The sequence below is a fragment of the Yoonia sp. I 8.24 genome (assembly GCF_022096995.1).
Classification (GTDB): Bacteria; Pseudomonadota; Alphaproteobacteria; order Rhodobacterales; family Rhodobacteraceae; genus Yoonia.
The window spans coordinates 167,752-211,179 of the sequence record NZ_JACXGQ010000006.1 but is presented as its reverse complement, the minus strand read 5'-3'; the positions used below and the strand labels follow the sequence as shown (position 1 = coordinate 211,179).

The window sequence follows — 43,428 nt, the reverse complement described above, 5'->3', positions numbered from 1 at the left end:
GATGATGCGGAACTACGGGATGCAATCAAGCGAGTTTCGCGGGAACGGCGGCGGTTTGGGTGCCGTCGCGTCCACGTGATGATCGCGCGGGAGAGTTTTGTGGTGAACCACAAGAAAGTCAATGGTGCTGCCGGATGCCCCGAACCAACGCTGGAGCCTGGGCTTCGTGTCAGACACGCTGACAGACGGGAGCAGGTTTCGTATCTTATGACTTCAGTCGTGAGAACGTGGTTCTGATCGCAGACAAGGTCAGTTGGTTGCCGTGCTTGCGTGGCCCAGACTATCACACGAAGTGAATAAGGGTCGATGACGACGGCCAGATAAGGTCGCCCAGCACGATCATCTCGATACGTTCACTAGGTAAAGTCATTGTAGTACTCCACATCTCGCGCCAGGCAAAAGCGAGGCACACTTTTTGATGCATGCCACCTGCATGCGAAGTTTGGTTTATGATTTGCCGCCTCCAAACATTGAGGGGCGGGCTTTTTTGTTTCCGTGGTGCCATGCTCCATCTGGAACACGCGTCTACTAACCTATCTGAGCAATGGCCCAATTGCGGAAGCTAGGATGGTCAGACTGCGCATCAATCATGGTGCAGGTGACCTTCCATGTTTGATATTGAAGCATATCGGATCATTCAGGGCAATACTATATTTTGTTTTGTTTCAATGGCATAGCGTAAATTTATACTTTCAACAGGCGGAATAGCTCCGCGATTGAGCCAACACTGACCCTCCTGTTGTCGTCACCAAATTTCCCTCTTTCGTGCCAAAACATTCCCTGTTTGCAGAATGGTTTTCCCTGTTATTCCAAGAACGGGGAAATGCCCCCTAACACACTGATATCACCTATGCTTTGGAGGTCGAAATTGGCCAAATTACCCGAAAACGGCACAAAAACCATCAATTTCCCTGATAATTCCCTGTAAATCAGGGAATTTCGGCCCAGACTGGATAGCTTAAGACTACGTGCACAGCCAGCGTCTTCCCCTAACCCAGACGTGTCTTGTTTGCTTTGGTATAGCGCCGAAGTTTCAAAGACTTGCGCGATATGCGGAACGGCGCAGACCGGTGAGCATGCCTATTGGGACGACTGCGACTACGCGGCCCAAGCGGTGCAAATGACGAGTTCCTGCTCGCCGCCACCGCCCAAAACCCCCGCAAACTAGCCAAGATCTTTCCTGCACCGCAGCAAATGCGCAATGAGGTGCCCCTAATTTCCTAGACACCTGCCTTGTTCATTTTCTGCAGTTTCATTTTCATAGTCAACCGGTGACAGCATGGCGTTGTTTGTGTGTTTTCTGTCGTTGATGTACTGCCTGAAGAACATGTGCCTTTGGCAAAAGCAGCTGAGAAAACCCGCCTTAAGTTGCTGTTAATCCTGGAGCTATTGTTCGGGGAGCATCTGAAAGACGTTTGCTGGCAAAAGGAACAACCTGGCTTCAGCGGGATAATGGTTTCAACGAGTGAGATCATGGAGTGCGTCAAAAAACCGCCAGATGATGCATCTGATGGGCTTCGATTTCGTATGGGCTGAAGCCAGATTGAACCTGACCTGGTTCAACGATCCCAATTGCCGCCCGAGGGCGGCATTTTTTTATTCTATCGATGGTCATTTGATTTGTGCAAATGGCCAAATTCACCGCCGAGCTCTGAAAAATATTCTATGAAACCAGAGTCACTTAATGTCGGAGTGGTCAAATTATGCTATGTCCACCCAACAAGCCGCGGGCTAGCGCATAGTCACTAAGCGTTTTGGCGACCTTGCGGCGCTGACATTGGCGAACGATGATTGCCTGCTATTCTGCATAACCGCCATTATAGTCTGCGCTTTTGCGGCGGATTTGGGATTGTTCAACGATCCGTTCGCGGGCGATTCCGCGGAAGTCTTCGATTGATGAAAACCCTTTATCTTGCAGATAGGCACCAAGATCATCTTTCAGCTCTTGGATGAGTTTGATGCCAACACCGCCGCTGCCTTTTTCTTCCATCGCGGCGGTGCAGATTTGCAGATTGCCTGCGCCATGCACGATAAAATTGAAGGCCTCTCGGAACCCTTTGATGCCGCCAATGCCCGAAATTTGTTTGTCGGGGAAGGCGCGCGAAAGATCAGAGACGCGTAGCAAAGCTTGGTTTAGAATGGCCAAACCGCCTTGTCCGCCCGAAGACGTAAGCCCATCAACCTCGACTTCGAATTTCATTGTATCAGGGTCCATCAATGGTAGTGATGGGAATGTGTTGCACAGTGAAATTGCCGACGCGCCCGCCGCATAGGCCGCTGCTGAGGCGCTGACGAGGGTTGACGTCGAAGGCGTCAGTTTAACCCAAATTGGCACGTCGACGACGCTTGTTACCGCTGCGAGAATTGACGTAATGATGTCTTCATCATTGGCGACGTTGGCGCCCATGTCTTTACGGTCCATGTGCGGGCATGACATGTTCAGTTCAAGCGCGTCGCAGCCAGCATCAATGCAGGCGGTTGCGAGTTTGCGCCAGTTGGCCATTTCTTCTTCATTGCCCGCCCCAGCCATAATAGAGGCGATCAGCATGCGGTCGGGATATGTTGCTTTGATTTCTTTCAGATCAGGAAGCCATAATTCAAGCGGCTGGTCCGAGATGAGTTCCCAATTCCAAGAGGAATGAGAGACAGTGTCGGGCCGCTTGTTACGCGAAACATAGGGCTTTTCTTCGCTTGTGCGCTGGTAGATCGTTTTGGGCCCGGCGACATTTTCGACCGGATGCAGGCCAATGGTTTTCGTGACCACGCCACCCCAGCCGGCCTCAAAAGCCTTAAGAATTTTGCGCTTACTTTCCGTCGGCGGCGCCGAGGCCAGAATGAATGGGTTTACAAAATCGAGACCGGTAAACTTCGTAGAAAGATCATATGTCATGGCTATCCCTGCATTGTTGGTCTCAGGAACGCAATTTTTTACCAAAGAGTCAATATTTATCCCGCCTCGTGGAGCACTCGTGTGTAAATCATCACATTTCCGGCTGCTTGGTGCCCAAAAAACGGGATATGATCAAGGACACTGAGCCATAATTATGCAACGGCTGAACGGCGTGTCTTTCCATCCTGCCGTGTATGGGCGCGATGAACGAGAATTCGGACGCTCCTCGGAAAAGGGAGGGTTGGGGCGAAATGAGGCAATATTTCTGCGCGTGCCCTTCTTCGCTTCAAAATTTTTACCCGTTTTATCAATATATTAAGGCGGTGTTACCTTGGAGAACGATCAAGAAAACAATGCACGACCGCTTTTAATAGCTATTTAGGACTGTGGTTGGCGCGCTGTCACACGCGCCTAGCCTGCATTGCGTCCCGCCGCCCGCCCAGAAAAGATGCAGCCGCCCAAAAACGTCCCCTCAAGAGAGTTGTAACCGTGATACCCGCCGCCGCCAAAACCGGCAGCTTCCCCAGCGGCGTAGAGCCCCGCAATCGGAGTATTTGTTGCATCAAGCATTTGGCTGTCGAGGTGCGTTTTTAACCCGCCCAACGTTTTGCGGGTGATGAGGTTAAGCCGTACCGCAATCAGCGGCCCATTGTTGGGATCAAGAAAACGGTGCGGCTTGGCTGTGCGGATCAGCTTGTCGCCACGATAGTGGCGGGCCGCTTGAATCGCTGTGATTTGGGGGTCCTTGCTGAACGGGTTGTCGACTTGTGCGTCGCGCGCCTCTATCTGGCGGTGCAGATGTGTCTCATCGATGAGCGCATCATCCGTAAGACCGTTCATTCCTTTGACAAGGTCAGAAAGATTATCCGCCACGACAAAATCAGCGCCATGTTCTTTGAAGGCTTCGACTGGGCCTGTTGCGGATTTCCCCGACAGGATACGTTGTTTAAAAACCTCGCCCCATTTGGCCGATGTCAGGTCTGGGTTTTGTTCAGACCCCGAAAGCGCGAATTCTTTTTTGATGACCTTTTGGGTTAGAACGAACCAACTGTAATCATAGCCAGTGTCAAGGATCGCCTTGAAGGTCCCGTTGGTGTCAAAGCCGGGCATGGCGGGCGGGGCAAACCGGTTTCCGCGTGCATCGAACCACATTGACGACGGCCCGGGCAGGATGCGGATACCGTGGGCGGGCCAGATCGGGTCCCAGTTTTTGACGCCTTCGGTGTAAAACCACAAACGATCGCGGTTAATCACATGTCCACCCGCGTCCTCGGCAATGCCGATCATACGGCCATCGACATGGGCCGGCACCCCCGACAGCATGTTTTTGGGGGCAGGGCCAAGACGCTCTGTCGGCCATACTTTGCGGATTAATTCGAAATTGCCACCGATACCGCCTGACGCGACGATCACGGCATCTGCATCGACGCGAAATTCGCCCGTGCTTGTGCGGTTGGTTTGCGCACCCTGCACCGCGTCATCCGGGGCAAGGGTTGTGCCGCTCACGCCAACCGCGGCGCCATTTTGCATTTCGAGCCGATCGACTTGATGCCGATGAAGATAGGTCAGGCGCCCTGCGGCGGCGTGTTCATTACAGCGCCGGATGAAATGGGCAAGCACGCCGGGGCCAGTCCCCCAAGTGATATGGAAGCGCGGCACAGAATTGCCGTGCCCCGTGGCGTCCGACCCGCCGCGTTCAGCCCAGCCAACCACAGGGAACCAACGCAAACCCATCTTATGTAGCCAAGGACGCATTTCGCCCGCCGCAAAGTCTAGATAAGCCGATGCCCACTGACGCGGGTAGTCGTCTTCGGGGCGATCAAACTGGGCTGATCCCATCCAGTCGTTCAGGGCCAGTTCATGGCTGTCTTTGATCCCCATGAGACGCTGTTCTGGGGTGTCGATCATGAACAAACCGCCCAATGACCAAAAGGCCTGCCCGCCCAGGTTCTGCGGGCCTTCTTGGTCGACGATCACAACCTGTTTGCAGCGATCTCCAAGCTCAGCTGCGGCGGCCAGACCCGAAAGCCCTCCACCAACGACGACAACATCTGTTTTCATGATTTACGGCTCCGAAGCCAAAGAACAAAGGGAATTGCGGTGACGTACATGACAACACTATAGAGAGCCGAGGGCAACCCAATCGTTGGAATGCCCCCCGTGGCACCAACGATAAGCGGCGCAAGCGTGATACCAAGGCTCCCGTTTTGGATGCCGACCTCAATCAAAATGGTCTTTCGTTCCGACCATGTCAGGCCAAAGCACCCGCTATCAAGAGGCCGCCCATCATCGTGCTCAGGTTAAGGGTTAACAGCGCAAGCCCAAGCAGAGCAACGTTATTCAACAGCAGTTCCCATCTCGATGCGATCGCAGCAAGAATAATGAGAACAAACAGCACGCTCGCCAAATTTAACAATTTGGACTCAACCCGGTCAGCGAATACAGGCGCGAATTGGCGCAGCGCCATGCCGCGAATGACGGGCATTACCGTAAGAATAAACATCGCTAGGGCGAGGATCGTGAGCGACAGATCAGGGGCGCTTTCGCCCATGGCCTCCTATGCGGTGGCAACCGATCCAGAAGTTCTGGCCAAGGCCGGTCCCCCGCGCAGCGGCGTTTCAATCTGACGGTTAATACCACGCGTTAGCGCTTTGGCGGCGCCATGATCTCATCTGGATAGCTCTTTCTCCAAAAAGTCCAATCTGTCTTGACCGAAGAACCAATTTTCTTTGACTACATAAGTCGGAGATCCAAAGAGGCCCAATTGGATGGCCGTTTTGGTTATTTCTTCGCTGGCCTCTTGGATCTGGGGCGTCGATGCATTGTCCAATAAAAGGCTGACATCAAACCCAATTCCCGCAAGAGCTTTGCCAAGATCACCCTCATCCGCAATATTGAGATCCTTTTCCCAAACGGCCGAGAGAACGGCCCCGGTTACCATTCCCTGATCAATCCCCAAGGAATCCGCTGCCACAATAACAGAGCAAGCAAGCCCCATCGAGACAGGCCAAAAAGCGGGAGTGGTGTTGATTGGCAATCCTTGCACCTCGGCCCAACGCGCCATAAGCCTATGCCGTTATTACCAAGATTCTGCATCACAGCTAAGGCCTGCTTAGTCGACTTAAACGGTTCTGAGAATTAGAACACCGTTTACTGCTGCGTCAAAACAAAGTCGCGAGACCTACGGCAGGCCGCGGATGACAGAAGAGCTCAGCGAGATCGGTTTGGACGAGGGGCCCGGCTGTGTTGGCAGATTGATGCGCCAGACCATTCAGGTGGCTGCTCCCGTGTTTACCCCGTCCAACCCGATCATGGGCCGTAGGCTGGTCAGAGAGCTGGCCGCCATCTATCAGCGACGAGACCAAGCCGGTCTGTCAGTCTCGTGTTGCAGCGTCCATGCCACCCAGCCCAGCACGCGCCGCCGTTCGTTGGGTTTACGGGTGCATGATGGCAGGTGATGTGCCGCCATTTTGGATGAACTGCAAAAAGAAAAAGGGGCGTCGCTAAGTGCGCCCCTTTTGATCGATTGCCCATCGGTTGAGCCATGCCAATCCGGCGAGAGATAGGCCCAAGAACAGCAATGAAAATACGCGAATTAACCCGCCAAGCCCGCTGATGTCGACCATAAATACTTTCGCAACGGCCAAGCCGATGACAGCCAAGCCTGCTTTGCGCAGCACTGCTCTTGAGCTGGCCAAGGATTGATAGAACAGTGCCGCGCCGACCACGAGCAGTGCGACCGTATAGGTATATAGTTCGGGCTGCCCCATTTCAGGCAAACTCATGCCGTTTGGCCCGCGCCAGAAGTGCCGGATCGCGAGCCCGAGCCAGAGGCTTAGCAATACGACAGCGGTTGCGATGAAACATCTCTTGAGCGCAGTAGGGATGTTGTGCAGCCACTTTGCGCCGAGGATGAGGAGCAGCGCAGGAAGTAAGTAGGCCGGGATCAATGTATTGAATATGTTTGGCCCTAAAATCGGGTCCGGGATCATGCCGAACACAGGATTTAGCGGGAGAACTATAATAATGAGCTGCAGTAGGCCTATCAGTAAGAAAAGCCCGCTTTGTATCTTGCGTAGCAGCGCCAATGCCCCGCCAATTTCAAGCCTTCTGAGTTGTGCCATGCCAAGCGCAAACCAAACTGTGGCAATGAGGCCAATGGCCCAATGACTATCGGAGGCGCCGACGCCGCCCCATTCCAAAATGGCACGGAAAAGTAGCAATGACACAAGGATGGCCGTCGCAGAAAACACAGCACTTTCGAGCAGGACTTCTGATCGTGGCCGTTTTGCAGTTTTAACAAAATACCAGGACACAGCAAAGGCTGCGACAGCCCCGCCATATGAAAGTAGCATTTCCCAGAACGGTGCATCGGTTGCCCAAAGTAGACCCGGATCAATCACGAGCCGGTACCCAATTGTCACAATCCCCGCCAGAATATAGAGCCCCATAAGCGGCAGGTTAAACTGTCGATCAAGCCAAGCGGCAGTTACGACTGTCACCGCAAGCGCCGTGGTGAGTGCGGCAGAGCTGAAAAGAATGACGATGCCGAACGCAATGCAGGCAAGCGCTGAAAGAGCCGCAAAAGACGTCCGTTGCCTGTCTTGTGGGCCGTCCACCCGGGCAAAGCGCTCTGCAATTGCGACCATCACGCCTGCAATGGCCATCGCGTGCAGCGCCCAAATGTAAGTGCCGATTACTCCAACAGGTTGCCAATAGACGTCGAGGGCGATGGCGACGATGGGTGCGAATGTTGCCGCGCCCATAGCCATGAACAGTTGTGCCTGCCCCCCACGCAGTGATCGCCAAGCCGCAAGAATTGATAAGACCAAGCTTATCGCGATCAAGATTGTTGCGCTCATCGGAAGGTCTGCTTCTGCCTCTCGCGCGAGTATTGCTTGTTCATTCCAAATACGTACCCCGCTGGCCGCAACAACAGCGAAGGCGGTCGCCGGCAACGCGGCAAGATCCGCGAGGGCAGTGGCGTCGCGCGCCCAAACCAACAAAGCCAAGACCATCCCGCTTAGCGCAACAATTCCGACCCAGAACAAATCTGTGTGTGAGGCATCAAATGTTGTCAGCGCAATTAATCCGCTTGCGGCAGCAACAGCGCCACCCGCAAGCCGTGTCGGAAACTCTGGCCAGCGGTCCTGTTCGCTATGCGCGAACATAGTTAGGCTTAACAGGGTCCCCTGATGATCGGGCACTAATTTGCGTAGAGGTATTGCGATGCCAGCAGCGGCCAAAATGGCGCAATAGATCACGAACGGGGCTTGGGCCATGAAGCCAGCGCTAAACATCAAGAAAAAGCCGGTCGCAAATCCCAGCGTTAGCGAAATGACAGACACCCATGCCCAACGGCGAAATGCATCAATGGCTAAGCCCAAGATTGTCACAATCGCAAAATACCCGAGCAACCAACTTGGGTTGTCTGATGACCCATCAATAATAAAGGGGGCGCCCATAGCCCCAATAATGCCGACCGCAGCTAATAGTGGCCCATAGAACCATCCCAGAACAAGCGCGACCGTACCCACGAATGCCATACCAACGAGCGCCAGTTCTGGCCCAATAAATCCATAAAGGAGACGCGCGGCCAGAACTGCCGCAAACAATGTGACGATACCGGCCCCGGAAAAAGTCGACGGTAAATATGCTGTGCTGCGACCTTCTTCATCGCCATATCGCCGCCGAATATATTCGCCAGCTCCGATGAGGACCGCGCCAAAGGCGAATGCGACCATGACACGTACTAAAGGAGGTAAGAGCCCCTGTTCAATACCATATAACACGAGGAATATACCTGCTAACGCAAGCGATACGGCAGAGACCGCGTAGAACCAGTTTTGCATCAGCCAACTTATCAGCGCCGCGAAATTTGTGCTGTTTACAACTACGGATTTCGGCGGTTCCTCAATTGGTGCGGCAGATTCCGCCGTAGGTTCCGCTGCTGGAATGGGGATGGGGGCTTGTTTTACAATTGCTGCTTTAGCCGCGGGTGAGGGCTTTGCAGGTAGCGCTTGTGCCTTCGGAGGAACGGCCACGGGTGCTTCTCTCGCCTGACGCAAATAGGCTTCTTCGAGCGCTGCAACACGTTCACGCAGGCTCACGTTGGATACCAAGAGATAGATAATCGTAAGCGGGATCGCGAGGGTCACAACTACTGCAAGGAGTAAAAGGGCTTCCAATGTAATATTTCCAGACTGTCTTGCGGCGTCGTTCTCCTGAAATGTCTTTTACCATTTCAGGGTCAGCGGGTGAAAAATGCCGTTCACATGAACAGGTGAACGAAACTCAATGGTATCGATAAAATTGAACGCAGTTCACATATTGCCCTCAAACTGGGTCCGCGTCAACATGATTGAGCGAAATTGTCATACGATCTGAGATTTCTGCGGTATAGGTCTTACGTACCTATTTGGTGATCTGCTGGACGACATGGGACGGCCTATTCCGATCATACCAACCGCACACATGGCACAAGCGGTGCGCGTCAAGAAGATTTGATACTATCCACCTACATAACAGGCTCATGATCACGCTTGGCGGACGGCCTTGTCCGATCCTCAATGAGATGCCCCTATATTTGTAGGCGCTTTGCTTGGTAATCTTGGACTCAAGGAGAGACAGATACGGTGAACCCGGCTGGGAGTTGATCCTACGCAAGGCACAGTGACTGGGGCAGCGGTCGGGGCGACATGTTTCCAGTTAGGAACGTTCCAAACCATCAAAGCCGCTGGTCCTTATCAAAAATCTCAACTCAACAATCAAACTGGGGCGGTTGCCCCAAAAGGAGAATGCATGCGGATGGCAGCTTTATTCAATGTTGGGTGATACGGTGTAGAGGATGAAGTTCTCATTTTCTACAATGGGAGTCAGATGCAAGCCTTCAGGTTTGGGACTGTCGCTTTCTGCAAACCAAAATAGCGCTTCGAATGTCTGTGGCCACCCATGATAGTAATCTAACGTGAATCCGCTTTCTGCGGCTTTTGTAGGCGGATTGAGGTTTGCACTTGCACTTAGTCGGTCAGACGACAATGGCCACGCTTGTGGGAGATGCAGCGGCATCGCCAAAGCGCTGACCCCTACGGGTGAGGTGTTGCTGAACAAATTGGCGACATATCCATCGGCTTCAATTATGACGAGCGCGGGTGCATGGTTCAGGCGATTGACAAGTGGTGTTACGGTTTGTGCCCCAATGAGTAGGCGGGCGCCCTGCGGCAATGACGCTACCGCCGCGCGAACGTCGTTCTGGGCGCGATCGAGCAAGCCCATCCTGTCGTAGATGTGTGATTGCTGTAGCGCGAAAAGACTTATGAAGGCGGCGGTTAAGGGAACCAGGCGGGCCCGGCCAGCGTCCGTGAGTGAACTGCCTGCGAGAAGGATCGCTATCGGAATTACTCCATAGCGGATGTGCAAATAGGCAATGCCGGAAAACACTGCCGGGACAGCGAGAACAAGGACGATACTTGCGCCAAGTACAGGCCGCAAAGCATGTGACATCGTGAGCCAACCGCGGCTGAAGGCGAGATAGAGAAGCAGACACATGCCGGTAAGCAAGATCGTAGACAGCAAATAGTTGTCAAAATTCAATGATGCCAATAGAGCGTCCAAACGGCTCGCAAAACCACCGAAGGTTCCGTTGTCCGTGTCTAGGCTTGCAAAGCGTTCTCGGAAACTCGCCGCAAACAGTGCAAGCGGAATGACCGCAATAAGACCATCGCGCAAAAATAGGCCACCAAAGAAGCCCCTCGCCAGTCCGCGTTCGCCCGCGAAAAAACGCCCAACCTCGTAGGCCAGCATCAGATAACCGAACAACAGAAAACCCAAAATATGGCTGAAGAACAAGATAGGCATGAGGGCGGCAAACAGTGCTGTGCGTGGCCACCCTGGGCGCATTTTGATCCAAAGAGCGAGCAGACACAGTGCTAAACCCATCGCGAACACGAAGTTGATGAAGCCCCACGCCAGTGGCTTGCTGTAGATTAGCAGCACAGACGCGACGACAGGCAAGCCTACGCGCCCAGTCGCAACCCAAGACAAAAGAGCAACGCCAATGGGAAGAAGCGCGGCAGCGATTACGTTAAAAACGGCTCCTGCCGTATAAGGGTCCATGATCGCCATCAGAGGGCGCATAAACATATCCATTGCTAGGTCGGGGTAGATGCCCCATTCGACCGTAAAGTGTTCTTGTAACGTGGCCGAGCTTCCAAGATTATGTTCGATATAGACGCGCGCAAGGTGGTTTGGATAGTCGCCCGCGATACCGAGCGGAAACCGTATCATCGGTGCTAGCGCTAATACCAGAACCGCCAGAAGTAGGAGATACCTTGCCTGCGGAAAAAAAGATCTCAATGGTGCGATTGTAATACCATGTGACGAAGGAATAATTTTCAACTGTCTATTCTCCGTACTGAATTGTTCAGTCGTGAATTATCAAGAAACGCCCAAGAACTGGAGTGGGCGTTTAACTCCCGGCTCTGAAAACGGCCCAGCAGAGACCGCGTGGAAGGTACGTGCTTGATGGAAATGCAGGTGGCATATATCGAATGGCTATAAGGCGCGCGAAAACTGTCATCGAAGGTGGGGATCATAAAAAATATCTTTGATAGAATGGTTTTGATCATCCGATAGGCCAAATTTCATGCCCGCCAGAAACCAGCTTAGTCTTTGCTATCAGTTGGTTCATTTCACTTGCCTTCAAGCTGTGTTTGTCGTTTGCCAGACTTAATAAACGAATTTTAGTTCGGCTATCATGTTTTATGTTTTAGATTGAGTTGTTTGAGTAGTATAGTAACTGAATAAAAATGGACTGTTGCTACCTCGCATTGAAAGACAATCGTAAGTGAATAGCGCAGGGTCGTGGGCATACAAATCAGATCGAGGTCAAAGACAAACCATGAGCGCACCGAAAAAGGCGAGCAATGCAACAAAGGTGACTGAGGAGAGAACACAGCAAATCAGCCGTGTTTCTATTGTCGTGCCATTTCTTAATGAAAAGGACTCCTTAGTTGAGCTTCATGATCGCATCCGGACAGCGATGTCGGGTGATGACCGTTCATGGGAGTTACTGTTTGTTGATGACGGGAGCAACGATGGAGGCTCTCAGGTTGCAAGCGAAATTGCACGAAGGGAACCAAACGTTGTGTTGATACGGTTCACCCGTAACTTTGGAAAGGCTGCGGCCCTTGCTGCCGGTATTTCGCGGGCGACTGGTGATGCAATTCTAACAATGGATGCCGACCTTCAAGACGACCCCGCTGAAATTCCACGGTTCCTTGAAGGTCTAGAAGCAGGTTACGATGTTGTTTCTGGCTGGAAGGCGACTCGCAACGATCCAATTGGCAAGACTTTGCCATCGCGTTTCTTCAACATGATGACCTCTCGTCTGTTTCACATTGATCTTCACGACATAAACTGCGGATTCAAAGGGTATTCTAGGCGCGCAGCCAAGCACCTGAACCTATATGGAGAGCTCCACCGTTTTACGCCTGCACTCTTGCATTCAAGCGGGTTCAGCGTCACTGAAATTCAGGTCCTCCACCATGCTCGCCAGCACGGTGAATCAAAATATGGTTTCAAGCGCATCGTGAAAGGCTTTCTTGACCTGGCGACTGTCAAACTTGTGACCCGGTACCAGTCACGACCGCTTCATTTCTTCGCGATGATCGGTCTGCCGCTCATGCTGCTCGGCGGGCTGATTATTGCATACCTTTCCGTGCTTTGGCTACTAGGGCTGGGCCCGATTGGTGATCGCCCGCTCTTGCTAATTGGCATTCTCTTTGTGGTGACCGGTACACAGGTCGTGAGCGTCGGACTCTTAGGGGAACTTTTTCAAGCGTCTAGCCTACGAGAGCTAGATAAATATGTAATTGATCGGATCGAGGGTGTCGAAGAAACACTATGATTATTATCCAACTATATGTGAAAATATTTCGAGGCCTTCGTGCGGTTTTGCGACCGCTAGGTGCTTTGAAATTGCTAGAGCGGCACAAGAGCCGACGAGCACGCTGGTTTCGTTCGCTGTTTGCAATTTATGATCTCGACGACTTAATTCACTTAGAGTTGCCGTGGTGGACCTTTGACGCGATTGAGGCCGTCGATGAAATCCTTGCTGCACGACCCGACGCACGTGTTCTTGAATGGGGAAGTGGGGCTAGCACGCTTTGGCTCGCCGCTCGGGCGAAACAAGTTACGTCAATTGAGCACGACTTGGATTGGGCACGCGAAGTCCAGTTGCGTCTCGACGCCTCGCCAAATGGGTCGAAAGTCGCATTACACCACGTCGGGTCACAAACGAAAGGGAACATTGGCTCGAATAAGCGTGGCTTTGACGGCCAATTTTTTGACGACTACGTAGCGGCGATCGGCGACGTATCCGGCGATTTTGATCTGATTGTTATTGACGGGCGTGCACGCGAAGCTTGCCTGACGGCGGCCATTTCGCGATTGGCACCAGGCGGAGTTATTCTGCTCGATGATTTCAAACGGAAGCGGTATCGCGATGCGGCGTCAGCGAGTGGTTTGTCAGTTGATGCCAAAGAAGGGCTAGCCGTCTGCCTGCCATTACCCGATTCAACGGCCCTACTTACCGTCGCCATCTGATTGGGCAACCTTCAGCGCCAAGTATAGGTTGTAGAGCATTAATAGGCCTGTAGCTGCCATAACGGCAAAAACTGAAAAAGATTCAGCGCGAATGCCTTCAACGGCAAGCAGTGCAGAAGCCGCGGCACGGATCGCAAAGAAGCGTGGTGAAACCGTTGGCCGGCCCATCTGCCGCGACTCGTAGGCCTGTAGCATCCATGACCCGAAGAAAAGCGCACCGCCTATCAGCCCTATGACTTCGTCGCCTAGATTTGCGGATAGAGTCGAGAGAATATCTTGCAAGGGACTTACTCCGCTGAGAATTGGGAATAACTATAAGCTGATCCTACGCAAAGCACCATGCGGCCTCTGGAAAAAGCCCGCAAGCAAGATGGCCAAAGGCAAATAAGAAACCCAAAAAGGCGTTCTCGCTCATCGCAAAGCCGCTCAATGTACAACCTATGTGTAGATCATGGACCCGAGTTAGAACGAAATGGGCGACCTATGGGTCACTTCACACCCACACAAACTTCGCAATTGAGCCTTAACCACATTTAGAGTGTCCGCAGGACCCACAGGTCATGCAGCCTTCGACCATACGCAAGTCATAGGCCCCGCAGGATGGACAGGATTTGCCGCGAGGGTTACCGTTGATGGCGACGACTTCGGCCTGAGGATCGCTTTTGAGCCCCATTCCCTCCCCCGCGAGGAAACCAATTGCGACCATGTGCTTTTCGATCACGCCGCCAATGGCTGCCAAGATCGATGGCACGTATTTGCCTTGCATCCATGCGCCGCCACGCGGGTCGAACACAGCCTTGAGCTCTTCAACCACAAATGACACATCGCCACCGCGCCGAAATACCGCGCTGATCATCCGAGTGAGCGCGACCGTCCACGCGAAATGCTCCATGTTCTTGGAATTGATGAATACCTCGAATGGGCGGCGATGCCCCGCGATCACCAGATCGTTAATGGTGATGTAAATCGCATGCTCGGATTCGGGCCACTTGATTTTATAGGTCGCACCTTCCAATTCATTCGGGCGATCCAGCGGTTCGGACATATAGATCACTTCGGATCCATCTTCGCTGTCGCGCATTTGATCGGGGCGTTCGGCGGGGGATATTTCTTCGGACACGGATAGAACCGACCCGGTCACATCGTTGGGCCGGTAGGTTGTGCAGCCTTTGCAGCCTTGGTCCCAAGCGGCCATATAAACCTCTTTAAACGCGTCAAAGCTGATGTCTTCGGGGCAGTTAATTGTCTTGGAGATTGAGCTGTCGATCCATTTTTGTGCGGCGGCCTGCATGCGGACGTGGTCCAGCGGGGCAAGGGTCTGCGCATTCACGAAATGATCGGGTAGCTGCGCATCGCCTTTGAGGTCGCGCCACATCTGTACGGCGTAATCCACGACCTCTTCTTCGGTACGCGACCCATCCTTTTGCAAAACTTTGCGGGTATATGCATAAGCGAACACAGGTTCGATCCCAGATGACACATTGCCCGCATAAAGGCTGATCGTACCCGTCGGCGCGATTGACGTCAAAAGTGCATTTCGTATGCCGTATTGACGGATGGCATCTTTTACATCCGCATCCATGTTCTTCATTGCGCCGCTCGCCAGATACTTATCGGCGTCAAACAATGGGAACGCACCCTTTTCCTTTGCCAAACCTACCGACGCCAGATAGGCGGCGCGCGCAATCGCTTGCATCCATTGGTCCGTCTGACGCGCCGCTTCCTCTGACCCATAGCGCAGACCAACCATCAACAAGGCATCCGCCAGCCCTGTCACCCCCAACCCAATTCGGCGCTTCGCAGCGGCCTCTTGCGCCTGGGCCTCAAGCGGAAATTTTGATGTATCAACCACGTTGTCCATCATCCGCACGGCCGTCGCGACCAGATCGGTCATCGCATCAATATCAAGCGCAGCAGCCGCACCGAATGGATCGCTCACCAATCGCGCCATATTGATCGACCCGAGCAAACAAGCCCCGTAGGGCGGCAGCGGTTGTTCGCCACATGGGTTCGTCGCCGCGATTGTTTCGCAATAGGATAGATTATTCATCTGGTTGATCCGGTCGATAAAAATCACACCGGGTTCGGCGTAATCATAGGTCGATTGCATAATCGCATCCCAGAGTTCGCGGGCCTGCACGGTCCGGTAGATCTTGCCGTCAAACACCAGATCCCAAGGTCCATCCGCCTTAACTGCCGTCATAAACGGATCAGTAATCAGCACCGACATATTGAACATACGCAAGCGGGCGGCATCTGATTTTGCGGTGATGAAATCTTCGACATCCGGGTGATCACAGCGCATCGTCGCCATCATCGCACCGCGTCGCGATCCCGCCGACATGATGGTGCGGCACATCGCATCCCAAACATCCATGAATGACAGCGGGCCCGATGCATCCGCAGCCACGCCTTGCACCGCTGCCCCTTTGGGGCGCACCGTGCTAAAGTCATACCCAATGCCCCCGCCTTGCTGCATTGTCAGCGCGGCCTCTTTGAGCATGTCAAAGATACCGCCCATATCATCTGGGATTGTGCCCATGACAAAACAGTTGAACAGGGTCACTGACCGCGCAGTGCCCGCGCCTGCTGTGATCCGTCCCGCAGGAAGGTATTTGAAATCGACCAAGGCGTCGTAGAATTTCGTCTCCCATACTGCGGGGTCTTTCTCCACCACAGCCAAAGCTTTTGCGATGCGCCGCCAGCTGTCTTCCACGGTTTGATCAATCGGAGTGCCGTCCGCCTCTTTGAACCGGTATTTCATGTCCCAAATTTGTTCAGCGATTGGTGCAGCAAAGGTGGTCATGGGATGATCCTTGGTTGATTCTGAACTGGGGGCGGGCTGGAAAAATAGCATAGGTCCAACAGTACCAAAAGCAAAGTCACAAACCTGCTTTCATCGCTGTCGCTACCGGCGTATAAAGGACAGCAACCACAACACCTAGGGGTTCGCGGTGAGTAGTTGTATAAATATAGTAAAGCTTTCGGTTGGCACCGATGATGTCGCCGGGTTGGACACATGGCAAAACACCCGCCACGCGCAAACCGCTGATGGCTATCCCCGCCATATCACCCGCATGTGGCCCAAACGCAGCGACGAAATCCTGAACGGTGGGTCTATTTATTGGGTGATCAAAGGGGTGATCCAATGCCGCCAACCCATTTTGCGCCTTGATGAGGTCATCAGTGAGGATGGCATAAGGCGCTGCGCGATTGTCAGCAAACCGGGGCTGATCCGTGTTGCGGCAACGCCACGCCGCGCGTTTCAAGGCTGGCGCTATTTGGCGGCTGAGGATGCGCCCGAAGACCTGACCGCAGAGCAGCAAGCAGAAACGGCGCTGCCGCCAGAGCTATCTAAAGCACTGGCTGACATCGGGGTGCGCTAAGCGCAACAACTCTATTCAATAACCCCAACTGTAGGAAATCCGCATTGTTCCGCGATCTTGCCATAAGATGCGGTGAACCCTGCCAATGATGCGCCATAGATGACCTCTCCACCGCGGGTAATCCACATCTGATCCGCATGCCGCATAGTCTGCAAAAGCCATAGGCTATCATCCGCATGCGCAGCGGCTTGGGCCTGCAGAATGCCGTCTTCGTCATAAAATGATTGTACAAAGCCTTCGGTCACGCCGTCCCGGTCAAATTCAAACTGCACCCGTTGCCCGTCTTGCATCATGGTCGTATAGCCACGCGGCGCGGATTCGTGCAAAATCGGGGCTGGATAGACGTAAGGCGGCAGCGCATCGCCGTTGGAGACAGCAATGCGTAGCGCTGGCAATCCATCCCCGCCTGTTGATGCGGTGCAAAATATGCGCAGGTCCTCGCCCGTATCAACGCGCTCGACCCGGACGGTCCACGCGCCGTAGTCCCAATATTGCGTATCCGCGAATGCCGACACCGGCAAGAAAACGAGCGCTGCGAAGAGACCTCTCATATTCCTAATACCATCTGCAGCGTCTTCAGCGTTTTGCGTTGCTCATCTGTCCAATCCATCCGGCGGCCACGGAACAGCGTCGCTTGCGAGGCATGAATCAGCCCATCGTCCAAAATCTTCAGCCCATTGGCGCGCAAGGTTTCCCCAGTTGAGGTAATATCTGCAATCGCTTCGGCGGTTTCATTCTTTACGGTGCCTTCGGTTGCGCCTTGGCTGTCGATCAGTTGATAATCGGCAACGCCCTGCTCGCGCAGGAATTCCCGCACGAGGCGGTGATATTTCGTCGCGATCCGCATCCGAAACCCATGCGCAGCACGAAAGGCAGCCGCCGCAGCATCAAGATCATCAAGCGTATCAACATCGACCCACGCCTGCGGCACCGCGATAATCAAATCCGCACCACCAAAGCCCATCAAGGCCAGCTCACCCACTTGGCTATCCCAATTGGCCAGCTTTTCGCGGACCAAATCAGAGCCCGTGACCCCAAGATGAATATTGCCCGCCGCCAATTCGCGTGGAATTTCACCCGCAGAGAGCAACACCAATTCGATGCCTTCAATCCCCGAGACTTCGCCCGCATATTCACGGTCCGACCCTGACTTTCGCAAGGTCACACCACGGCTGCCAAACCAGTCAAAGGTCTTTTCCATCAACCGCCCTTTTGACGGCACACCCAGCTTTAACATCATTTGAGTCCCAAAGCTAAATCAGGCCGGATCACCCCGCCCACCGCAGGCACAGCCCGCCCTTCACCCAAACGCGCGGTCAGCGCATCATAGCGCCCACCCGTTGCGACAGGTGGCAAATCAGGGCGCGCCGTTGCGTAGAAACCAAACACGAACCCATCGTAATATTCCAACGAACTGCGACCGTAGCTGCCTTCGAATTCCAAGTGATCAACATCAACACCGCGCGCATCCAATGCGCTGGCGCGCGCCTCCATCCGGGACACAGCATGCGAAATCGCGGGCATATCCACGGCGATATCGCGCAGATGGCTCAACACATTTGGGGTTGTCTCACGCAGATCCAAAATGGCGTCGATCAGCATGACCTCATCGGTTGAGATCGGCGGTTCTTGCGCATCAGCGCGTAGGGCCGCGATCCGCGCCTCGACCTCTGCGCGGCTTCGCATCCCAATAGCAGGTCCGGCGTCGGCAAATGGATCGGCCGCCGCCAACAAGGCAGTGCGCGTTGCAGGCACTTTGCCACCGGCGTAGCGTTTCAACAGCGATTTAAACCGGTGGGGCCGCCAAATATGGCGCAGCAATGCCGCCTTACGCGCGTCACTCGTCCGCAGTCCATGAACAGCCGCCGTGAGAATACCAATATCCCCCGTGGCCGCACGCACCGGCAGTCCCGCCAACGCATCCGCGATCACAGCAAAGACTTCGGCATCTGTCGCCGCAGGGTTTTTGCCGTCAAAAACCTCATAGCCCACTTGCATATATTCATTCGCACGGGTTTCGTCGTTTTCTTGCTTGCGAAACACCTTGCCCGCATAAGCATAGCGCGCAGGATCCGCATGGGTTTGCATATGCATTTGCACAACGGGCACAGTGAAATCAGGCCGCAACACCATTTCACCGCGCAGCGGATCAGAGGTCAGATAGGCACGCGCCCGAATGTCTTCGCCGTAAAGATCCAGCAAGGTTTCCGCCGATTGCAACACATCGGCTTCGATCATTTGCGCGCCTTGGGTGGCAAACAAATCACGCAGGCGATACGCCTCCGCGAGAATTTGAGGTGAATTTGGCATTAGCCCTGCCCATCCAGAATTTCGCGTAGCTTGGCAACCAGTTGATCACGCGGTACTTCGTATTGGCTGGGGCGATCTTTCCATTCTTCAAGCGTGGCGTTCTTCGCGATTTCCGCGCCCAAGATCAAATCTTTGACCTGCACCATACCCGCATCAAATTCATCACCGCCCGCGATCACCGCAGCAGGTGAATTGCGTTTGTCTGCGTATTTCAACTGGTTGCCGAAATTCTTGGGGTTACCCAGATAGACCTCTGCCCGGATACCAGCATTACGCAGCTCGGCGACCATGCCCTGATAATCCGCCATACGCGCACGATCCATCACGGTCACAACGACGGGACCATCCATCGTTTTATCAAGCCGCCCCTTGGCATGTAGCGCTGCCAACAAGCGGTCGACGCCAATGGATACACCCGTAGCGGGTACTTCTTGACCGGTGAAACGCTTCACCAGATCATCATAACGCCCACCACCTGCAACAGAGCCAAAGTTGCGCGGACGCCCCTTTTCATCGGTCACTTCGAACGTCAATTCAGCCTCAAACACAGGGCCGGTATAATAGCCAAGACCTCGCACGACAGAAGGGTCAATCTCAATCCGGTCTGCACTGTAGCCGCCCGCATCAAGCAATTCCGCCATCGTTTCCAGCTCAGCCACGCCATCAGCACCAACCTGCGACCCGGACACCAGTTCACGCAACCGCGCAACCGTTTCAGGCCCGTTGGCGCGCTTTGCATCCATAAAGCCCATGACGATCTGCGCTTGTTCATCACCAAGCCCGGCTCCTTTGGTGAAATCACCGCTGCCATCTTTGCGGCCTTCACCCAGCAACGCACGGACGCCGTCCACGCCAAGACGGTCAAGCTTATCAATCGCGCGCAGCACGATGCCGCGCTCAGCCTCTTTGTCGTCACCTAAAAGACCGGCGACATCCATCACGCCGTTCAGCACTTTGCGGTTATTGACGCGTACAACATAATCGCCGCGCGGAATGCCCACGACCTCTAGCGTATCTGACAGCATCGCGCAGATTTCGGCGTCGGCAGCCACGCTAGACGCGCCAACCGTATCCGCATCACATTGATAAAATTGACGGAACCGACCGGGGCCGGGTTTCTCATTGCGCCATACTGGACCCATCGCATAACGACGGTAAGGCGAAGGCAGATCATTGCGATATTGCGCTGCGACACGCGCCAAGGGCGCTGTCAAATCATAGCGCAACGCCAACCAATCCTTGTCCTCTTCCCAGGCGAACACGCCTTCGTTCGGTCTATCCACATCGGGTAAAAATTTACCCAAAGCCTCGACCGTTTCCACAGCCGATGTTTCCAGCGCGTCAAAACCATAGCGATGATAGACCCCGGCAATCTTGGTCAGCATCTCGGTGCGCTGCGCCACCTCTGCACCAAAATAGTCGCGAAAACCCTTTGGGGTCTGCGCCTTAGGACGGGGTTGTTTCTTGACTTTAGCCATTTCGGATTCTGCCTTCGCTGGTCATGAACGCCGTTTAACGCGCCACGGTCACAGGAGCAATGCAATCACCGAGATTCGCGCCATATCTTCTTTTTTCCACAAATACTCAAAGCGGGCCGCAGGCCCACCTATGCAGCATCGATACATTACGCTAGACGGGAATTATGACCGATATTCAGCACCTAGAAGAACAAATCGCGCATTTGACCCGCACCGTCGATGACCTGTCCGACATCGTCGCGCGGCAAGAAACGGCGCTTGCGCTTGCGACCCGGCGTCTTGCGATGTTGATGGAGCGCGAAGCATCGCGTGAATTGGACGGCGGCGGCACAGTCCCGCTCGCAGATCAACGCCCACCGCACTGGTAGGGTCAGCCGATTTTCACACCAGCACCTTAGCCTCGCTCGATTTGAGCGTCATACGCGCTGATGGGCCAAATCCGGCAGCATCGTGTTCAAGCTCTGGAAACAATGCAATTATCTCCGCGTGTTGTTCAGCCCCCATGCCATCGAGCCCAACTTGGCCGGGATGAAAGCTCTCGCAGGGGGCGCCGTTGGCGTAGACCACTTCATGTTGGTCGCATAGGATATGGTAATAAATGACCTCGCCTCCTTCGCGCCGTGTGATCGTGGTGTCATTGATCAGATGCTTCGCCGCAACAAGGACTTCGGGCTCTGCGAACTGCAATTCCGCCTGCCACCCCCGCACGAGCACGCGGTGCTGAGGCGATAAAACAAGCGGGGTTGAATTTCCCAAAACCTCCTTGGCGATATGGATCGGTGCAAATTTCCCAACCGCAGCCACACGGCGCGACCCGACCCAGCGGATAGGCTGCAACCCGTTGTCCATCGTTTGCACCAAATCCGATGGCCTCAGATCTTGAACCGGGACCTGTCCACGATCAGTTTCGATCAATGTATCATGGGCAAAGCAAACCACGTCGCCAGTGAAATCACTGATCCCAATGACAGCAGAGCTTACGCCGCTACTGTCACTACCTGAGGTGATGATTTGAATTGTCGCAACCGGAGAATCGAAGGTGACGGTCACCGAATCCGGCGCGGTCGGCCCATCAATATTTGTACTATTGTTGCCGTCAGCCTCGATCGTGGTCGCGTTAATCTGCGTGTGTACTGTTGGATCAAACGTAAACGTTGGGGTCAGAAGGTTCCCGTCAACGTCATAGGCCAAAATTTGAACCTGATCGTCCCAACCCGGCCCCTGGTCCAGATCGACAATCGCGAAGCTCAAGTTGTCGACCGCCGTCGAGAACGTCATGTTTACGCCAGACTCCTCGCCAGCGCCGACACCAACGCTAAAAATTGTGCCGCCAAAGTTCGTATAATAGCCGGGGTTGTTTGCACCTGACGAGCTAAAGCCAGTTGACGTAAACGTCGTGCTATTTGCACCATCATTGATCGTGGTCGTCCCATTCGGGCTAGAAAACGTTGTCCAATCAAATAGAAATGGCATGGGTAACCTCAAGTCGACGCAATGAATTAAGCAATATATTTACCTAACGGTTACCCACCCTATTCCCGAACCCCTAAACTTAGGTAAACTAGACAAAAGGATAGGGGCTATACGCGCCTCTGCGCTCAAACACAAAGGGCTTCATCATGGCAATTGTGACACTTCCTGCGCAAACGGCAGAACGGCTTACTGATCGTATCTCGGCGCTCGATCCAGACTTGGCGCATCGGTTGTTCGCGGCGTCAGACATTGTGATGGGCATCGCATTTACCGAACGGGACACAGCGGAATTCAAAGGCGAAACAGGTGTCGCAATGATCCTTGCTGTCAAAGATTTAGAAGGGCTGGCAAAGGCGATCCCCGAATTCGAAGATGATCGCCGCAACTACTGTATCATTCAAAACGCGCGCGCCACTGCGCGGCTTGATCCATTTTTCGAAATCTAAGCGTCCTCAACTTCGATCACGCCGTCTAGGCTGCGTAGCGCGCCCTTAATCTGCGGGTTCACTGGGAATTCATCGCCCAAGTCCAATTCGACCTCTCCGGGTAGATCCGGATGCATTAGGTTAAAATAAACAGGTCCGCGCCCAGCGCGCACCCTGTCTTTGGCCGCGTTGGCAAGGATATTCGCCACCGCATTAATTGCATCTGGCGTGTCAATAAACACGCGCAGCGCGGCCCCACCGGCATCGGCGACGACATTATCAATTGGCGCGACAGAGCGTCCCAACAATTTCAACTGGTCGCTTTCCATCGTGGCTTCGCAAGATAGAACCACCTGACTACCCGTTTCCAAATAGTCGCGCGCGGCTTCCAAAGTGTCAGAAAACAGCGTCACCTCATATTGCCCGGTTGGATCGGACAATTGCGCAAATGCAAAACGGTTGCCGCGTGCGGATTTGCGTTCTTGGCGCCCCGACACGGTGCCCGCCATTTTTACAACACAGGCCCCTCGTTCAGCCTTGGCGGTGACCTCATCAAAGGTCAGCACGCCTTTGCGCTTCAACGCGCCCATATAATCATCGAGCGGATGGCCCGACAGGTAGAACCCAATCGCCTTAAATTCTTCGGCCAGCCGTTCTGCCGGCAACCAATCGTCCCCGCCCGCAAGCCGTGGTTCAGGCAGATCGTCGCCTGCTTCGCCGAACAAGGATACTTGGTTTGATGATTTTTGATCGTGGATCGCGGCGGAATATCCTGATAGCGCATCAAGGCTCATCATCACGCGGCGGCGATTGCGATCAAGCACATCAAACGCGCCCGCCCGCGCCAGCATTTCCAACGGACGTTTACCAACCCGTTTCAAATCAACGCGGCGCGCGAAATCAAACAGGTTCACAAATTCCGCATCTGCGCGCCCATCAACGATCAGCTTCATCGCTTCGACGCCGACGTTTTTCAGCGCGCCCAGCGCGTAGACCAATTTGCCTTCATGCACATCAAAGGTCGCTTGTGATCGATTCACGCAAGGCGGGGTATACCCCAGCCCCAGACCCTTCTTAACCTCTTGGAAATAAACGCCCAATTTGTCGGTCAGATGAATATCGCAGTTCATCACGCCGGCCATAAATTCAACAGGGTGGTTCGCCTTTAGCCAAGCCGTCTGGTAGGAAACAACCGCATAGGCCGCTGCGTGCGATTTGTTGAACCCGTAGTTCGCGAATTTCTCAAGAAGGTCAAAAACCTCTGACGCCTTTTTCTTATCGACCCCGTTTTCCATCGCCCCTTTTTCGAATTTGGGGCGTTCCTTGGCCATTTCTTCGGCGATCTTTTTACCCATCGCACGGCGCAGCAAATCCGCACCGCCAAGGCTATAACCCGCCATGACCTGCGCGATTTGCATCACCTGTTCTTGGTAAACGATGATTCCTTGGGTTTCTGCCAACAGATGGTCAATTGACGGATGCACCGATGTGATTTCTTTCAGCCCATTCTTGACCTCGCAATAGGTCGGGATGTTCTCCATCGGGCCGGGGCGGTACAGCGCCACCAACGCAACAATATCTTCGATACAGGTGGGTTTCATGCGCTTAAGCGCATCCATCATGCCGCTGGATTCCACCTGAAACACGGCGACCGTTTTCGCGCTGGCATAAAGCTTATAAGAAGCCTCATCATCCAGCGGGATCGCCCCGATGTCATATTCAAACCCGGCGGGCGGCTGGTAAAGCTCTGCCCCATCGGCGGCCACATTCAACGGGCGCCCGGTCTTTTTGACCAGCTCAACCGCGTTTTGAATGACTGTCAGGGTTTTTAGACCAAGAAAGTCAAACTTCACCAACCCAGCCTGTTCCACCCATTTCATATTGAACTGGGTTGCAGGCATATCGGATCTAGGGTCTTGGTACAGTGGGACCAATTCATCTAACGGACGGTCGCCAATCACAACGCCCGCCGCGTGGGTGGAGGCATTGCGCAGCAAACCTTCGACCTGCTGGGCGTAGGTCAACAGCCGGTCCACGACTTCTTCGTTCTTGGCTTCTTCGCGCAGACGTGGTTCATCCGCGAGCGCCTTTTCGATGGACACGGGCTTTACGCCCTCGACCGGGATCATCTTCGACAGGCGGTCCACCTGCCCATACGACATTTGCAGCACCCGACCCACATCGCGCACGGCGGCCTTGGACAAAAGTGCACCAAAGGTGATGATTTGCCCGACCTTATCGCGGCCATATTTTTCTTGAACATAGCGGATCACCTCTTCGCGGCGGTCCATGCAAAAATCGATATCGAAATCGGGCATGGACACACGCTCGGGGTTCAAGAACCGTTCAAACAGCAGCGAATAGCGAAGCGGATCAAGATCGGTGATCAGCAAAGCATAAGCCACCAAAGACCCCGCACCAGACCCCCGGCCCGGCCCCACTGGAATCCCGTTATCCTTGGACCACTTGATAAAGTCCGCAACGATCAGAAAGTAGCCGGGGAACCCCATGCCCTCAATAATGCTCAGCTCAAATTCAAGCCGCTTTTCGTATTCCGCGACCTCAGCCGCATGGGGAATAATCGCAAGACGCGCCTTCAGCCCCTCTTCGGCCTGACGCCGTAATTCTGCGACCTCATCATCCGCAAATTTGGGCAAGATCGGATCGCGCTTGTAGGTTTTGAATGCACAGCGTTTCGCGATCTCAACCGTATTCTCAATCGCTTCGGGTAGGTCTGCAAACAGCGTCACCATTTCTTGCGGCGATTTGAAATAGTGCTGCGGGGTCAGGCGGCGGCGCGGCTCTTGCTGATCCACATAGGCCCCATCGGAAATACACAACAGGGCGTCATGTGCCTCAAACAAATCCGTTTTGGGGAAATACACATCGTTGGTCGCAACCAACGGCAGGTTCTTGGCATAGGCAATTTCAACATGCCCACGCTCTGACAAGCGCTCGGCCTCGGGCAATCCGCCATCAATCGGATGACGCTGGAGTTCAACATAAAGCCGGTCCGGATATGTCGCGGCCAAACGGTCCATCAAGATTTCAGCCTTGGGGCGCTGCCCTTGGCGAAGCAACCGCCCAACCGGCCCATCCGGCCCACCGGACAAGCAAATCAACCCGTCGTGATACTGCGCCAAATCCTCTAGCGTGACCTGCGGCAACTGCCCACCTGCATCCAAATATTCGCATGAATTCAGCTTCATCAGGTTCATGTACCCGGCCTCAGTCTGCGCAAGCAACACAATCGGCGCGGGGTCCTCGGGGCGTTTGCCGGGATCAGGCGTGGTATACTGTAGGTCAACCTGACAGCCGATAATCGGCTGGATGCCTGCTTTTGACGCGCCCTCAGAAAACTCCAGCGCGCAAAACATATTGTTGCGGTCCGTTACGGCAACAGCAGGCATATCCATCGCCGCAGCCATACCGGGCAGTTTTTTCACCGGAATAGCGCCCTCAAGCAGAGAATATTCCGTATGCACGCGCAGATGAATGAATCGAGGATCAGTTGTCATGCGCCCAAACTATCTGAAGGTTGGGCGGGTACAAGGTGGCATAGTCCGTCATGCGGACAAAGCTTCGGTTTCGGATAGACGTGCGATGGTCTGCTATCCCCCAAAACCGCCTCGTCAACTGTTTTATGAACTCAGCGCGGCCGCTTGAACTTCAAGCGTCTGATGAAGACGTTCTTGTTTCCCACCAATGGTGCATTGCCTCAAATGCAGACGTAAGCCTGATCGCATCGTCCGTGGCGCTGTATTCCACCCTTGGCGGCACTTCGGCATAAACCTTTCGTTGAACGAGACCGTCGCCTTCAAGAGCGCGCAGTTGTTTGGTTAGCATCGTCTGCGTTATCTCAGGGATTGCCTTTCGAAGCTCTCCGAACCGCTTTGTTCCATTAAAAATCAGGATCTGAAGGATCGACAACTTCCATTTGCCACCGATCATGGCAAACACAAGAGGTGCTGGACACAGGTCCTTCGCAGGCTCATCGTGCACATGAAACTCCAATACTCTCATTTTGATACCTTAGTATCAAGATGTTGCCTACTTTTCAAATCCGATGTTTTCCACGATTCTTATTAAGAACAGAGAAAATGGAGTGTACGATGGCTGAGTCGACAAACAACTATCAAGAGAAAATCCAAGTATCGGCATCCCAAGACGCCTGCTTCAAGGCTGTTGCGACACAGATGGAAAAATGGTGGACAGAAACTATCGAAGGCGGGTTGAAAGCCGTCGGAGACAAAGTGACCGCACGTTTCCCTCCTGATTATGGATATTGGACATTCGAAGCGTCGGTCATGAAGGGGAGCAGCCGCCTTGAGATGATTTGCGTAGATGCGCATCACAGAGTCGAAGGCCAGCCAAAGGAAATCGATCAGGAGTGGTTGGGAACAAAAATTATTTGGGAATTCGAAGTCATTGCAGGCAAGACAGAGATCACGATGACCCATGATGGATTGACGCCAACACTAAACTGTTGGGGGATTTGTCTGGACGGCTGGAACCATTTCCTCAAGACTAGTTTGAAGGCCTATCTGGATGGTGACGAACCGAGACCTCATTCCTATACATAGCCGACATTCGCTCGAGATGCAGCATCTGCAACTCTGGGCTCGTAGATGCCATTCGCTGCGTTGCGCTGCGTTGCAATGATAGCTAGCGCATCTTGTTTCAGTCTAGACTGGCACGCCAAAACCATCTGACTTTTTACAAAACCCGCCGACACGCCACCACATGCATTGACGCCCCCCGCGAAATGAAGCGGAGACGCGCATTCCTTTTACGGTTAAGCCCGCGACTGCCCGACAAAACGTTTAAGCGTTGTTTCGACATCGTTGAGGTAGCGTTTGGGCGCTTGGCCTAGGAACTTACTAAATGAGCGGGTAAAATGCGCTTGATCGGAAAATCCCGCCTCTGCGGCGATCCCGGCGAGGTCGCCACCGTTGTTCATCAACACTTGACTGAAAGCCCTGTTGATCTGGAGCGTCTTACAAAACGTCTTGGGCGATAATCCGACCAGTGTTTCGAACTGGGTACGAAACTGCCGTTCAGCCAAATCCAGATCGTCGACCAGTGCAGAAATGCGAATGTCACCGTCGGCAGCTTCCATTTGGGCGATTGCCGCGACCAGCCCGTTTGGCGTTTCCCACTTTGGTAATTCGGAAAACACATCGGCCAGCAACGCGAGGCGCGCCTTTGCGGAAATATCGCCGGCATCGCAAAGTGTCGTGAAGTGTCGTGCAAGCGCGGGGTTAAGCATTTGCGGATCGACCGCATTCTCGACCATTTTTTTTCCCGTTATGCCAAAAAGCTGAAAATGCCCAAGGGCCGTAAACTCAAGAAAAATCTGTCCAATATCGCGCTTCATTCTTGCTATGACGTCGCCCTGCTTAACCTGACCAGTAAGATGTAACGTACCGTCATTATCACTGCTAAACAGCGTCTTGCCGTTGACTTCGCCTTGCCAGATACCGCGCCACACCCAGCCAAAATAGTGATAGCCCGTTGCACGTACTGAAACCTCCATATCGACGCTCTGATTACTGTCCGCCACCAGAGCGCGACGCACATAAGGTCGAATAGATGTCGGCAATTCCATTGGGCGGTAGATGTCGGGATTTGGCGGCTTCGGCATGAAAAGTCCTTTGAAACCATTAAATTCTGGCCTGCCGAAATATTCAATACAAGTTTGGTCGTCACTTGTACGCGTTGGGTGTGGGCCGGTTGCGGGGTGTTGGCGCGTTTCCCAGTCTGTTTTCTCGTGGTCGCTAACACCCCTTCAGGATCACGGCCCCAAAATGCAAAGGAAATATATTTGCTTTACAAAACAAAGGATTAAATCAATGAAATTTACTCCACTGGTCGCGACAGCTGCTATTGTGGCTGGATGTGTTCAAACGCCGCCGTCGCCAAATTCCCCGGTCCCCGTCCCCAATCCAATTGTTCTCGCTGGCGAAGCGGAAGCGGGTGCAGAGGTTGCGAGTGAGCTTGCGAGCAAAGGTTTTGCCGTTGAAACTACGCTCAATGGCCGGAACGAGGGGATCCGCGCCTTTTGCACCAGCGAGGCGGACGCGATGGTCATCACCAATATTACGCCCGAAGAACACCAACGATGCCGTGACCTCAAAGCAGGCGCCGGATGGGGTTGGAGCGCGATGTCAGCACAAAGCGATGGCACGCTCTATATTCGTCGCAGCTTTGCGGACGCATTTTTAGCGGAAGGGTGGTAAAATGATCGCCTTAGCAAGGGACGTCTTCCAAAATCTTAGCCTGCGAAAACTGCGCTATGTATGCGGCGTAGCGGCCTCACTTGCGCTGAGCGCGTTTTCAACACCGTCGTTTGCAAACGTCGGATATTGCGGTTCGCATTCAGTAGACGACTTACTGATGTCTATCGCAGCGGCAAACGCAGTAGTTGAGCTCCGAGACGGCAAGATGATGGGGCGCGGCATCGCCGACGTGTTCGGAACAGGGACATTAGAGCGGGTTGACGACACCCTCGTGCTATATGTCGATTATGAGGGCGCGGACACCATCGGATTTACCTTGGAACGGCTCCCCCCGACAGAATACGAGTCCCCCGCCTGGACTGACTTTGGGACACGCTTAGATGATATGGGAATTGTCACCGGATGTGATGATCCCGAGGCGTTCCCACGCTATAGTGGTACGGGCTACTGGCGTAGCAGCGACGGCATTGTTGTCCCTGCCACGATAGAATTCTTCTTGTGGCTCTCACCGATTTACCCACACGAGCATCCCGCCTTCACAGGAATGGGAATTATGCGTAGTGAATGGTTGTCTGGGAAAATCTTTATGACCAACTACCTTTCGGCCTCCACTCCGACCGAATGATCAATACCCACAAAGGCTTCACCCTTATCGGATGCGCGCCTGATCCGAGCGCAATACCGGCCCAGGGTAACAGAACCCCGCCGATAACATGACCTGAGCATTGACGACCCCTGCCAGAATCGGAAATATGACGGTCCGATGACAGAGCAACTCAACTCATTCTTCGCGGCTATGTCCGATCCGACCCGTCGGGCGGTAATTGAACGGCTGGCCAATGGCCCCGCGAGTGTCAGCGAATTGCACGCCCCCCACGCCATGGCTTTGCCGACATTCATGCGCCATCTTGGCGTGCTTGAAAAAGCGGGGATCGTGCGGTCGATCAAAAAGGGGCGCGTGCGAAGTTGTCACCTCGCCTATGAACCCCTGATCGAGGCGCAGGGCTGGCTCGCATGGCAGCGCCACCTATGGGAACGTCGGCCTGAAGCCGCGCCACTTTAGCCCAGATCAGGCGACAGGATCGCTCAAAAATTGATCGTTTAGTTAAATATTTTGCAGCGCACTACATGTTTATCCTTGCCAAGACGCCATTGCATCGCTTTGATGGGCTGGGTTCCTAACGCGTCTACGCCGCATCGACGCATCGGGGTGCATTGCATATTTGGTAAGGCGGCAGGTTTACACTATGGATGTCACGTTTCTTCTGAACGGGGAAACCGTGCAGGTTGATGCGGCGCCGACGCAGACCCTGCTTGACTGGTTACGTGTGGAACGCGGGCTCAACGGTACCAAAGAAGGCTGTAACGAGGGCGACTGCGGCGCTTGTTCCGTTCTGGTGCGCGATGACAGCGGCGACAAAGCCCTGAACGCCTGCATTCTATTTATGCCACAACTGCATGGAAAATCCGTGCGTACCGTCGAAGGTATCAGCGGCCCTGACGGCCAATTACACCCGGTCCAAGATGCGATGATCAAACACCACGGATCACAATGTGGCTTTTGCACGCCGGGCTTCATCGCCTCTATGGCGGCGGGCCATGCCCAAGGCCGCACGGATCATGATGATGTGCTCGCGGGCAACCTGTGCCGATGCACCGGATACGCGCCAATTATTCGCGCGGCCAAAGCCGCCGAGGACCAGCCAGTCCCGACATGGCTGGATGATGCATTGCCGGACGTCAACCCGGCCACCTATGCCCCTCAATCCTTAAATGAACTCGCCACATGGTGCGCCGCCAACCCCGATGCGACCCTGATCGCCGGGGCGACCGACGTAGGGCTTTGGGTGACCAAACAACTGCGTGATCTGCCTGATGTGGCTTTCTTGAACCGCTGCGTGGAACTGCGGGCCGTCAACATTGACGAAGACATTCATATTGGCGCCGCCGCGACAATGACCGAGGTTCTGGCGCTCGCACGCGAGTACCACCCGCATTGGGCCGAGATGATCCGCCGCTACGGATCCGAACAGGTGCGCAATGCCGCGACAATCGGCGGCAATATCGCGAACGGGTCCCCCATCGGGGATAACCCGCCCGCGCTGATCGCGATGGGGGCGAGACTGCACCTGCGTCGCGGGGATGCGACCCGCGACATGGCCATCGAAGACTTCTTTATTGCCTATGGCAAACAAGACCGCGCTGCTGGCGAATTGGTGACAGGGGTCACCCTTCCCAAGTCCGCGCCAGACCTGCGCTGCTACAAAATTTCGAAACGCTTTGACCAGGATATCTCTGCGGTTTGCGGCTGTTTCAACATCACGGTCACCGATGGGTTGGTGACAGACGCGCGTATCGCCTTTGGTGGCATGGCAGGCACACCGCACCGCGCGTCCAATGTTGAAGCCGTGCTTATCGGGCAACCGTGGACACAGGCCACGATCGACACGGCGGCACCCGCATTTGCCACTGATTATACACCAATGTCCGATATGCGCGCCTCTGCCGCGTATCGTCTTGAGATCGCGCAAAACCTGTTGCGTCGCTATTTCGCGGACAGCAAAGGACAGGCCACCAACGTGCTGGAGGTGTCACCATGAGCGTCGCAAAACCGCTTCCACATGATGCCGCCCAGCTGCACGTGACTGGGACCGCCCGTTATATCGACGACATTCCAACGCCTGCAGGCGCGTTGCATCTGGCGTTTGGCACGTCAGAGATCGCGCGCGGCTGCTATACGATGACCCTTGATGCCGTGCGCGCAGCCCCCGGTGTTGTTGCTGTGCTGACCGCGGATGATCTGCCCTTTGCCAATGATGTTTCGCCCTCCATCCATGATGAACCGCTTTTGGCGACTGGTACGGTACATTATCTAGGGCAACCGCTGTTTTTGGTTGTTGCGGACAGCCATCTGAACGCCCGCAAAGCGGCGCGTTTGGGCAACGTTGACTACACCGAAGAAACGCCGATCCTGACAATAGAACAGGCGCTTGCCGCGAATAGTCGGTTCGAGGATGGTCCGGTTGTCTGGACCAAAGGCGATGTGGATGCGGCGATTGCGGATGCGCCCCACCAACTGCGTGGCACGCTGAATATGGGCGGGCAGGAACACTTTTACCTTGAGGGGCAAGCTGCCGTCGCGGTGCCACAAGAGGGTGGCGATATGTTGGTGCATTCATCGACCCAACACCCCACCGAAATCCAACATAAGGTTGCTGAGGCCATTGGTGTGCCGATGCATGGCGTCCGGGTCGAAGTGCGGCGCATGGGCGGCGGTTTTGGCGGCAAAGAAAGCCAAGGCAACGCGTTGGCGGTGTCCTGTGCTGTGGCGGCACGCGCGCTCGGGCGGGTTTGCAAAATGCGTTACGACCGCGACGACGATATGATGATCACCGGAAAACGGCATGATTTCCGGATCGATTATGTGGCGGGATATGATGACAATGGCAAGCTGACGGGCGTTGATTTTACGCAAATGACCCGCTGTGGCTGGGCGCTGGACCTATCGCTACCCGTTGCCGACCGCGCGATGCTGCATGCTGATAACGCCTACCACCTGCCCGCCGCGCGGATCACGTCGCACCGGCTCAAAACTAATACACAATCGGCCACCGCCTACCGTGGGTTTGGCGGACCGCAAGGTGTGTTTGGCATTGAACGGGTGATGGATCATATTGCCGATGATCTGGGGCTTGATCCGGTGGTGGTCCGACAACGCAACTATTACGCGCCCATGTGCGCAGAGGTGGATCAAGATCCACCCTACGTACAAACGACCCCTTTTCACATGCCCGTCACTGATTTCATTTTGCATGACATGACGGACCATTTGCTGGAAACCTCTGACTATGCCAATCGCCGCAGCGCAATCGCCGCGTGGAATGCCGCCAATCCGATCCTGAAAAAAGGGATCGCGATCAGCCCTGTAAAATTCGGAATCTCATTCACCCTGTCGCACCTGAACCAAGCGGGCGCGTTGGTGCACGTATATCAAGACGGCTCTGTGCATCTCAACCACGGCGGCACAGAAATGGGCCAAGGGCTGTTTCAAAAGGTGGCGCAAGTCGCCGCCAGCCGGTTCGGGATCGACGTCAGCGCCGTGAAAATCACCGCAACCGACACGGCCAAAGTACCCAATACATCCGCAACGGCGGCCTCTTCCGGGTCAGACCTAAACGGGATGGCCGTCGCCAATGCCTGCGACACGATCCGCGACCGGATCGCGGCTTGCTTGGCAGGTCTCAACGACACCACCCCGGATCAGGTGCAATTTGCAGATGGGCAAGTCACTGTCGCGGGGCAAACGTTCACCTTTGCGCAGGCCGCCGGGCTGGCCTATTTCAACCGGGTGAGCCTTTCGGCCACAGGGTTTTACAAAACACCGGGACTGAAATGGGACCGGGTCAAAGGCACGGGCAACCCGTTTTTCTATTTCGCCCAAGGTGCCGCAATCACCGAAGTCGTCATCGACACGCTGACCGGCGAAAACCGCATTCTGCGCACGGATATTTTGCATGACGCGGGTGCCTCGCTGAACCCTGCGCTTGATATTGGACAGGTCGAAGGCGGCTACGTCCAAGGCGCGGGCTGGCTGACCACCGAAGAGCTGATCTGGGATGACAAAGGCCGGCTGCGCACCCATGCGCCATCCACCTATAAAATCCCGGCCTGTTCAGACCGCCCCGATATTTTCAACGTGGCCTTGTGGGATGCACCAAACCCGGCGCAAACCATCTATCGGTCCAAAGCGGTGGGCGAGCCGCCGTTTATGCTCGGGATTTCGGCCTTCCTCGCGTTGGCAGATGCGGTCCGCGCTTGCGGACCAAACTACGGCGACCTGCAAGCCCCCGCCACCGCCGAAGAAATCTTGCGCGCCGTGGGGCGCACCCGCGCATGACCCATTGCATCACTATCACCATCACCAAGACCGCCGGGTCAACCCCGCGCGATGCAGGCACGCAAATGATGGTTTGGGAGGACCGTACCGAAGGGACAATCGGCGGCGGACGGCTTGAATTTGATGCAATCGCGCAGGCGCGCGCCATGTTGAAAAACGGTACCGCACAGCAACAACAAACGATCCCGCTAGGGCCGCGTCTTGGGCAATGTTGCGGCGGGTCCGTTTCGCTATTGTGGGAACAGGCCGATGCGATGACCGCACAGCAAACCCGGCCTTTGTGGATCTACGGCGCGGGCCACGTTGGGCGCGCAATCGTCAATGTCATGGCACCGCTTCCCGATTTCACAATCAAATGGGTGGATACCGCTGCCGACCGTTTCCCGCAGACGGAAACGACGACATTGATCGCCGCAAACCCCGCCGCTGCGGTTAAACACGCACCTGCAAATGCAGAGCATCTGATCCTGACCTATAGCCACGACATGGACCTTGCGCTGTGCCACGCGATTCTATCGCACGATTTCAACAGCGTCGGACTGATCGGGTCAGCAACAAAATGGGTGCGTTTCCAGTCCCGGCTCACGGCATTAGGGCATAGCCCTGCGCATGTCGCACGCATCGCGTGTCCAATCGGCGATCCATCACTTGGCAAACACCCCGCCGCCCTTGCGCTTGGCGTGGCAACCGCGATGATCAGCAACCAGACCCACCGGACCAAGGACCGTATCGCATGACCCAGCCCCTGCTTGCCCTGTCCGGGCTGACCAAAGCCTACCCTGGCGTCGTCGCAAATAAGGACGTATCTTTCGATATCATGCCCGGCGAAGTCCACGCGTTGTTAGGCGAAAATGGCGCGGGAAAATCCACCTTGGTCAAAACGATCTACGGGTTGGTGAAACCCGATAGCGGCACGATGATGCTGAACGGGACGCCCTTTACACCCGCCGAACCGCGTGCCGCGCGCGCATCCGGCGTCGCGATGGTGTTCCAGCATTTTTCGCTGTTTGACGCGATGAATGTCGCTGAAAATATCGCACTTGGCATGGAAAACCCGCCGCCCCAACGCGAAATCGCGGCACAGGTGCGCGCGGTCTCTGATCAATATGGGTTGCCGCTCGATCCGACGCGCATTGTGGGCGAACTATCTGCGGGTGAACGCCAGCGTGTTGAGATTATCCGCTGCCTTCTCCAAGACCCCAAACTGCTGATCATGGATGAGCCGACATCGGTGCTGACCCCGCAAGAGGTCGAAATTCTCTTCAAAACCCTGCGCAAACTCAGCGCTGAAGGCACGGCGATCCTTTATATTTCGCATAAGCTCGAGGAAATTCGCGCCCTTTGTGAAAATGCGACCGTGTTGCGCTTGGGCGAAGTCGTCGGCACCTGTGATCCGCGCGCGACCAGTGCGCGCGACATGGCCGAGCTAATGGTCGGCACCGCGCTGCATGTGCCCGAGCGCGCCGCGCGACCCGCCGGCGAGACCGTGCTTGCCCTGAATGGCCTTTCCGCCAAAGCCCCACACCAATTTGGCACCGCGCTGCGCGACATCACGATTGATGTCCAAAAAGGCGAGGTTCTGGGCATCGGCGGCGTCGCGGGCAATGGCCAAGACGAATTGGTCGCAGCCCTGTCTGGTGAGATACGCACAGCGACCGGGATGGTCCGCTTTGAGGGTGAAAGCATCAGCCATCTTGGCCCCAACCAGCGCCGCGAAATCGGCCTGTTGACGGCTCCCGAGGAACGCATGGGCCATGCCGCCGCCCCCGATATGTCACTGATCGAGAACGCCGTGCTCACCGCGACGACCCGCAAAGAGCTATCCAACAAAGGGTTCTTGAACTGGCGCAAAGCCCGCAGCTTTGCCGAGGATGTGATCACCACATTCGACGTGCGCACACCGGGTGCCAATAACGCCGCGCGGTCGCTATCCGGCGGGAACCTGCAAAAATTCGTGATTGGCCGCGAGATCATGCAAGACCCCGCTGTCTTAGTCGTGAACCAGCCGACATGGGGCGTTGATGCCTCTGCCGCCGCCGCGATCCGTCAAGCGCTGCTTGATTTGGCTGCCAAAGGCACCGCAGTGATTTGTATTTCCCAAGATTTGGACGAGCTGATGGAGATTTCAGACCGCTTTGCCGCGTTGAACGAGGGCCGCCTTTCAGACCCACGCCCAGCGCAGGGTCTGACCGTCGAAGAAATTGGCCTCATGCTTGGTGGTGCGCATGATATGGAGGTGTCCCATGTTGATGCTTGAAAAACGCCCCCAACCTTCCAAAGCATGGACATTGGCCGCGCCACTATTGGCCGTGGTCTTGACGATGATTTGCGGCGGGCTTTTGTTTGCGGCTCTGGGCAAGGCCCCGATTGAGACAATCCGCACGATTTTCTTTGACCCGCTGTTTTCTGAATTCGCATGGTTCTACCGCCCGCAACTGCTGATCAAAGGTGCGCCGCTTGCGCTCATTGCGATTGGGCTGTCGTTCGGGTTTCGCGCTGGCATCTGGAATATCGGGGCCGAGGGCCAGTATATCGTCGGTGCCATCTGCGGCGCGGCTGTCGGGCTCGCCTTCTATCCAACGGAATCGTTCCTTATCTTTCCGTTGATGGTCATTGCAGGGGTGCTGGGCGGCACGTTGTGGGCGCTGATCCCGGGGATATTGAAGGTCAAATTCGACACCAATGAAATTCTTGTATCCTTAATGCTGGTCTACGTGGCCGAACAATTGCTGGCGTCCATGGCGCTTGGCGCGTTGCGCAATCCAGACGGTATGGGTTTCCCCGGATCACGTAACCTTGCCAAATACGATAGCGCAAGCAGTTGGATTTCCGAAAATGCAGGCATGCACTGGGGTGTGGTCGCGGCGATGATCGCGGTGATCTTTGCCTATGTCACCCTTTCACGCCACCAGTTTGGGTTTAACGTGCGCCTTGCCGGGCAAAGCCCGCGTGCCGCCCGTTTCGCTGGCGTGAACCCGAAACTTCTGGTGCTGGTGTGCATGGGAATTTCAGGCGGGCTCGCCGGGGCCGCTGGGCTGTTCGAAGTCGCAGGCCCCGCAGGCCAGATCAGCATTGATTTCAACGTGGGCTACGGGTTCACCGCTATCATCGTCGCCTTCCTCGGTCGGCTCCATCCTATCGGCATTCTACTGGCTGCAGGCCTCATGGCACTTACTTACATCGGCGGCGAAATCGCGCAGTCCAACCTCGGCCTACCCGGTGCCGCGATCCAATTGATGCAAGGGATGCTGCTGTTCTTCTTGCTGATGGTGGATGTGCTTACAAATTACCGCCTGCGGTTTGGCAAAGGGGCGACAATATGATCGGGACTCAATTTACTAACCTAGTTAGCAGTGTGGTCGCCGCCATGAGCTTTTTGACTGAGCTGATGACAGGTTTCGCTTTAGCCATGATTGCACTAGTTCTATTTACTGATTTCGCATTCATCGCATGGGGATTCATTGCTGTGCAATTGCTGTGGTTACTTCTGGAATATGGGATTGGGTTGCACAGGAAATCCGCCGCTTCAGAACCTGGCGCAGTTTCGCATGATACGAATGAACTTCGTGCGAAGCGTCATGTTGGCGCTCTTGGTTTGCTAATTAGCTTTATCGTTTCTTTTGTTTTGGTCGGTCAATTGCTGGAGATTATTTAATGGACCTCTCAGCAATCAACCCCGTCCTTCTGCTCGCCTCGCTTATGGTGGCGGCGACCCCGATCATTCTGGCTGCCGTCGGCGAATTGATCGTGGAACGCGCGGGGGTTTTGAACCTTGGCGTTGAAGGCATGATGATCACCGGCGCGGTCTGCGGATTTATCGTCGCGGTGAATACCGGGTCGCCCTTGCTAGGGTTTATAGGTGCGGCAATCGGCGGCGCGATGCTGTCATTGTTATTCGGGTTCCTGACACAGTTTTTGCTGGCGAACCAAGTCGCCACCGGGCTTGCGCTGACCCTATTCGGGTTAGGCCTATCGGCGCTAATGGGGCAAAACTATATCGGGATCAAAGCACCCGAGTTCCCAGATTGGCATATTCCATTGCTCGGCGACATTCCGGTGATCGGACCAATCGTGTTTCAGCATGATCCGATGGTCTATGTCGGGCTGGCGATTGTCGTCGCCGTTTGGGCGTTCCTGAAATACAGCCGCGCGGGGCTGATCCTGCGCGCGGTCGGTGAAAACCACGAAGCCGCCCATGCGCTCGGCTATCATGTTGTACGGGTGCGGATGCTGGCGATTATGTTCGGCGGGGCCTGTGCGGGGCTTGGCGGGGCGTACCTAAGCCTCGTGCGTGTACCACAATGGACCGAAGGTATGACCGCAGGTGCGGGCTGGATCGCGCTGGCGATTGTGGTCTTTGCAAGCTGGAAGCCCATGCGGCTTTTGCTGGGCGCCTATTTATTTGGCGGCGTGACTGTTCTACAGCTAAACCTACAAGCAGCGGGAATGGCGATCCCGGTCGAATATCTTTCCATGTCGCCCTATCTGGCAACCATCGCCGTTCTGGTTATTATGCGGGCTGGACGTGCGCCAGGTTCACTGGGCCAATCTTTTCACGCCTCACGTTGAGGCACACCACCAAGGGGATATCTTATGACAATGAAAACAATATTGGCAGGGGCAACGCTTGCCGCGAGCCTTTCAACGACAGCTTTTGCTGACGACCCAACCAAGGTTGGCTTTATCTATGTTGGGCCTGTCGGCGACGGCGGCTGGACATATGAGCACAACCAAGGCCGCTTGGCTGTTGAAGAAGAATTCGGCGACGCGGTTGAAACTGTGTTCGTTGAAAGCGTTCCAGAAGGTGCAGACGCTGAACGCGTTATGCAGCAGATGGCACTTGGCGGTGCTGACCTGATCTTTACCACATCATTCGGTTACATGGACCCAACCATCAATGTCGCAGAAAAATTCCCTGACGTGATGTTTGAACACGCGACAGGCTATAAGCAAGCCGACAACGTGTCTGTCTATTCTGCACGCTTCTATGAAGGCCGCGCGGTACAGGGTCACATTGCGGGTCAAATGACCGAAAGCAACGTGATCGGCTATATCGGGTCATTCCCAATTCCCGAAGTTATCCGTGGTATCAACTCTGCCTATATCCATGCCAAGGCTGTAAACCCTGACGTCGAGTTCAAAATCGTTTGGGCCTACACATGGTTTGACCCTGCAAAAGAAGCTGAAGCCGCAAGTGTTCTGATCGAACAAGGCGCTGATGTGATCTTGCAGCACACTGATTCAACCGCACCACAAGCCGCAGCACAGGCTGCTGGCAACGTTGTGACATTTGGTCAGGCGTCCGACATGGCTGAATTCGGCCCGTTCCCACGGGTATCCTCCATCATCGATGACTGGGCACCTTATTACATCGCCCGGACCCAAGCTGTCATGGACGGCACATGGGAAAGCACAAACACTTGGGATGGTATCGGCGCTGGCATGGTTGGCATCGGTGAAATCTCTGACGCGGTGCCTGCTGACGTGAAAGCATCCGCTGAAGCGCTCCGCGATAGCCTCGCATCTGGCGAATACCATGCCTTCACAGGCCCGCTGAACAAACAAGACGGTTCTGCATGGTTGGCTGATGGTGAAACAGCTGACGACGGCACATTGGCCGGCATGAGCTTTTACGTTGAAGGTCTGACAGGCGATATCCCACAATAAGCCTTGATAAGACCGTTTTCGAAAAGGCCTCACCGAAAGGTGGGGCCTTTTTTGGTATTTACACTACCCTTGGCAGTTACGCAGATACGATTCCTCGTCTCAAAGGCATCACTTGCCATGCTCTAATTGCAGGGACTCGCCTTTTTTACCGTCATTCACGCGCCGGCCACCCCTTCCACGAACACATTGATGACATAAATTCACCCATAGCGGGTATTTCGCACTATTTCCAATAGCGTGTCAGGAAAACCACACTAAAATAGTAAATTATTACTGATGACCATCGAGCCCTATAATGCAGGGAGCAATTAACAATCTAAATCAGCACCTTAAGATAACGAGATTTAGATGGGATTACTTTTCTTTCACCGTCCCGCCTGCAGAAACGCACGACCGAAGCCTAAAACGATTACGAATCTTTTTGATTATACAGTAAAAAAACAACCAGCGATAGTACTCGGAATTAGGGCAGTCTGCTTATACAAAAGTATAGGTTGTTTTTAGTCACCATTGGGCGGAAATATGCTCATAGATTTTTACAGTTTGAACAACGAGTTATGGAGAACAATCATGGGCCTTAGCGTCTTTAAATCTTACCAAAATCTAGTTTCAGCGACGGCACTGTCGGCCGCGCTCATTACTCCCGCCGCGACAATGGCTGGCGAAGTTTCGCTAAAGTCCGCTGACGGCACGGTTAACCTTGTAGGTGAGTTCGTCTCTTTCACAGATAACAACTACGTCATCCGTACAGCACTTGGCGAACTACGTATCGCAGCATCACGCGTGAGCTGTGAGGGTGCGGACTGTCCGACCTTTGGAACCGCCGATGCGGACATCAACATCGCTGGGTCTGATACGATTGGTCTTGGTGTGATGCCGTTGCTGCTTTCTGGTTACGGTGCAAACCTGAACGCCGACGCGACACAAACTGGTACAGGTACGGACGGCCAGTTCATCACCGAATTGGTTGGTGACGAAGGTTTTGGTGATCCGTTGGGATCTTACCTTGTAACGTCCACTGGTTCTAGCGATGCGTTTAGAACGTTGCTGGACCGCTCAGCACAGGTCGGCATGGCATCCCGCCGTATCACACCTGATGAAGCACGTGCCCTGCGTGCTGATGGCGCAGGCAATATGGTCAGCATCGATAGCGAACACATCATTGCGGTCGATAGCTTGGTTGTCATCACACACCCAGACAACCCTGTGAAAACGGTCACGATGGAGCAACTCCGCGGTATTTATAGCGGCGCGATTTCGAACTGGTCGGAATTGGGTGGCGAAGACGCTGTTATCACATTGGTTGATCGCCCCGCTGATTCTGGTACCCGCGCAGTCTTTATGAACGGTGTATATGGCGATCAGGTCCCTGCGCCTTTGTCAGACACCATCGTTGTTCCTGGGAACAACGAAATGGCTGCACAAATCAACGCAGATGAAACGGCCATCGGCTTTGTGGGCTATGCGTTCCAACGTGGTGCAAGCGCGCTGACATTGGTGAACGATTGCGGGATCACAATGACACCTGACGCGTTCTCGGCGCGGACACAAGAATATGCGTTGCAACGGTTGCTATATCTCTACACACGTGACGATACCGCAGATACAGCCACAATGGATTTCATCCACTACGCTGAATCCGAAGCTGCAGACGAAGTGATCGCCAAAGCCGGGTTCATCGACCTTGGCATCGACCGTCGGGCACAAACACTTGATGGTGGCCGTGCACGTGCGCTGCTTGACCCAAGTGCCGATGCCTACGAAGGCGGCTTCATGCGCGAAATGCTGTCGCAGATGGTTGACTATGACCGCCTGTCAACAACATTCCGCTTCCGCACCGGGTCCCAAAACCTTGATGAGCGCGGCATCTTGAACCTTGAGCGTTTGACAGATTACCTGGAAACGCAGCCTGAAGGCACCAAGATCATGTTCGTTGGGTTCACAGACGATGTGGGCGCTTTCGACAGCAACCGGACTTTGTCGCAATCACGTGCGGAACAAGTACGTGCCGAATTGCAAAACATAGCGGGCGATCGCTTGGCCGGAATTGAAATGGAAACAGCGGGCTACGGTGAAATTTCACCATCAGCGTGTAACAACTCTGAAAACGAACGCCAGATCAACCGCCGCGTTGAAGTATGGATCGAAGCCGCGAACGGCTAAACCATCGGGCGGGCGCACCCCAGCGCCCGCCACCATTTCCCCTATTCTCTCTGTTAATTCCCGATTAGTGCACGCCATGCGCGCGCTGCTTTGATGCCGCATCTTTTGGATGCCTACGGCGACCGGAACGCAGATCCTCAAACACGACTGCCAGACGCAGCCTGTGGCATGCAAATCTGGCGACGCATAGGAGTTTACGATGACACCTTTTAAAACCACCAAACTGTTGGGCACAGCTTGTATTGCGCTGATGACGCTCGGTGCGACTGCCCCACAAGCGCAATCGCTTGACCCCGCCCTTTATGACGGTGGCAAGGCCCGGGTAAACCGCGCCTTTGCACTACGCGGCATGACCGAAGCCCTTGCCTCTGCGAGCTGCCGCTATGACGGCACATATGACCAAGAAACCGCGCGCGTCGATCTTCAGCACGTTCACGACTATTTTGACGCGATCTTGCATGGGTTAGAGCATGGCGACCGCGCGCTAGGGATGCCCGGCGAAGAAACCACACCACGGATTTTGCAAGCGATCGCAAAAACGCATGAACTTTGGGACCCGATGGAGGCCGCCTCGCTTCATATGCTTGAAGGGACCGCAACAGACGAAGAAGTCGCGATCATCACCGAAGGCTACCACGCGCTTTTTGAGCAAACAGACATCATGGCCGCCGACATTTCCGGCGAATACACCAACCCGCAGGAATTGCTACAAAGCGATGCAACTGTGCTGAACTTTGCGGGCCGTCAACGTATGTTGGCACACCGCATGACACGCGCGACCTGCGAACTTGCGCATGGGATCCACCTCGAAGAGGCGCGCCTTGAACTGGCAGATACAGTCGAAACGTTCGATCTGACTTTGAACGCATTGCGCGACGGGCTGCCTGCTGCGGGGATCAACCCACCGCCAAATGAAATGGTCCAAGCGGAACTGGACAAGGCCCATGCCGCTTGGCAAGAAAACCGTGTGATCTACGACGAAATCCTGGGGGAAGTACACGCGGCAACACCCGAGGACGTCATCGCCTCAAATGCACTCACGACTGAACTCGTGCTTGAGATGAACAACATCATCACGCTGTATCTGATCGCCGCACCGGGCAAAAAAGGCACCTTCCGAGTCCCGCTCGAGGCATATGTTGATGCAGAGCTGCGGACTTGGGCTGCGGACCCACGCGTGATCGACGCAGTCAAAGCACAAAACATCACCAACGCTGGCATGGCCGAAGATGCCGTGATCGCGCTTGACCAGCAGTGGCGGGCAGAAGCCTCTGGCGATGGTGGACCACTGATGACAACGGCTTTGGAAAACGATGTGTCCGCATGGCTGCGCATGCACCAAGAAGAAACCGCTGGCTTCGTGACTGAAGTGTTCATCATGGACTACCTCGGCTTGAACGTCGCACAAAGCGTGGCAACCTCTGACTTCTGGCAGGGCGATGAAGCCAAGCACCAGCAGACCTACGGCGTTGGACCAGATGCGCTGCACATCAGCGAAATCGAATTTGATGACAGCACCGGCTTCTACCAAGCCCAAGCATCACTGACCGTCGTTGACCCAGACACCGGCGAAGCCATCGGCGCAATGACATTCGGGATCAATGTCCAAAGCCTGATGTAAGCCACGAAATACCACTCACGAACGAAGGCGCGGCGCAGCAATGCCCGCGCCTTTTTTGTGCTACCAAGCCGCACCCCATTGACGGAGGCGGCCCAAGCGTAAACAACCTATGCGAATATTGCGTGAAAGGTTGCCCAGATGAAACTCTCGATCCCTGAACCCAAGATTGAACTCTACAAAGATGGTATATTTAAACCCGACACGCTAAATCGCAAACCAATGGCGACAAAGCTGTCCAACTTGGTCGAAAGCATCGACGACCCGCTGGTCATCG

General features: G+C 54.7%; 38 protein-coding genes (1 of these 38 only partly in view). 22 read left to right on the top strand and 16 right to left on the bottom strand.

Annotation, left to right across the window (positions count from 1 at the left end; translation table 11 throughout):
* Both Yoon_RS18035 and Yoon_RS13840 read left to right on the top strand, forming a co-directional pair.
* The coding region (locus Yoon_RS18035) for an IS3 family transposase (RefSeq protein WP_370642178.1) at positions 1 to 237 on the top strand (237 nt) is incomplete at its 5' end.
* Positions 238 to 1,293: 1,056 nt separating this feature from the next.
* Positions 1,294 to 1,536, top strand: a complete 243-nt coding sequence (locus tag Yoon_RS13840; protein ID WP_238112946.1) for a hypothetical protein — start codon at positions 1,294 to 1,296, stop codon at positions 1,534 to 1,536.
* Between the two features lie 262 nt (positions 1,537 to 1,798).
* Here Yoon_RS13840 and Yoon_RS13835 read toward each other — a convergent pair whose 3' ends face one another.
* The 6 genes from Yoon_RS13835 to Yoon_RS13810 all read right to left on the bottom strand — a co-directional run bounded on the left by Yoon_RS13835 (position 1,799) and on the right by Yoon_RS13810 (position 11,287).
* Complete coding sequence (locus Yoon_RS13835; RefSeq protein WP_238112944.1) at positions 1,799 to 2,890, bottom strand: tRNA-dihydrouridine synthase; 1,092 nt, start codon at positions 2,888 to 2,890, stop codon at positions 1,799 to 1,801.
* 411 nt (positions 2,891 to 3,301) lie between these two features.
* Entirely contained in the window at positions 3,302 to 4,951 is a 1,650-nt protein-coding gene (locus Yoon_RS13830; protein WP_238112942.1) for an FAD-binding dehydrogenase, read from the bottom strand.
* Positions 4,952 to 5,141: 190 nt separating this feature from the next.
* The gene (locus tag Yoon_RS13825; RefSeq protein WP_238112940.1) at positions 5,142 to 5,441 is read right to left on the bottom strand and encodes a hypothetical protein; all 300 of its coding nucleotides are present in this window, start codon (positions 5,439 to 5,441) and stop codon (positions 5,142 to 5,144) included.
* 117 nt (positions 5,442 to 5,558) lie between these two features.
* The gene (locus Yoon_RS13820; RefSeq protein WP_238112938.1) at positions 5,559 to 5,954 is read right to left on the bottom strand and encodes a DsbA family protein; all 396 of its coding nucleotides are present in this window, start codon (positions 5,952 to 5,954) and stop codon (positions 5,559 to 5,561) included.
* Positions 5,955 to 6,393: 439 nt separating this feature from the next.
* Positions 6,394 to 9,078 (bottom strand): DUF2339 domain-containing protein, encoded by a 2,685-nt coding sequence (locus Yoon_RS13815; protein WP_238112935.1) that lies wholly within the window; start codon positions 9,076 to 9,078, stop codon positions 6,394 to 6,396.
* A 628-nt stretch (positions 9,079 to 9,706) separates the two neighbouring features.
* Complete coding sequence (locus tag Yoon_RS13810; protein ID WP_238112933.1) at positions 9,707 to 11,287, bottom strand: hypothetical protein; 1,581 nt, start codon at positions 11,285 to 11,287, stop codon at positions 9,707 to 9,709.
* A 502-nt stretch (positions 11,288 to 11,789) separates the two neighbouring features.
* Between Yoon_RS13810 and Yoon_RS13805 the strand changes: the two genes are divergently transcribed.
* Both Yoon_RS13805 and Yoon_RS13800 read left to right on the top strand, forming a co-directional pair.
* Entirely contained in the window at positions 11,790 to 12,797 is a 1,008-nt protein-coding gene (locus tag Yoon_RS13805) for a glycosyltransferase family 2 protein (RefSeq protein WP_238112931.1), read from the top strand.
* 65 nt (positions 12,798 to 12,862) lie between these two features.
* Positions 12,863 to 13,495 carry a class I SAM-dependent methyltransferase gene (locus tag Yoon_RS13800; protein ID WP_238112929.1) on the top strand — a complete coding sequence of 211 codons (633 nt, stop codon included), beginning with the start codon at positions 12,863 to 12,865 and terminating at the stop codon, positions 13,493 to 13,495.
* Here Yoon_RS13800 and Yoon_RS13795 read toward each other — a convergent pair.
* Positions 13,475 to 13,777 carry a hypothetical protein gene (locus tag Yoon_RS13795; protein WP_238112928.1) on the bottom strand — a complete coding sequence of 101 codons (303 nt, stop codon included), beginning with the start codon at positions 13,775 to 13,777 and terminating at the stop codon, positions 13,475 to 13,477. The genes Yoon_RS13800 and Yoon_RS13795 overlap by 21 nt on opposite strands.
* Positions 13,778 to 14,018: 241 nt before the next feature.
* Positions 14,019 to 16,301: an adenosylcobalamin-dependent ribonucleoside-diphosphate reductase gene (locus Yoon_RS13790; RefSeq protein WP_238112927.1), complete on the bottom strand. Its 2,283-nt coding sequence runs from the start codon at positions 16,299 to 16,301 to the stop codon at positions 14,019 to 14,021.
* Positions 16,302 to 16,449: 148 nt separating this feature from the next.
* Here Yoon_RS13790 and Yoon_RS13785 point away from each other — a divergent pair, with 148 nt between their 5' ends.
* Positions 16,450 to 16,881 carry a DUF1489 domain-containing protein gene (locus Yoon_RS13785; protein WP_238112926.1) on the top strand — a complete coding sequence of 144 codons (432 nt, stop codon included), beginning with the start codon at positions 16,450 to 16,452 and terminating at the stop codon, positions 16,879 to 16,881.
* Between the two features lie 11 nt (positions 16,882 to 16,892).
* Here Yoon_RS13785 and Yoon_RS13780 read toward each other — a convergent pair whose 3' ends face one another.
* From Yoon_RS13780 to hisS, 4 genes are read right to left on the bottom strand one after another with little or no spacing between them, the layout of a single operon-like run.
* Positions 16,893 to 17,432 (bottom strand): hypothetical protein, encoded by a 540-nt coding sequence (locus tag Yoon_RS13780; RefSeq protein ID WP_238112925.1) that lies wholly within the window; start codon positions 17,430 to 17,432, stop codon positions 16,893 to 16,895.
* Entirely contained in the window at positions 17,429 to 18,121 is a 693-nt protein-coding gene (hisG, locus tag Yoon_RS13775; RefSeq protein WP_238112924.1) for an ATP phosphoribosyltransferase, read from the bottom strand. The genes Yoon_RS13780 and hisG overlap by 4 nt, the downstream gene beginning before the upstream one ends.
* Positions 18,118 to 19,191, bottom strand: coding sequence for an ATP phosphoribosyltransferase regulatory subunit (locus Yoon_RS13770; RefSeq protein WP_238112923.1), 1,074 nt, complete (start codon positions 19,189 to 19,191; stop codon positions 18,118 to 18,120). Before Yoon_RS13770 ends, hisG begins: the two co-directional genes overlap by 4 nt.
* Positions 19,191 to 20,669 (bottom strand): histidine--tRNA ligase, encoded by a 1,479-nt coding sequence (hisS, locus tag Yoon_RS13765; RefSeq protein WP_238112921.1) that lies wholly within the window; start codon positions 20,667 to 20,669, stop codon positions 19,191 to 19,193. The genes Yoon_RS13770 and hisS overlap by 1 nt, the downstream gene beginning before the upstream one ends.
* A gap of 164 nt (positions 20,670 to 20,833) precedes the next feature.
* Here hisS and Yoon_RS13760 point away from each other — a divergent pair, with 164 nt between their 5' ends.
* Positions 20,834 to 21,037, top strand: a complete 204-nt coding sequence (locus Yoon_RS13760; protein ID WP_238112919.1) for a SlyX family protein — start codon at positions 20,834 to 20,836, stop codon at positions 21,035 to 21,037.
* Positions 21,038 to 21,050: 13 nt separating this feature from the next.
* Here the strand turns inward: Yoon_RS13760 and Yoon_RS13755 are convergent, their stop codons facing one another.
* Entirely contained in the window at positions 21,051 to 22,142 is a 1,092-nt protein-coding gene (locus Yoon_RS13755; protein WP_238112917.1) for a Hint domain-containing protein, read from the bottom strand.
* Between the two features lie 146 nt (positions 22,143 to 22,288).
* Here Yoon_RS13755 and Yoon_RS13750 point away from each other — a divergent pair, with 146 nt between their 5' ends.
* A complete protein-coding gene (locus Yoon_RS13750) occupies positions 22,289 to 22,588 on the top strand; it encodes a hypothetical protein (RefSeq protein ID WP_238112915.1) in 300 nt (99 codons plus the stop codon).
* Here Yoon_RS13750 and dnaE read toward each other — a convergent pair.
* Both dnaE and Yoon_RS13740 read right to left on the bottom strand, forming a co-directional pair.
* Entirely contained in the window at positions 22,585 to 26,085 is a 3,501-nt protein-coding gene (gene dnaE, locus Yoon_RS13745; RefSeq protein WP_238112913.1) for a DNA polymerase III subunit alpha, read from the bottom strand. The two genes, Yoon_RS13750 and dnaE, sit on opposite strands and share 4 nt — an antisense overlap.
* Positions 26,086 to 26,236: 151 nt before the next feature.
* Complete coding sequence (locus Yoon_RS13740; RefSeq protein WP_304957302.1) at positions 26,237 to 26,590, bottom strand: helix-turn-helix domain-containing protein; 354 nt, start codon at positions 26,588 to 26,590, stop codon at positions 26,237 to 26,239.
* 89 nt (positions 26,591 to 26,679) lie between these two features.
* Between Yoon_RS13740 and Yoon_RS13735 the strand changes: the two genes are divergently transcribed.
* Positions 26,680 to 27,150, top strand: coding sequence for an SRPBCC domain-containing protein (locus Yoon_RS13735; protein ID WP_238112912.1), 471 nt, complete (start codon positions 26,680 to 26,682; stop codon positions 27,148 to 27,150).
* A 212-nt stretch (positions 27,151 to 27,362) separates the two neighbouring features.
* Here Yoon_RS13735 and Yoon_RS13730 read toward each other — a convergent pair whose 3' ends face one another.
* Entirely contained in the window at positions 27,363 to 28,211 is an 849-nt protein-coding gene (locus tag Yoon_RS13730; protein ID WP_238112911.1) for an AraC family transcriptional regulator, read from the bottom strand.
* Positions 28,212 to 28,419: 208 nt separating this feature from the next.
* On the opposite strand from Yoon_RS13730, the gene Yoon_RS13725 reads away from it, so the two are divergent.
* The 14 genes from Yoon_RS13725 to Yoon_RS13660 form a co-directional block, all read left to right on the top strand.
* Positions 28,420 to 28,806, top strand: coding sequence for a hypothetical protein (locus Yoon_RS13725; protein ID WP_238112910.1), 387 nt, complete (start codon positions 28,420 to 28,422; stop codon positions 28,804 to 28,806).
* A 1-nt stretch (position 28,807) separates the two neighbouring features.
* Positions 28,808 to 29,431 (top strand): hypothetical protein, encoded by a 624-nt coding sequence (locus Yoon_RS13720; RefSeq protein ID WP_238112909.1) that lies wholly within the window; start codon positions 28,808 to 28,810, stop codon positions 29,429 to 29,431.
* A 138-nt stretch (positions 29,432 to 29,569) separates the two neighbouring features.
* On the top strand, positions 29,570 to 29,869 hold the full coding sequence (locus Yoon_RS13715) for a helix-turn-helix transcriptional regulator (protein WP_238112908.1): 300 nt from the start codon (positions 29,570 to 29,572) through the stop codon (positions 29,867 to 29,869).
* A gap of 184 nt (positions 29,870 to 30,053) precedes the next feature.
* Positions 30,054 to 31,406, top strand: a complete 1,353-nt coding sequence (locus Yoon_RS13710) for a xanthine dehydrogenase small subunit (protein WP_238112907.1) — start codon at positions 30,054 to 30,056, stop codon at positions 31,404 to 31,406.
* Positions 31,403 to 33,703, top strand: a complete 2,301-nt coding sequence (gene xdhB / locus Yoon_RS13705; RefSeq protein WP_238112906.1) for a xanthine dehydrogenase molybdopterin binding subunit — start codon at positions 31,403 to 31,405, stop codon at positions 33,701 to 33,703. The genes Yoon_RS13710 and xdhB overlap by 4 nt, the downstream gene beginning before the upstream one ends.
* The gene (xdhC, locus tag Yoon_RS13700) at positions 33,700 to 34,440 is read left to right on the top strand and encodes a xanthine dehydrogenase accessory protein XdhC (RefSeq protein WP_238112905.1); all 741 of its coding nucleotides are present in this window, start codon (positions 33,700 to 33,702) and stop codon (positions 34,438 to 34,440) included. The genes xdhB and xdhC overlap by 4 nt, the downstream gene beginning before the upstream one ends.
* Positions 34,437 to 35,960: an ABC transporter ATP-binding protein gene (locus Yoon_RS13695; protein ID WP_238112903.1), complete on the top strand. Its 1,524-nt coding sequence runs from the start codon at positions 34,437 to 34,439 to the stop codon at positions 35,958 to 35,960. Before xdhC ends, Yoon_RS13695 begins: the two co-directional genes overlap by 4 nt.
* Positions 35,947 to 37,026 (top strand): ABC transporter permease, encoded by a 1,080-nt coding sequence (locus Yoon_RS13690; protein ID WP_238112902.1) that lies wholly within the window; start codon positions 35,947 to 35,949, stop codon positions 37,024 to 37,026. The genes Yoon_RS13695 and Yoon_RS13690 overlap by 14 nt, the downstream gene beginning before the upstream one ends.
* Entirely contained in the window at positions 37,023 to 37,358 is a 336-nt protein-coding gene (locus Yoon_RS13685) for a hypothetical protein (RefSeq protein WP_238112900.1), read from the top strand. The genes Yoon_RS13690 and Yoon_RS13685 overlap by 4 nt, the downstream gene beginning before the upstream one ends.
* Positions 37,358 to 38,272 carry an ABC transporter permease gene (locus tag Yoon_RS13680; protein ID WP_238112898.1) on the top strand — a complete coding sequence of 305 codons (915 nt, stop codon included), beginning with the start codon at positions 37,358 to 37,360 and terminating at the stop codon, positions 38,270 to 38,272. Before Yoon_RS13685 ends, Yoon_RS13680 begins: the two co-directional genes overlap by 1 nt.
* Positions 38,273 to 38,296: 24 nt before the next feature.
* Positions 38,297 to 39,370, top strand: coding sequence for a BMP family ABC transporter substrate-binding protein (locus Yoon_RS13675; protein WP_238112896.1), 1,074 nt, complete (start codon positions 38,297 to 38,299; stop codon positions 39,368 to 39,370).
* Between the two features lie 570 nt (positions 39,371 to 39,940).
* On the top strand, positions 39,941 to 41,533 hold the full coding sequence (locus Yoon_RS13670; protein WP_238112894.1) for a phosphate ABC transporter substrate-binding/OmpA family protein: 1,593 nt from the start codon (positions 39,941 to 39,943) through the stop codon (positions 41,531 to 41,533).
* 199 nt (positions 41,534 to 41,732) lie between these two features.
* Complete coding sequence (locus tag Yoon_RS13665; RefSeq protein WP_238112892.1) at positions 41,733 to 43,154, top strand: type IV pili methyl-accepting chemotaxis transducer N-terminal domain-containing protein; 1,422 nt, start codon at positions 41,733 to 41,735, stop codon at positions 43,152 to 43,154.
* Between the two features lie 138 nt (positions 43,155 to 43,292).
* Positions 43,293 to 43,428 carry the 5' end (the start) of a P-loop NTPase fold protein gene (locus Yoon_RS13660; RefSeq protein WP_238112890.1) on the top strand. The gene runs 1,193 nt beyond the window's last position, so 136 of the gene's 1,329 nt are visible here — the first part of the coding sequence; its start codon is at positions 43,293 to 43,295; its stop codon lies beyond the right edge, outside the window.

What these genes read in the sequence shown, in the direction of transcription:
- Yoon_RS13750 (WP_238112915.1), top strand. Translation starts at nt 22,289, where the DNA reads ATGGCAATTGTGACACTTCCTGCGCAAACGGCAGAACGGCTTACTGAT.
- Yoon_RS13685 (WP_238112900.1), top strand. Translation starts at nt 37,023, where the DNA reads ATGATCGGGACTCAATTTACTAACCTAGTTAGCAGTGTGGTCGCCGCC.
- dnaE (WP_238112913.1), bottom strand. Translation starts at nt 26,085, where the DNA reads ATGACAACTGATCCTCGATTCATTCATCTGCGCGTGCATACGGAATAT.
- Yoon_RS13715 (WP_238112908.1), top strand. Translation starts at nt 29,570, where the DNA reads ATGACAGAGCAACTCAACTCATTCTTCGCGGCTATGTCCGATCCGACC.
- Yoon_RS13740 (WP_304957302.1), bottom strand. Translation starts at nt 26,590, where the DNA reads ATGAGAGTATTGGAGTTTCATGTGCACGATGAGCCTGCGAAGGACCTG.
- Yoon_RS13730 (WP_238112911.1), bottom strand. Translation starts at nt 28,211, where the DNA reads ATGCCGAAGCCGCCAAATCCCGACATCTACCGCCCAATGGAATTGCCG.
- Yoon_RS13770 (WP_238112923.1), bottom strand. Translation starts at nt 19,191, where the DNA reads ATGCCAAATTCACCTCAAATTCTCGCGGAGGCGTATCGCCTGCGTGAT.
- Yoon_RS13780 (WP_238112925.1), bottom strand. Translation starts at nt 17,432, where the DNA reads ATGAGAGGTCTCTTCGCAGCGCTCGTTTTCTTGCCGGTGTCGGCATTC.
- Yoon_RS13720 (WP_238112909.1), top strand. Translation starts at nt 28,808, where the DNA reads ATGATCGCCTTAGCAAGGGACGTCTTCCAAAATCTTAGCCTGCGAAAA.
- Yoon_RS13820 (WP_238112938.1), bottom strand. Translation starts at nt 5,954, where the DNA reads ATGGCGCGTTGGGCCGAGGTGCAAGGATTGCCAATCAACACCACTCCC.
- Yoon_RS13680 (WP_238112898.1), top strand. Translation starts at nt 37,358, where the DNA reads ATGGACCTCTCAGCAATCAACCCCGTCCTTCTGCTCGCCTCGCTTATG.
- Yoon_RS13825 (WP_238112940.1), bottom strand. Translation starts at nt 5,441, where the DNA reads ATGGGCGAAAGCGCCCCTGATCTGTCGCTCACGATCCTCGCCCTAGCG.
- Yoon_RS13690 (WP_238112902.1), top strand. Translation starts at nt 35,947, where the DNA reads ATGTTGATGCTTGAAAAACGCCCCCAACCTTCCAAAGCATGGACATTG.
- xdhC (WP_238112905.1), top strand. Translation starts at nt 33,700, where the DNA reads ATGACCCATTGCATCACTATCACCATCACCAAGACCGCCGGGTCAACC.
- Yoon_RS13670 (WP_238112894.1), top strand. Translation starts at nt 39,941, where the DNA reads ATGGGCCTTAGCGTCTTTAAATCTTACCAAAATCTAGTTTCAGCGACG.
- Yoon_RS13735 (WP_238112912.1), top strand. Translation starts at nt 26,680, where the DNA reads ATGGCTGAGTCGACAAACAACTATCAAGAGAAAATCCAAGTATCGGCA.
- Yoon_RS13835 (WP_238112944.1), bottom strand. Translation starts at nt 2,890, where the DNA reads ATGACATATGATCTTTCTACGAAGTTTACCGGTCTCGATTTTGTAAAC.
- hisS (WP_238112921.1), bottom strand. Translation starts at nt 20,669, where the DNA reads ATGGCTAAAGTCAAGAAACAACCCCGTCCTAAGGCGCAGACCCCAAAG.
- Yoon_RS13695 (WP_238112903.1), top strand. Translation starts at nt 34,437, where the DNA reads ATGACCCAGCCCCTGCTTGCCCTGTCCGGGCTGACCAAAGCCTACCCT.
- Yoon_RS13805 (WP_238112931.1), top strand. Translation starts at nt 11,790, where the DNA reads ATGAGCGCACCGAAAAAGGCGAGCAATGCAACAAAGGTGACTGAGGAG.
- Yoon_RS13710 (WP_238112907.1), top strand. Translation starts at nt 30,054, where the DNA reads ATGGATGTCACGTTTCTTCTGAACGGGGAAACCGTGCAGGTTGATGCG.
- Yoon_RS13760 (WP_238112919.1), top strand. Translation starts at nt 20,834, where the DNA reads ATGACCGATATTCAGCACCTAGAAGAACAAATCGCGCATTTGACCCGC.
- Yoon_RS13675 (WP_238112896.1), top strand. Translation starts at nt 38,297, where the DNA reads ATGACAATGAAAACAATATTGGCAGGGGCAACGCTTGCCGCGAGCCTT.
- xdhB (WP_238112906.1), top strand. Translation starts at nt 31,403, where the DNA reads ATGAGCGTCGCAAAACCGCTTCCACATGATGCCGCCCAGCTGCACGTG.
- Yoon_RS13830 (WP_238112942.1), bottom strand. Translation starts at nt 4,951, where the DNA reads ATGAAAACAGATGTTGTCGTCGTTGGTGGAGGGCTTTCGGGTCTGGCC.
- Yoon_RS13725 (WP_238112910.1), top strand. Translation starts at nt 28,420, where the DNA reads ATGAAATTTACTCCACTGGTCGCGACAGCTGCTATTGTGGCTGGATGT.
- Yoon_RS13790 (WP_238112927.1), bottom strand. Translation starts at nt 16,301, where the DNA reads ATGACCACCTTTGCTGCACCAATCGCTGAACAAATTTGGGACATGAAA.
- Yoon_RS13665 (WP_238112892.1), top strand. Translation starts at nt 41,733, where the DNA reads ATGACACCTTTTAAAACCACCAAACTGTTGGGCACAGCTTGTATTGCG.
- Yoon_RS13755 (WP_238112917.1), bottom strand. Translation starts at nt 22,142, where the DNA reads ATGCCATTTCTATTTGATTGGACAACGTTTTCTAGCCCGAATGGGACG.
- hisG (WP_238112924.1), bottom strand. Translation starts at nt 18,121, where the DNA reads ATGATGTTAAAGCTGGGTGTGCCGTCAAAAGGGCGGTTGATGGAAAAG.